We start from the raw sequence: 57,671 nt of genomic DNA, 5'->3' as shown, positions 1-57,671 counted from the left end.
ATGGGACAAAACGAAACGGCTACTGTTGAAGCTCTTGGGGAGTACAGGTGGTTTATTGAAGTATCAATAAATTAAAATATATATTTTAGCATAATCCCCGGTTTGTGGCCGAACCGGTTCATGACGACTGTTCTAGTGAGAAGTAGCATGGCTGAATGCTACTTCCATTGGATTAAATCCAGTGGAAGTAGGGAATGGACAGTCTGGAAGCCAATTCCATTGGAAAATGTCCAATGGAAGTATTCAGTTCATGCTGAATACGATTCGAGCGTTCCATCAGCTCAAAAGAACTTAAGGGCTATCCTCAAGTAGATTTATCTACTTATAGGATAGCCCCGCTTTTGTTTTGAGTTCGTAAAAAGGCAGTCTAGAAAGTACTGGCTTTACTTGTATCCGGACACCAGCGTGAAGTGCGGTAATATCGGATCAAGATATCAACCGCATCGTCCGTTCTTAGATGGGTGAGTGTTTCCGCTGCATAGGCTCTAACGTAACGGTCCTTGCTGTATAGCGCTTGTTCCAAAGAGCGGACAGCATCTTTGACATCGCCAGATTTACCCGTGCGCAGCAGTGAAAGTGCCGCCGTATAGCCGACCTTATTGGTAATGTAGGGCTGATCGCTTTCATATGACTTTTTCGATTCCGGTTGATCCGATTCTGAAGCATCGTCAGGCTCATATCGTAGAGAATCCTTCAATACTTTCGCTAATGCCGAAACAACCTGATCACCGGCTAGTTTGAGCATACCTAATGATTCAACCGCATTCCGGCGAACCCACTCGCTCTGATCCTGCAAGCTGGAGATCAATGAAGGTACCACTTCACCTTCGGAAGATCCTATCATCCCGAGTACGAAAACCGCCAACGCCCTGCGCTTCTCATTTTCATGCTTCATAACACGGAGAAGCTCGGGAATCGCCTCAATGCCTGCTCCTTGCAATCCATATGCGGCCCGTTCCGCTATCAGGTTCGACCCCTCCGTAATTTGCTTGATCAGCATGTCGAGCCCTTGAGTTCCAAGTTGTCCAAGCGCATAGGCTGCATTCAAAGCGGTCGTTTCCACCGGATCGTTTAATAGAAGCCCTAGCGAAGGAGCGCAAGAAGCTGCTTCTGCTCCGATGCGTCCCAATTCATCCGCCGCCCGCCCGCGAACGGCCGCATTCTCTGCCTCAAGCTCTTGCCGTAATGCCAATACGCGCTCCTCGTCCTTTGGAGTGGCAACCTGCTTAGCCGTAGGTTCTCCGCGTAGCCAATCCCATACGTCTTGCCATAGATTCAAATGGATAGCTGGCGTTCCTTCCGGCACAATCATCTCCTTGCTTTGATGATTCCAGCTCGGATACTCAGGTGCGCTTAATCTGAGAAATTGAAACTTGAGCATATACCGATCTAGTTCAGATACATTAAGCGAAGCTTTATGCCACAAGTCGAAATGCACAAGTACCATCGTACCGGCTTTGCCTGTGGGCAGCAGCGTCTCACCTTGGTCGCCGAGGAATTTTTCGTAGTATTGGGTGCCTGGCATGATCGCAGTAGGCCCTAAATCTTCGGTAATATCGTGGGTGTAATAGAAAATCATCGCCCACCACGGTCGATGGCTGCGCATGGAAGACCAATAGCCGTCTTTGTGCCATTTTCCACCGCCTGGCGTCTGATTGCCTGGTTGGTTGTAATGACAGTGACGATGTGGATGCATGTAATAGTCTGGCCCAAGAACACTGCTTAAGGCTCCCTTGACGACAGGTGTATCGAACAGCTGCTGAATGTCCGGGACACGGGGCAGAATGTTGTTCCCAGGGTTGCCTTCATTATGCATAACGTGATGGATCTGGTTCATGATGCTCAAATGAAGCTGATGAGGCATGTCGTTCTGAAGTACCAGATATCCTTTGGTAATAAACTGCATCATTTGCTCATCCGTCAACAAATATTTGCTATCTAACATGTTAAATCCTCCTTAGAAATCTTCGTCCTTACTTAGAAATATTACAGTATTCGGTTTATTTTGTATTTGCAAAATCGTCAATTATTTGTACAATCGTCATATCAATTACAAATTAATTTTTACTAATAAGGTGGTGATCGTGATTGGATTTCGCCGACTTACATCCTTACGTGTACTTTGCAACCCGGTATCCATTCTCCAAAGGACAGACGAGCAACAATCGGATCTGTTATGCCTCCTCCCTATATTTGATCAGCGAGGGAAGAGGTGTCATTCACACGAATGGTCGCACTTATGAAACAGTAGCCGGCTCTCTCGTGTACATACCAGCAGGGCAGCCTCACCATTGGGTTGCGGACAGCCAAGACCCGATGGTCCACGTCTGCTGTTATTTCGATTGGTCATACGTTGATCGTCGGGCTGAGTTCAGCCACCCGAGCACGATCTGTTATGATGCAGCCACTCTGGTTGCTGATCTGATCGGACCTGCATTTCCTTATTCGTTACCTGAGCATGTGAAAGTGGAGAAGCTGCGGCTGTGGATGGATTTATTCGAGAAGTTTTATACCGAAAATTACTATACAAACCAACGGACGTACGTTCGCAGCCTAAAGATCCAGAGCAGCTTTCAGCAGTTTATCGAATTTTTTCTAACCTTTGCCCTGAAAGAGGAGCATATCCCCAATCTCCGCATGTCCAAGCTGCTCGAGCGATTGGATCAGGATCTGGTACAAGGCAAACTGCAGCCTTTGGAAATCTATTACAGGGAGCTGCGCATAAGCCGTGGTTACTTCTTTGATTTGTTCAAAGATGCAACTGGATTGCCTCCAACACAGTATGTCATCCAATTCAGGATCAACCGGGCGAAGGACGACCTCCTCTTTACGAATCTGAATATCACTGAGATCGCAGACAAACACGGATTTTCGTCTTTGCATTATTTTTCGAAGCTATTCCGCAAGCTAAACGGTAAATCACCTCGGGAGTTTCGAGAAGAGAACAGAGACGGTCCATGACGATAGAAGACGAATGAAGCACCAGAAGGGCAGCATTTGAGGCGTAAATGAAGCAAATGATGTGACAAATGCCGGTTAGGAGTCAAGCGACTCTTAATCGGCTTTTGCCTTTTCAAAGACTACGAAAACTATCATTGACATATATGCATAATCATATTTATTATATTATATATATAACTCTTGATGTGCATAGAAAGGGTGTTGTCTCATGACTGAGGGTACGTTTCGACCGTCGGCTGTTCCGCTTGTAACCGTAGATCCCTATTTTAGCGTATGGTCTTCGGCTGATCGACTTACGGATGATTTCACGCGCCATTGGACGGGTCAAAGGCAAGCCATGACGGGATTAATCCGAATCGACGGGACGACTTGGCGTTTTGCTGGGCGAGTAGAATCTAGCGTCGAACGATATTTCACGGAGCCGCCAGCAATGGAACAAACTCGTTTGTCCGTCTCTCCGCTATGCAGCGCGTATTCCTTCGAAGCTGCCGGTGTAGCGCTCGATGTTCGATTTATTACCCCTTTGCTTTTGGAGGATATGGATGTTTTATCTCGGCCTGCTTCCTATGTTTCGTTGGAGGTCCGTTCGACAGATGGGAAATCTCATGACGTGCAGATCTATTTCGACGTAACAGGCGAATGGTGTGTTGACCACCCGCGGCAATCTGTCGTTTGGGAACAAGGGGAGAATGAAGGAATCGTTTGGCAGCGAATGAGTCATGCTGAGATGAACTATTTGAACAAGTCGGGAGACGATTTACGTATCGACTGGGGCGATTTCTATCTATGCACGCAGAGTTCGGACCGTGTTAGGACCTATGTGGATTCGGCCAATATTCGCAAAACATTCGCAAGAAACGGGGAAATCGTTGCCGGGAAAGCACTTGGAATGCCTTTGGAGGTCGCGGACGGCAAGCCGGTGATGGCGGTTGTGTTCGAAGCGGGCGAGTTGGGCGCAGACCTGGTCAAAAACTTGGTCGTGCTCGCCTACGACGACATCTATGCAGTGGAATATTTCGGCGATAAGCTGCAGGCCTATTGGAAAAGAAACGGCAAGAGCACGATGGAGATGATTGCCGAAGCTTTCTCGGATTACGAACAATTAATGGTGCGATGCACGGAGTTTGACCGGCAATTACTTGATGATGCCATTGAGGCGGGTGGCGAGAAATATGCGGATATACTCGCTCTATCTTACCGGCAGGCTATCGCTGCCCATAAACTTGTGACCGATTTGAACGGGGATCCGTTGTTTCTCTCAAAAGAGTGCTATAGCAATGGCTGCATGGCCACTGTGGATGTAAGTTACCCTTCCGTTCCGTTATTCCTTCTGTATAACCCTGAACTCGTTGAAGCGATGATCCGGCCGATCTATCAATATGCCAGAACCGACGCTTGGACTTTTGAGTTCGCTCCCCATGATATAGGACAATATCCGCTAGGCAATGGCCAGGTATATAGCGATAATGCAAGGGAAGGGCAAATGCCCGTTGAGGAATGCGGCAATATGCTGATCATGGCGGCTGCCGTTTGTTTAGCAGGGGGCAAAGTAAATTTCGCGAGAGAGAATTTGGATTTGCTGGAACAATGGACTCATTATTTATTGGAATTCGGTCTAGACCCGGACAACCAACTATGCACGGATGATTTTGCCGGACATTTGGAACGTAACGCAAACCTGTCTGTCAAAGCCATTATGGGCGTAGCGAGTTACTCCATACTTATGGCCTATATGGATAATGACGTGGAGTCGGAGCGTTATTTAAGCTTGGCAAGGGAAATGGCGAGTAAATGGAAAATGCTTGCGGACGACGGGGATCACTCTAAACTTGCGTTCGGTCAAGAAGGTACTTGGAGCTTGAAGTACAACTTAATATGGGATTTAATATTCGGCACGGATTTATTCGGCGAAGAGATCATCCATAGGGAAGTGGAATGGTATTTGAAGCAGCGAAATGAATACGGTACTCCGCTGGATAGCCGGGAAACCTATACGAAAGCGGATTGGCTCATATGGTCAGCTTCGCTCGCGACGGATCGGGACGATTTTATCAAGCTAGTGGAACCGTTGTGGAAAATGATAAACGACACACCCGATCGGGTAGCTTTCTCCGATTGGACGGATACGATTACCGCACGGCAGCTGAATTTCCAGCATCGCAGCGTCGTGGGAGGATTTTACATGAAGCTGCTTAAAGAAAAGGGAATAAGGCGAGAATAATCGCTATATGCCTTGTGGAGTTCGTCCCCTATTAAAAATAACCATTCAGCAGCTGCTGGGTGGTTATTTTTATTGCATAACTGGGTATGCTGTATGAATCATGGCCGCTCCAAAACTTTTCAAATACTTTGTCATCTGCACTTCTTAAAGCAATATTGTGCTAGTAATCCGAATTATTATCTAGAGCACAATCCATATTGAGCGACTATAATTTATTTACATCAGCCATTATCAAAAGAACACCGATAATTTGAAAACGCTTTAAGTCGCTTTGGAACTAATAAAAGGAATCGAGTGTTTCCCTTTTTTAGTCGCATTCAATAACGATCAGATCATTCTGGTTCTAAAATGGAAAGCAAAATCGTGCTAGTGTTTGGCAATAAGTTACTTGACATTATGGAGGGGGGACATTGACTCTTAACCAGATATATTTGCAGGAAAAGATGTACCATTTATTCATGTTAAAATGAGGTTACTTGCCTCCGGAGGACTTAGTCACATATGTTATAAAATCGATTTTCATAAACGGGGGTTACTGCTATGTCCGTACAACTATCCATGAAACCTTATAAGATTGATGACGCTCCACTCAATAAATTTCATCTTAAAATTACAGCGCTTACGTTTGGGTCTAATTTTTCCGATGGTTATGCTCTTGGTATTATAGGAATGGCACTGACTTTGATTGGACCTCAAATGAGCCTTAGCCCGATTTGGAGTGGACTAATCGGAAGTTCAGCGTTGATCGGACTTTTTTTCGGCAGTCTGCTACTCGGAGGATTGTCCGACCGTATAGGTAGACAGAAAATCTTCCTTGGTAACTTCGTAGTCATTGCTTTAGCATCTTTCTTGCAATTCTTTGTGCAAGATCCTACGATTCTGTTCATCCTTCGTATATTGATCGGTTTTGCTCTGGGTGGCGATTACGCGATTGGGTCGACGCTGCTTGCTGAGTTCGCGCCTAGAAAACATCGAGGTTTTCTACTTTCTTTCTTAAATGTCATGTGGACCGTCGGTTATGTAGTCTCCAACGTTGTTGGTTATTATCTGCTAAAGACCGGCCCGGATTCCTGGCGGTGGATGCTTGCAAGTGCAGCCATTCCAGCGGTTATTGTCCTGTTGCTTCGGATTGGAACACCTGAATCACCTAGATGGCTCATTAGCATGGGGCGTGTGGAGGAAGCAAGGGAAATCGTGAAGAAGCATATCGGTCCACTTGCGGAGCTTGATGAAACGCGTTTGGAGCATACCTCTAAAACGTACCGTTTTCAAGATCTTTTCGGAAAACAGCTTTGGAAGCGTACGGCATTTGGTGGTCTCTTCTATGTCTGTCAAGTGCTTCCTTATTTTGCAATTTATACGTTCCTACCGGATATTTTAGCTAAAATGGGATTTGAAGAGACGTTTCTTATGGACACGATTCTAAATTTATTCCTGCTCGTCGGTTCGATTGCCGGTCTGTGGTTTACCGAGAAATATTCGCGCAGAAGCTTTACGATTAACACGTTTATTATCCTTACAATCTCTTTGTTTGCGCTTACTCTTTTACCTGCTGGTTCACACATCGTGGCTATTACGATCTTTTGTTTATTTACCTTTGTCATGTCAGCCGCTTCAAATCTTACCTTAGTTTATCCAGCCGAGCTCTTTCCTACTGAAATCCGGGGATCTGGCGTTGGTGTTGTTACCGCAATAAGCCGAATCGGTTCGGCGGTTGGAACATTTCTGTTGCCTGTAACCGTTAGTTCCATGGGACTAACCCCTTCCATGATTGGCATGACAATAGTTCTGCTAATCGGGACCATTGTCTCCATTGCTTGGGCGCCGGAGACGAAATCGCTTGCTCTTGACGATGCCATCCATTATCATTAAAAAACTTTACAAGAGATGTCTTCCGACATCTCTTGTATGAATATTTATCCGACAACTATTGCATAGTATGTATTGGTTTTAAAAGGAGATGTTCTCATGACAATTGCTTCTACTTCTACTCATCCTAAAGACATAAATCAAGTAATTCTTGGCGATCATCAGGTCTCTATTGCCGAATTTGTCGCCGTAGCCCGTTACGGGGCAAAGGTATCATTTTCGCCGAGTTATTGCGATCGCGTTAATCATTCCAGAAGTCTTATCGAGAAATTTTTAAACGAAAACCGCATCATTTATGGCGTAACGACCGGCTTCGGGAGCAATGTGACCGAGATCATCTCAACCGAAGATGCCGAAGCTTTGCAGCGCAATATTGTTAGATCCCATGCAGTTTCCGTAGGCGATCCACTGGAGAAAGAAGTTGTCAGAGCGATTCAACTGATGATGCTCATTCATTTGGGGCGTGGCTATTCCGGCGTCCGATTGGAACTGCTAGAGCTCATAGCATCGCTCTTAAATCAAGGAATTACGCCGTTTGCTCCCGGTGATGGATCCGTCGGTTATCTTGCCCCGGAAGCACATATGGCGTTAGTGCTAATTGGGGAGGGCAAAGCTTGGCACAAGGAGGAACTCCTTACAGGCAGAGAGGCGCTTGAAAGAGCAGGGCTAACCCCTACGACATTAAGTTGTAAAGAAGGGCTGGCGCTGACCAATGGATCGTCATCTGTCACAGCCATGGCCATATTAACTCTATTTAATGCCATTCAAGCGGTGAAAACAGCTGATATTGCGGGCGCAATGTCATTCGAAGCTTTAAAAGGTACGATTCATGCCTTCGATCCAAGGCTCCATGCTTTAAAACAACATGAGGAGCAGGCTAAGACGGCACAAAATTTATTGCGAATCCTTAAAGACAGTGAAATTGCCGAAACATATAAAAACTATCGAGTGCAGGATGCTTTAAGCTTAAGATGCATCCCTCAGGTTCATGGAACTTCTAAAAGAAATTTGAAGGATGCCGCCTACACCATTAATAATGAGCTTAACTCTGTAAGTGATAATCCTGTTATTATTCCCGAGGAAGACGACGGGATTGCCTTAATGGGGGGCAATTTTGACGGCACTTATGTCGGTATCCAGGCGGATGTTATGTGTATAGCCATGGGCAATTTGGGGAAAATAGCGGAGAGACGAATCGATCGATTAGTGAATTTTCACCTGAGCGAGATGCCTAGTTATCTAGTGAGAAATCCGGGATTAAACAATGGATATATGATCCCTCAATATACAGCTGTTGGGCTGCTGGGAGAAATCAGGATTCTTTCTCATCCAGCCTCCGTAGAAAGTGTTCCCACTAGCGCCAATCAAGAAGATGTTGTCAGTTTCGCGTATGCGGCCTCGAAAAAAGCCTACCAGATTTCGAAAAAGCTGTCGTATATGTTGGCGATTGAATTAATGACTGCCGTACAAGCACTCGATTTTCATCGGCCGATGAAATCTTCTCCAGTTATTGAGGGGGTTTATAACCTGATACGATCGCAAGTGCCAACGGTCGAGGAAGACCGATTTTTCTATCCGGACATCGTGACGATCTATCAGCAAATTCATGAGGGCGACATTGTAAAGGTTGTTGAAGACATGATAGGTGAGATAGAATAAAATAACATGGAAGCAGTTTTCTCTTAAATTTAAGAGCAAAACGGCTTCCTTTTTTAAGATAGGGGGTGATTAGACAATGAAACTGGATACAGCTCAAGCCTCCTTTTCGCAGCTTCTCATTTCCGGGACGTTAATTCATGAAGCGGATTTTGAAGAAATGCGTGAGCGGTTTGGCATCGAACCGCGGCCCCAAGTCGTTATCGTTTTGTCCATAGACCGTTATACCGATTTGGCTTTGGACAAGTCATTGCAATGGAGTATTGAGATCGGGCAGGTGCTGGTGGAAGCCATTTTCGAGAGTATTACCTTGCCTTTCTTGTGGGTATGGGTGGGAGAAGGTGTGTTAGCCGTATTATTGGAACTCCAATCGATTCAGCCCGTAGAACCGACCTACAAGCAAGTTACGTATGGCATGGTCAAGAAAATTCAAAACTTCGTAGATACGAAGGGCTTTTCCGTGTCAGCCGGGATAGGCACTTATTACGAAGATCCGTACAAGCTTCATCTTTCCTACAGCGAAGCCAAAGAATCATTAATCGACCGTTTCTTTCAAGGAAACCGGATGATTTTTCAATATGAGGGACACAGAAGCATTCAGGAAGAACGTGCAAAGCCAGTGACTCATGAAGAGAAAATCGAATTGCTGTCACGTGTCCGGATCGGCGATGAAGAAGGCTCGATTGCTTATTTGGTCGAGTTATTAGAAAATCTTTCCAGATTGTATAAACATAATATTGATCTATTTAAGTCGGAAGCCTATGATCTAGTACTCTCTTTATCAAGAATGGTTGTCGACTTAGGCGGTAATGCTTCTGAAATTTTATCTGAAAATGCAAGAATGCTTCAAGACTTGTACAGTACCATTCGGTACGACAAATTTGTAAAAAAGCTATGCGCATACTGGAGGAAGCTAGCCAAGCAGGTATCGGACGATCATGCCTTAGAGGTGTCCCCCATTGTGCGATCTGCCATTGTCTATATAAGAGAGCATCATCAAGACAAAATGTTATTAAAAGAAATTGCCCAGCATTGTTACTTGAGCACCCATTATTTTGCTCATGTATTCAAAAAAGAAGCGGGTGTAAGCTTTGTCGACTTTCTAAATAAAGTTCGTATTGAGAAGGCGGTTTATTTGTTAGAGAAAACGGAATTGACCATGCAAGAGATTGCCGCGCGAGTCGGTTTTCAGGATGCGAACTATTTTGCAAGGAAATTTAAAATGATTATGGGGTGCAGCCCGACAGACTATCGGTCAACAGCCCAGTGCTAGTATTATAGATATAGTCACATGAAGCCAATCCGCTTAGGGGTTGGCTTTTAAGCGTTTTCAAAAGAAATTTCAATTCCGGATTAAACCGTAAAATTGTGCTACCTTTCCGCAAATTCGACTAGATTCAGATGCCCCATTTTTAAGTATGATGGAAACATAGAAACAAACAAACTTTGTTTCATCAACCAACAGGAGGGAAGCAGCTTTGAGACAAATTGAACTGCTGAATCCGCCAGAATTCGTACGAAAGTCCAATTGGCGGGATCGATTCGAGACCAAGGTATCCCAGTGGTCATCCCTTGGGATGGCGAGGAAGAAGTCCAAGTCGGTTTCATCGGCGTTCCGCTTTCTAAGACGTCAATCAGTATTTCAGGCGCTTCGATGACACCGAATGCTTTGCGGGAATTGTTTGCAAATGTCACGACGTACAGTATCGACCACGGTGTCGATTTGCAGGAATTGCAGGCACGTGATCTTGGTGATATTCAAATGCATGTGACGGATCTGCTGCGCTGTCATGCCAATATCGAACAAGGGCTGAAGAACATTTACGCAGATATGCCTCATTTGTTCCCGATTATTGCTGGCGGCGATCATTCCATTACTTGCCCCTCTGTGAAAGCGTTTAAGCACCATGTCGGTGGAAAGGTGGGCATCGTTCAACTTGACTCCCACATGGATGTCCGGAATCTGGAGGATGGAGGTCCTTCCAATGGAACGCCAATCCGCGGGTTGATCGAATCGGGGACGATTGAAGGCCGCCATATTGCGCAAATCGGACTTCACAGCTTCGCCAATTCGAGAGCGTATCATGAATATGCAATGGAGCAAGGAATTACCCAATATACAGCGCGGCAGGTAGCCAAAGAAGGAATCGAAGCTTTGGTGGAAAAGGCGCTGGGGGTTGCTGGTGACGGGACGGATGCGATTTATGTAACGGTTGACATGGATGTACTGGATCAAGCTTATGCGCCAGGTGTGCCAGCGCTCGTTCCAGCCGGAATGACCTCATGGCAGTTGTTGGAAGCCGTATTCCTATTAGGACAGCATCCTAAGGTACGAGGATTTGATATTGTTTGTGTAGACCCTCTGCAAGATCCTCGCAGAGCGACGGTCAGAACCGCCTTGCATGTCATCTTGACTTTTTTGACGGGATATATGAAAAGAAACTAATTCGAACACAACATAGAGGAGTGACTATTCATGGAACAAACAATCAAACGTACGATTCGAGCAGCACACGGAACGAAGTTAACGGCAAAAGGCTGGGAGCAGGAAGCTGTCCTGCGTATGTTGATGAACAATCTAGACCCAGATGTAGCAGAACGTCCGGAAGATCTCGTCGTCTACGGCGGAATCGGAAAAGCTGCACGGAACTGGGAGTCTTATGACAAGATCGTAGAATGTTTAACGAACCTGGAAGCGGATGAAACGCTGCTTGTACAATCAGGTAAGCCGGTTGGTGTATTCAGAACGCATTCGCAAGCACCGCGGGTTCTTATCTCCAACTCGGTCATTGTTCCGGCCTATGCCAACTGGGAGACGTTCCATGAACTCGATAAACAGGGACTTATGATGTACGGTCAAATGACGGCTGGCAGCTGGATTTATATCGGAACGCAAGGCATTTTGCAAGGAACTTATGAGACCTTCGCTGAGGCAGCTAGGCAGCATTCGGGAGGCACTTTAAGAGGTACCCTGACATTAACGGCCGGACTTGGCGGTATGGGCGGAGCTCAACCTCTCGCTGTAACAATGAACGATGGCGTCGTCATCGGTGTAGACGTAGATCCGACCCGTATTCAACGAAGAATTGACACTCGTTATTGCGACGTCATGGTTTACGATCTGGATGAAGCGTTGAAGCTTGCGAACGAAGCGAAAGCTGAGGGCAGAGCGCTCGCTATTGGGCTAGTAGGAAACGCTGCAGAGGTGTTCGCAGAATTTGTGAAACGTGGAATTGTGCCTGATTACGTAACGGATCAAACTTCTGCTCACGATCCGCTTAACGGCTATGTGCCGGTTGGCTATTCATTGGAAGCTGCGGCTGATTTGCGTAAAAACGATCCAGCGCAGTACGTGAAGTTGTCTAAGAAATCGATGGCTGCGCATGTGCAGGCGATGCTTGATCTTCAAAAGCTTGGATCAATTGTATTTGATTATGGCAACAACATCCGTCAAGTAGCTCTTGATGAAGGGGTTAAGGATGCATTTAATTTCCCTGGATTTGTTCCGGCTTACATTCGTCCGCTCTTCTGCGAAGGGAAAGGACCGTTCCGTTGGGCGGCATTGTCCGGTAATCCAGAGGATATCTATAAAACCGATGAACTTGCTTTGAAACTGTTCCCAGAAAATGCGCATCTGCGTAAATGGATCGAATTAGCCAGAGAAAAAGTCGCATTCCAAGGTTTGCCAGCTCGTATTTGCTGGTTGGGTTATGGAGAACGCGCCAAGATGGGTCTGGCGATTAACGAAATGGTGCGCAATGGAGAACTATCCGCGCCGATCGTTATCGGACGTGATCACCTGGATTGCGGTTCCGTGGCTTCGCCTAACCGTGAAACCGAGTCCATGAAGGACGGCAGCGATGTAGTTGGCGACTGGGCTATCTTGAATGCGCTTGTGAATACAGCATCCGGTGCGAGCTGGGTTTCCGTTCATCATGGCGGCGGTGTAGGCATGGGTTACTCCCTGCACGCAGGTATGGTAGTCGTTGCTGACGGTTCCAAAGAAGCGGACGAGAGATTAGCGCGCGTCTTGAACACGGACCCTGGAATGGGCGTCATCCGTCACGCTGATGCGGGTTATGACATTGCCATTCAAACGGCGAAGGAACGCGGCGTTCGCGTACCGATGATGGGTATCTAATCATTTCTGAATAGACTAAAGAATAAAGATAACTCGCAGCAAGCCCGATCGGGCTTGCTGTATTTCGAGGGGGAGAAACGATGGAGAACAATCGGATTGACCTGCTGATCCATAATATTGGCACACTGATCACCATGCAAGGAACTCAGGAGCCGCGCCGAGGCGATGAAATGTCAGAGGTTGCAGCAGTTCGAAGAGGAGCTGTGGCAATCACAGACGGTATCATTGTTGCAGTAGGAACGGAAGAAGAAGTTTTGGCACAAATCGGTGAACGGCCGATAAGTCATAAGCATGATGCTGAGGGTAAGCTTGTTACTCCTGGACTTATCGACCCTCATACGCATTTGGTTCACGGCGGCTCTCGCGAGAATGAATTAGCCTTAAAGCTGAAAGGCGCTTCTTATTTAGAAATTTTAGCTCAAGGAGGCGGTATTCTCAGTACAGTCCGTTCAACCCGTCAGGCTTCGGAAGATGAGCTGTACGTAAAGGCTAAAAAAAGCTTGGATACGATGCTTTCTTATGGGGTTACCACAGCAGAAGCCAAGAGCGGTTATGGTTTAACGCTGGAAGATGAGCTTAAGCAGCTCCGGGTCACCCGCAAACTCAATCAGGAACATCCGGTAGATCTGGTGTCTACGTTCATGGGTGCTCATATGGTGCCGGAAGAATATAAGGGCCGGTCACAAGAATTCGTTCAGCTGCTCATTGAAGAAATGCTCCCCGAAGTGAAGCGTCAGGGACTTGCTGAATTTTGTGATGTGTTCTGTGAGCACGGCGTATTCTCCGTAGAAGAATCGGAGCAAATCCTGTTGGCCGCAAAAGCGATGGGCTTCGGTCTGAAAATCCATGCGGACGAAATCGAGCCGATGGGCGGCGCGCAGCTAGCCGGTAAACTCGGCTGCATCTCTGCCGAGCATTTGCTTGCCGCTTCAGATGAAGGACTAGAAGCGATGCAACGGGCGGGCGTCATTGCTGTCTGTCTGCCGGCTACTTCCTTTAATTTAAGGCTGAAGCATCACGCCCGTGCGCGTAGGATGATTGAAATAGGACTCCCCGTTGCTTTATCTACGGATTATAATCCGGGAAGCTCGCCAACGGAATCTATACAGCTCGTCATGACGCTGGGCTGTCTGAATTTAGGGATGTCGCCGGAGGAAGTGCTGACTGCCGTGACGATCAATGCGGCTCACGCGATCGGAAAAGCAGATACCATAGGCAGTTTGGAAGCGGGCAAACAGGCAGATTTGGTTATTTTCAATGCGGATAACTTGGCCTATCTGCCATATCACTTCGGGATCAACCATGTTCATTCCGTATTCAAGCAAGGAAAAATGGTCGTCTCGGACGGCAATCGGATTCATTAAAAGGTGTACTAAATCTCAAGGGGGATCATCATGGAAGCTCCGACGGAAGTAAAAGAAAAGCCTATGCAGGCGGAAAGCTTGAATGTATTGAACAGAACGCAGCTTGTTATCCAAGCTGCTCTCGATAAAATGGGATGCGCGGAATCCCTATACGAATTGCTAAAGGAACCGCTTCGATTGCTAACTGTTCGCATTCCTGTGAAAATGGACGACGGTTCGGTAAAGGTGTTCACAGGGTACCGTGCGCAGCATAATGATGCAGTCGGACCGACCAAGGGGGGCATTCGCTTCCATCCCGGGGTCACCGAAGACGAAGTGAAGGCTCTTTCCATGTGGATGACCATCAAATGCGGCATTGCCGATCTGCCTTATGGCGGAGGCAAAGGCGGGATCCAGTGCGATCCGCGTACGCTGTCCTTCGGAGAGCTGGAGCGGTTAAGCCGTGGTTACGTACGGGCAATCAGCCAGCTTGTCGGACCGACCAAGGATATTCCGGCGCCGGACGTATTCACGAATTCACAAATCATGGCGTGGATGATGGATGAATACAGCCGAATTCGGGAATTCGATTCGCCAGGTTTTATTACCGGCAAGCCGCTCGTTTTAGGCGGATCGATTGGAAGAGAATCGTCCACCGCCATGGGCGTAGTGCTGTTGCTTAGAGAAGCGGCTCAAGTCGCTGGGATTCCGATTAAGGGTGCGCGCGTCATTATCCAAGGCTTTGGCAATGCAGGCAGCTTTCTTGCTCAGTTCCTTCACGAGGCTGGAGCCAAAGTAGTAGGCATTTCGGATGCTCAAGGGGCTCTTTATGATCCTGAAGGCTTGGACGTGCAGTATTTATTAGATCGAAGGGATTCTTTCGGAACGGTGACGAATTTGTTCCCGAATACGATTTCGAACCAAGAGCTGTTAATCCAAGACTGTGATATTTTAGTACCGGCTGCGATTGAAAACCAGATCACTGAAGACAATGCGGCTGACATTAAGGCAAAGATTTTGGTCGAAGCGGCCAACGGACCGACGACTTTGAAAGCAACTGAAATTTTGACGGACAAAGGCGTTTTAATCGTTCCAGACGTGCTTGCCAGCTCGGGCGGGGTCATCGTATCTTACTTTGAATGGGTCCAAAACAATCAAGGATATTATTGGAATGAAGAAGAAGTGAATGAAAAGCTGCAACAAATATTGAAAAAATCGTTTAATAACGTCTATCAGTTATCCTTGCAGAAGCAAATAGATATGAGATTAGCGGCCTATATCGTTGGTTTAAAGCGAATGGTCGAAGCGATAAAATGGCGCGGATGGATCTAATGTATGCTCTGATCAAAATGCCTTGGAAGGTGATGAATCATGAACAATTTACGTGAAGATGCTCTTCACATGCATAAAAAGTATACCGGAAAGCTGGAGATTCTTGCCAAGGTTCCGGTAGGCACTGTCCGTGATTTGAGCCTTGCCTACTCACCGGGAGTTGCAGAGCCTTGTAAGGAGATTTTTATTGAAGAAGATAAAGTATACGAGTATACGATGAAAGGAAACCTGGTTGCCGTCGTGACCAATGGAACGGCTGTGCTCGGTTTGGGAAATATCGGTCCGCATGCAGCTATGCCGGTGATGGAAGGAAAGGCTTTACTTTTCAAAGTATTCGCCGGGGTAGATGCGATTCCGATCTGTTTAGATGCGTTGGATAAAGAGAATGTGATTGAGACGGTTAAGCAGCTTTCTCCTTCGTTCGGCGGGATTAATTTAGAAGATATCGCCGCCCCGGATTGTTTTGAAATTGAAGAGAGGTTGAAAAAGGAATGTGATATTCCTGTTTTCCATGATGACCAGCATGGTACGGCTATTGTCATTGCGGCTGGATTAATCAATGCTCTCCAATTAGTCGACAAAACGATGGACCAAATTCGTGTGGTTATTAATGGGGCAGGCGCAGCTGGCATAGCGGCCATGAAGCTTCTAGGCCATATGGGTGCTAAGGATATCATCGTATGCGATACGAAGGGCATTATCCATGAACACAGACAAGAAGGCATGAATCCATTCAAGCTGGAAATAGCACGGATGACGAATAAAGATCATCTAACAGGTAAGCTCGCCGATGCGGTGAGAGGAGCTGATGTTTTCATTGGCGTTTCTGCGGCTGGCGCGCTTTCGAAAGAAATGGTAAGCACCATGAATCGTGATTCCATCATATTTGCATTGGCGAATCCAGTACCGGAGATTATGCCGGAGGAAGCGAAAGCTGCAGGCGCAGCAATCGTTGGCACGGGTCGATCCGATTTTCCAAACCAAATCAACAATGTGTTGGCGTTTCCTGGAATTTTTCGAGGCGTCCTAGATGTACGTGCTAGAGAGATTAATGAGGCAATGAAACTAGCTGCTGTTTACGCGATTGCCGGTTTGGTTCCAGCAGATAAGTTAAATCGAGACTATGTTATTCCTCATCCGTTTGATCCGATGATTGCGCCGAATGTGGCTGCTGCCGTTGCTCAAGCAGCCATGGATACGGGGAGCGCACGTTTAATCATCAATGCGGAAGAGGTTAAGGATCGAACAAAGAAACTGATCCGCAAAAACGATGCGGTTGGTTCGTATTTTTCTTGGTACGCTGACATGACAAAGGAAGATTAGGCATTGTTAAGACGAGTATACGGGACTTGGTATTTCCAGGTCCTTTTTTCCATTCGTTTAGGGAATAAATTCAAGGAGATGCTTACATGTCGTATTCGATCAAAGTCATTAAAAAGCATATGCAAATAACGTCCGCTTGGTCAGGTGGAACGACAACGCAGCTAGCCATATTTCCTGAACACGCGGAGTATAATAAACGAAATTTTTTATGGAGAATCAGCACGGCCCGCATTCAAGATGAGCAGTCATTGTTTACCTGCCTTCCTGACTTTTGGAGAAAGCTTATGGTTATAGAAGGAGAAGTGATTCTAGAATATGAAGGATCACATCAGGTAGGGTTAAAGCCCTACGAGCAGGATAGCTTCAGCGGAGGAACGGTCACCCAAAGTATGGGGAAGGTGACAGACTTCAATCTCATCACAGCGGCGGGATGCCGGGGAGAATTAGAAGCTTTGTTGATCAAAGATGGAACTTCTCATGAGATCGAATGTCACACGGAAAATGTGGGATTTTCATTAGTGACAGAAGCTTTTTATTGTACCGAGGGCCGAGTAAACGTTAGAATTAACGAAGATCAGTCTTTATGGTTAGAGAAAGGCGATTTCTGCGTGTTATCATGGAGAGCTTCATTGGATAAGGTTACTATTAAAATAAGCCATTTTTGCAATGAATCTTCAGCATATGTCATTCGAGCTAGTATTGTAAGTTGAAACTTTTTTCCGGGGAAGTGATGAAATGATGAACTATGACGTAATTATTGTTGGTGCCGGTTCGATGGGAATGGCTGCTGGCTATTATTTGACCCTTGAAGGGAAAAGCGTTTTGCTGTTGGATGCATTCAACCCTCCGCACGATCGGGGGGCACATCATGGCGATACCCGCATCATCCGGCATGCCTATGGCGAAGGGACGAGCTATGTCCCGTTAGCCCTCAGAGCCCAAAAGCTTTGGTTCGATCTGGAACGAGAGTCGGGAAGAAAACTTTTCTACCAAACCGGTGTGCTGAATGTAGGGACTCATGATTCAACCTTTATCCAACAAGTAGTTGCAAGTTCCGAAGCCTATTCACTTCCACTGCAAACCGTGGATTCCAGTAAAATTCATACACGATGGCCTGGGATTTCGCTCCCAGAGGGTTATGTGGGCTGTTTCGAATCGGATTCAGGTGTGCTTAAAAGCGAGGAATGTATTCGTGCTTATCGGGAGCTATTGGAGCGTCATCAAGTTAACATCTTAACGAATACCTCCGTACAGGAGTTGACTATTGATTCAGCCGGGGTGACGGTCCGAACAGTCGATGAAAGATATAAAGGACGCGCCTTAATCATTACAGCGGGGGCATGGTCTTCTAAGCTGCTTCCTCTTATGAATATCCATCCACCGCTTGTTACCAAAAGAAAGACGTTTGCCTGGTTTGAAGCCGATGATTTTTTATTCGGAGAGGAACGGTTTCCGGCGTTTACGTTTGAAACCTCCTTGGGGCATTATTACGGTTTTCCCAGCATGGGGGGAGCTGGTCTTAAGGTAGGACGTCATGATGGGGGACTTCGGATACATCCGGATGAAGCTATTTCCGAGTTTGGGGCACTGCAGGAGGATGAAGAAGACTTAAGAATGTTTTTAAGTCGGTTTATGCCTCTTGCCAATACGAAGCTGCGCAAAGGAAAAACCTGCACGTACACCCTTACTCCCGATGAGAACTTCATTATAGATTCACATCCAGAGTTTCCGCATATCGCCTTTGCAGCTGGATTTTCCGGGCACGGGTTTAAATTCAGCAGTGTAGTCGGCGAAATCTTATGCCAGCTTATTACAACAGGCAGAAGTGAGCATGACATTTCGTTATTTTCAATGAACCGCTTCAATTAAAAGGATGAGTCCTCGCTAGTTTTGTGCTAGCGATGGCTCATTTTTTTTGTGCAATAGCGGGATAACAACCCCTTGGACGGGCTTGTCATTTATTAATTAACCAAATTCTCGCAATCAACATATATATAACAATGTCAAACTCATGATTCCTCTCTCTACCACCTACCCATTTAGGTGGCCTTTTTTTTGTGAAAAAATAAAGTATTCTAATGAAGGCGGGGATTGAATGCCTGGAAAGTTAGGTCTACATTTATTTTTTTCAAAGGATCGTCATATCCGTTCGTATTTGCCCCCGACGTCCGTATTGAATCGGAATTCTTTTGTTCACTTCATGAGGCGATATCACTCGGTGTACATCAAACCGAATATGTCCCACATGGGTAAAGGTATCATCAAAACTTGGTTCACGAATGGGCAATATCGATTAGTCAAAGTGAAAGGGACCGTCAAGACCTTTAGAACGCTCGAAGCCACCTATAATGCTGTTCGCAAACAATCATCAAATGGTCTCTATATCATCCAAAAAACAATTGATTTAGCCAAACTCAAAGATAGACCTTTTGATATCAGGGTCATGATGATGCGCAACCCACAAAATGACTGGCAGTATGCCGGGATGTTAGCCAAAGTAGCGGGACAATCCAGCGTTATTACCAATGTGAATCGAGGAGGAGGATATGCCACTCCCATTGGAAATGCTTTATCCGCAGCACTTCAATTGTCCAAGAATGAGCAGCAAAAAATGATTCAAGAACTAGTTCGTATAAGCTATCGCATTTGTAATCGATTCAACCACTACAAGTATTCTTCTCAGATAGGTATTGATTTTGCAGTCGATCAGCATCGCAAGATATGGATCATTGAAGTTAATTTTGATTATCCATCCCATGGCCTATTTGAGAAACTCAGTGATAAAACCATGTATAGAAAGATTAAGGTTCTAAGAAATTCCTATTTAAAATCTTTGCGTGCAGGGAAAATAATACGAAAGTAAAAAGACTTCAAACTAAACCCACGAGCTTCGTGGGTTATATGTATTTACAAGTTTCTCATCCAATTCCTATCTAATACTCATTGAGATCTAATTAAGCAATGATAAACTGTGTGCTAAGTGGTAAAGGAGGGGGATTCGTATGATTCTTGCTGAAAAATTAACAAAACGGTATGATAACGGATTTATAGCTGTAAGTGAACTTCAACTTCATGTTAAAAAAGGGGATATCTATGGTTTCCTCGGTCCCAACGGAGCTGGGAAAACGACGACAATACGTATGTTAACAGGTCTACTCACTCCAAGTGAAGGGAACATTCGTATTAATGGCATGGATCTTCACGAGCATGTAACTAACATAAAACAATACATTGGTGTTCTTCCTGAGTCTCATGGTTACTACGATTGGATGACAGGTACCGAGTATCTTACCCTATTTGCTGAACTATATGGCATTGCGAAAGAGAAAAGAAAACTGCGTGTGGCTGAGGTCTTGGAATTGGTGGGTTTGTATGATAAATCTCACATAACCGTTGGTCAGTATTCCCGCGGCATGCGGCAGCGACTTGGAATCGCCAAGGCAATTGTGCATGAACCGGCTATTATTTTTTTGGACGAGCCGACGCTCGGTTTGGATCCTCAGGGTCAAAAAGATATTCAATCCATCATTCGTGATTTGAATACGAGACATCAAATTACCATTTTCATCACCTCTCATTTATTGAAAGAAATTTCTGAAATATGCAATCGGGTAGCCATTGTGAACCGAGGAAAGCTGGTAGAAGAAGGAGAGATATCTACTTTACTTCAGGGCTATCGGGAAATCATAGGGGTAGAAAACCCTACATTAGAGGAAGTATTCTTTCATCTAACCAATAAAAAATAAGATGAGGAGGGGGAATAACGAATGATGGCTTTATTTCGCAAAGAACTTCGGGAACATTTGTTTTCCAGGAAGGGATTGCTTATCTTTTTCATCATTTCTGTACTGTATAGTGTCTTGGCGTTTAGCTTTATTTCCGTTAAAGAGCTAAGCTTATTAGCCCAGGTCGAGGTTAATATGACTTTTATGAAGCTGATGTTAGGTGTAAATAGTCTTGTACTTATCATTCTGGGATCGACGATGATTTCCGGAGAAAAAGAAAAGGGGACACTCGAAAGTTTACTTTTGACGCCTTTGTCTAAACTGAAAATTATGATGTCTAAACTTTTGGCTATGACATTGTTTTGGATCGTACTCATTTTGCTGTCTTTACCTTATCTCATCGCTTTAACCTCTGGAACGAATCTGTTCTCCATTGTGTTGTTATTTATTCTTTGCAACGGGTCCGTCCTTGTGCTGAGTTTCTCAGCTCTTTCACTTGCGATTTCGGCATGGCTAACGTCAACGAAGAACGCTTTGATGATTTCAATCATTATGTTTGTCGTAGCCGTCATTCCGATGTTTTTATCCACAACAATGAAGAAAGTAGGATTTGCTCATCTGGTTGATAAAAGCAGTCCTGTATCCTCGAGTATGTTAGCGATGAAAGATAGCTTGGTTAACAAGCTTGGGTTCAATGCTTTTGTCATGGATAGTCTCCCCGTATACATCTTTTTTGTGATCGTGCTGCTGCTATTCATAGGTGCAAGCAAAAAAGTTAATTTCTTGGGGGGCGAGTAAAATGAGAATAAAAGCAGTCTTCTTCCTACTTTGCTTCCTTTGCTTAAGCCTGCCGCTTACCGTTTCTGCTGCCGATAAGCCGGGCGTGGAAGTGGTGATCATTGCTCCCGATAAGGTCAAAGATTTCCCAGGCGTTGAGATGAAAATCACAGCTAGAATAACGAACCATTCAAATCAAAAGATTGATGACATGATGGCCTATATTACTATGGCTGATCTTAACAAGCATTGGACTGTAAATCTTGAAGATTATGGCGCGGATCAACCCATAACCATTGGGACGCTTTCACCCAATGAAACCAAAGAAGTATCATTGCCTATACGGTTCGTGTACACGAGTCGCTATCATTTATACGTTACGGCTACAAGTACCAAAGAACCTTGGATTTATTCCAGTTCGGCGATACCCATCGAGATTATGGGGAACACTCAAATCGATCCGATAGTTGTAAAAGTTGTATCGATCGTAGAGCCGGTATTACTTCTAGGCTTCTTCATTCTTCTCACGATCAGAAGAAGAATGAAAACGATATGACAAGTGTTGGAACCCAGCCTATTTCGCCATTGAAATAGGCTGTTTGTTTCTTATCCTAGAGAGAAGCTATAATGGATCACAACAAAATGAGGGAGAAAGGACGGAAACGAATGAAGGGGAACATCCTTATTATCGAGGACGAAGATAAAATTGCCAGACTATTGGAGATGGAGCTTACCTATGAGGGCTATACCGTAGCTTGTGCATCAACCGGGAGAGAGGGATTGAATAAGGCTCTATCAGGCGGATTTGATGTGATACTTCTAGACATCATGCTGCCCGTATTAAGCGGCTTAGAGGTACTGCGCCGACTGAGAGAGACAGATAAACAAACAAGCGTCATTCTACTAACGGCCCGAGGCGCTACACCAGATAAGGTAAGCGGCTTGGACCTTGGGGCAAATGACTATATGACCAAACCGTTTGAGATTGAAGAAGTATTCGCTAGGATAAGGTCTTGTCTACGAAATCGAATGACAAACGCAGCCCCAATGAAAGAAAATACAGAACTTGTCTTAGAAGACTTAACGATAGATCCAGTGACTAGAGAAGTGGAGCGTGGCGGAATTCAAATTGTTCTCACACAGAAAGAGTTTGAACTCCTTCTTTACTTGGTCCAAAATCGGAACCAAGTCCTTAACCGTGAGCAAATTATTCAAGCTGTGTGGGGTCATGATTTTGTAGGGGAAACGAATGTCGTTGATGTTTACATTCGCTATGTTCGGAAGAAAATGGACTACCCCTTTGATAAACAGCTGATTCATACTTATCGGGGTGTTGGTTATTGCATAAAGGAGAGCGAAAAATGAGTATCAAACATAAGATCGCTGGTCTCGCTACTTTATGGCTTGTAGGAATCTTGATAGCCGTAAACGTTACCATTTACTTCGCCTTTATGCAAATTACAACGGATAACGAACGTGATTCTTTATCCAATCGCGCTAATTCACTAATGAAAAAAGTGCAGTTTACGGAAGCACTGCAAGGAAAGCAAATGGACTTGCTTCAGAGTTTCGTTCTGGAGAATAGCATGATCCGGTTATTGGATCAAAACGGTTCTGTCCAGCAGCAGTTTCAAAGTGACGATGAAGTGACGGCCGTTGAACCGAAACGTGTCCAATCTGATGAAACTCAGCTTTACCAACTTGGTAAAGTGAAGGTACTGGTAGCGAGAACACCAGCCATTGTGGACGGTCAGGTAGTAGGTACCTTGGAAATAGCGGAGAAACTGGATTATCTGAATGAAAATATAGGCATTCTTATTTCCATCCTGATGCTGACATCACTTGGGGCTGTAGGAATGAGTGTTATCGGAGGCTTATGGCTAGCCAAGTGGATTTTGCGACCGATCTCATCGATGGTTAAGACCATGGAAGATATTGAGAAAAATCTTGTTTTTCATAAAATCCCTATCCGTGATGGTGGGAACGATGAGCTCCATGCAATGGCGTCTACGTTTAACCGTATGATGGATCGCATACAAGTCAGCTTCTTTCGGCAGCAGCAATTTGTTTATGATGCATCTCATGAATTGAAAACACCGCTTACGATCATCGAAGGCTATGCCCGAATGCTGCAACGATGGGGGTTGCAAGATGAGGTGAAAGGGCGAGAAGCCGTTGCGAATATTTATTCAGAAGCGGTTAGGATGAAACAATTAACCCAGCAGCTGCTTGACTTGGCAACATTGGAACAAGAACAAAAGTTGGAACGAGAAGAGATGGAGTTTGTTTCCTTTTGTAAAAGCACGGTTGCTTTACTCCGAAATTCTTATCATAGAGAAATCACTGTTCAGACATCAGTGGATAAGATTTCTTGCCGCGCAGATCCTTCGAAAATGAAGCAATTGCTTCTTATTTTGCTTGATAACGCAATTAAATATAGCAAGAAAGAAATAAAAATCATTCTAACGGAAGTAAAGCCTGATGATAGTGAGCCTGTTGGGGTAGAAATTAGAGTTGTAGACTATGGCATTGGCATTCAAATGGAAGAGCCCCCGCGCGTATTTGAGAGATTTTATCGAATCGACTCCTCTAGATTTCGCAAGACTGGAGGTACTGGACTCGGGTTGTCAATCGCCAATGAAATCGTCAAGCTTCATAACGGTACAATAGATATCCAAAGCGAAAAGAACGCGGGGACGGAGGTCATTGTCTTCCTCCCATTTCGATAAGGAGAGTAACGACGAAATTCTGCCCCTGCGTCCAGAATAGTTAAATCAAGTCACGTGGGGCTAGCCTGATCTTGCATGGAACGCTGCCGCTTCCTTACCAACGTTAGAAGGGTTAGAAGGACAGGTATGATGACGGTTGGGAGGAGTGAGGAGAAGGGAAGAATTTTAAAGTCATAGGCAGCCAAATCCATCATCCTTGTATAACTAATCTGGGCAAAAGCATAGAACAATAAGCCCGTAGGTATAATAAAAGGTTTCGTTTCTTTGATCTTGAAAACTTGTTTTATCACGAGTAAAAAAACGTAATGAAGCACAATAAGTTCAAATAAAGTGAAAATAGTCCAGATCGCGATGATAAGAATTTCAATCCTTTCCATATATTCTCCGAATTTAACTAATTGAATGGCTGTGAAAAAGGGAAACGCAGACAATTTGGTTAAATGTATGCCAAGCGCACCAAACGTCAAATAACTTGCCATTAATAAATAAATGCCTGATAAAACTACTGCTGCTGCTAAATTTACGAATGTTTTTTTTATGTTTTTAACCCTTGATAGAAGAAAACCGAATACAACAGCTTTTCCAAATGGAAAACCGAAAGAGAGCATCCCTCCATAAATGATTACGGAAAGTTTGCTTTGTAACATGGGTAGGAAAGGATTAATCTCCACTTCACGCAGAATAAACAAACTAACGATGCAGATACACACAATGAAAAATGGAAGAATAAATTGAACCGTACGGACTAAAGTACCTAAACCTAAATAAATGGAATAGGAACTAACCAACACGATGAGTATAATTAAGACGTTAGGGGCAGTGTTTGGAATGATAGCCGTCGTATAGAACCAAGAAATAGCACGATAGGCCAACACACCAGTTTCAAGGAAATAGATAAGATAGATGACTAGTGCGAGTTTGGAAAACCATTTCCCCAACAATTTTTCGAACGCCTCCACCATACTTAATTGAGGATGCTGCGATTGAACAAAGGTTAAGAGCCATAAGACCCCTATTGAAGTTACAATAGCCAGAAGATTTGACATCCACACATCCTGCTTGACCAGCTTCGCCTCGATTAAAAACAAAGTTGAGAATCCTGACAAAAAACTAAAACAGAGAAATCCTAATTGACCATGATTGATTTTTTCTGGATCGGTCATCATCAATCCTCCATTTGTATTTTTAATTGGTCTATCATGTAATCAGAGATAGGACCATAAATAGACTTGAATAAGGACTCCACGGTAAGCTTGGAAGATCCCATCAAGGGATGTAAATAGATAATTACGATGCCATAAAACAACAAGAGAACGATGGCATCCGTTTTGGCCTGATGTTTCCATACCCGTATAGATCCCTTGAGCCCCAAACAAATAGCTAGTAAGATGAGCACGTTATTAAGAAGCATTTACTGGTCACCTATGATTTGGGTCATGCCCAATTTTTCAATTTTGACATCGACATGAACAGGAATGGACATTGTCGGATATACATGAACCCAATCATTTTTTAAATTTTTCCATTCATTTGGATGATTCCGGACAAAATAGTCAGAGATTCCAATAAGGTCTACTTTCAGATCTTGTTGAAAATGTTTTAAGCTATGACGAATGATTTTCTCCAAATGCTTGGAGGTGATTTCTTCCAATTGAGCCAATATATCCGGATCGCTCAGTGCAAGATGTTGATTCATTTCACCCAAAGTTGCTTTGAAATTCAACTGGACATCTAATTTTGGTTTGCCATTGACGTAAACGCTGTGAATTTCTCTTTTTGAGATTTGAAGAAAATAGGTCACTTTCGTGGATTTGTATTCCAATGTTTCTGTAAATTCATAGTTGTTCCATTTACTTTTCTCTGATAACCAATGGACAACCCTCACATCATCTCCATCCAGCCAGTCAACGAATTTCCCATTGTTAATAACAGCTCCGCCATTTAAAAGCAGCGATGATCGAGAGGTAACAGACTTTGGTGACGAAATTATTCTGCCTAAAACAAAGCCCCTGTATGGATTTGTGTAGTGGTCTGCCACTTTATGTATCATCAGACTGTAGCTCTTGCCCCACTCTTTTTCATTTCGGACGATCCCTAGCAGCACATTCGAAGTTAGTTCGCTAATATTGGACTTTCTTTTCAGTAAATCCTCCGCTTTTCCCTCACTAACAAGGAGCTGGCTTGTTATGCGGATTTGACGGTTCCTTGTTAGGAAATCTACGACATCATAGAGGGAATGACGTGCTGCAGCTTCACCTACAATAAAGAATTTATTATGCTGCCATACCAAGGATTTACCAACTCGGTTACGCAAGTTTCTTGCAGCGTCCAATATCGAATCTCCAACTGCACTATCCACCAACTCCGTGAGTTTACCTGTTTTCTCCGTACTTGTCGATGCGGGTAAAACACAATAGATCGTAAATACATATTTATTACTTTCCTTGTCATAATCAATACCAGTTGCCAGAACTAAATCAATATCGCTGATTTCCTTAATATCAGGTGAACAGCCAACTAATAATGACAAGATTGAACACACAGCCAGGAACCATTTAACGTTCTTCATACCCCTCGCCTTCAATTCCAAAAATAAATTTCCCCTTCACCATTGCCGTCTATCTTATTTCTTCTTATACGATGAGGAACTTCGATATCGGGCAGGAAGGAGGATGAATTTCTTAAATGTATTTTTTAAGCTTTCAGAATCAACCGGTTCGAGGAACGGGACTCCACAGAATCGTAAAGAACACAGATGTAAAAGGATTGCGAACAATCCCAAAGATAGCCCAAAGACACCGGTAGAAGCTGCAAGAAGCATAAGAGGAAAACGTAACATTCGTAATGCAATTGCAGTACTAAAAGACGGAATTGTAAAGGAGGCGATTCCTGTCATTGCAACCACGATCACAACCGGACGGGAAACGATTCCCGATTGTACCGCTGCTTCTCCGATGATGAGGGCACCTACGATACTGACAGATTGGCCGACAGCGCGAGGCAGACGAAGGCTGGCTTCACGCAGCACTTCGAAAGCCACCTCCATGATGAAAGCTTCAATAAAACTCGGAAAGGGGATCCCCGCTTTGGCAGAAAGGAAGGCCATCATTAGCGGCGTAGGGATCATTTCCAGATGGCAGGTCGTCAGTGCGATATATAAAGAAGGCCCAAAAAGGGAAGTGAACAGCGTAATCAACCGTATTAAGCGCAAAAAGTTAGCAAAATAAAACCTTTCGTAAAGATCTTCGCTGGGATGCATCATCTCGAAAAAAGAGCTTGGGGCAATTAAAGCTATCGGAGTCCCGTCCGTTATGATCGCGATTTTCCCTCTGTTCAAGGCCGTAACAATCCGGTCGGGGCGTTCCGTATTTAGAATTTGTGGGAAAGGCGAAAACGTATTGTCTTGAATCCATTCCTCGATTTGGGCGCTATCTCCCAGAACATTCAAGTCTATAGCATCGAGTTTACTCATCAATTTTTCTAGAACGACATGATCAACCTGAGTATCGAGATACAAGATGGACACTTTTGTTTGACTTCGTCGTCCAATAATATAGGATTTCGATTTCAATTCTGACGTCTTCAGTCTTCTATAAACCATACCCAAATTCGTTTGCAAATCTTCGGTGAACCCCTCTCGCGGACCTCGTACGTTGGGTTCGAGCTTTGGTTCTTCTATCGCGCGAGTCTCATATCCGGGCAGCATCATTCCGTATGACTCGGAGCGACCTTCAACAAAAATAACGAAGCCTGCATCCGTAATCGTACTTACGACCGCATCCAAATGCGGCAAAAGTCTAACTGCGCCTAGAGAGTATAAGGAACTTGTAATCGCCTCATCCGCTTGTCCCTTCAAATATAGAAGATCTTCTGACATTTTACGGATGATTTGTTGATTTAAAATCGTTTCATCAACAAGGATATTCATGTAAATAATAGACGCTAACAATTGACCGTCATTTTTGGTGATGTTTCTGACAACTAGATAGTCATTTTGACTAAAATATTGTTGAATTTTCGCAAGATTTTGGGAAACGGAAGTACTGATGGATTCCTGTCTTAGTTCCATTTTCCAATCCCCTCAGTGAATGTTCTTAGGTCAAATCGGAAACATTTCATAATAAAGGAATTATTCGCTTTTCTCACTAGGATTATGCACAAAAAAAGATCAAGCTCCCAATCGGTGAGGACTTGGTCTTTTTTGGATTGAAAATATTTGGATGAATCATGATGTAAACCTAATGCGATTTTGAAATAAAATTTCAGAAATGTATAGACAAAATGAAATAAAAATCTATAATAAGGGTATGCAAGTTCAAAGCTACACATGAAACCATGGAGGGTGGCTCCCATGTTAAAAGGTGGATTAATAAGTATAGAAGCGGCTATTGGGAGCTTAAAGCCGATGGAGCGCAGGGCAGCACAATATATATTGGAGCATCCGGAACAGGTGGTAAGCCTTTCCGTGCAGAAGCTGGCAGAGTTTGCTGACGTAAGTGAAGCAACGATTGTAAGGCTTTCACGCTCCCTTCACTGTAAAGGATTTCAAGAGTTGAAGCTGAGGATCGCGGGTGATTTATCCCAATCGTCGCTGCCTGCAGAATCGTACCAAGAAATCCGCACCGACGGCTCCATCGTAGATCTCATTAAATCGGTTTCCAACAACAATATTGTTTCTATCCAAGATACGTTAACGGTACTTTCTCCGGAAAGTGTGGAAAAGGCCATTCATTCACTGAGCAGCGCAAGAAAAGTTGGCGTTTTCGGGGTAGGCGCATCGGCGGTTATCGCGAAGGATTTCATGCAAAAGCTAACTCGTATTAATCGCTGGTGCGAAATCGGCACCGGGTTTGATGCTCAAGCAACCATCGCTGCCAATTTAATTCCCGGTGACGTTGTTTTCGGTATTTCCTATTCAGGCCAAACCGAAGACATGATTCGTGCACTTGCCGTCGCTAAGAATAACGGTGCTTCTGTCATTACGCTGACCCGGTTCGGAGCTAATCCAGTATCGGAGCTTGCGGATATCCAGTTGTTTATAAGCACCTTAGAGAAGAGTATTCGCAGCGGGGCGATGGCCTCAAGGATTTCTCAACTGAACGTGATCGATATTTTGTACGCCGGCATCGCTGGCCGACATTATGAGGAAAGCATCAAATCTCTGGAAAAGACGCGACAAGCCGTCAGTGTGGGGAAACGCAATGGATAAAGTGGATCGCTTGGTAGAAGGATGGGTGCGCAATGGGCTCTTACCCGGCGCTGTTCTAGACATTACTGTATTGAACCGCTTACGATTTCAAAAATCATATGGATCATTCTCCGACGGCACAAAGGAACATCCGATTCGTTTGAACACCATGTTCGACATCGCATCTCTTACGAAGGTAACCGCTACGCTTCCAGCTATTCTGGTACTCGTAGCCAAAGGGAAGCTTTCGCTGGACAGCTCCGTACAGACTTACTTGCCTGCATTTCGTCATCCGCAAGTCACACTGCGTCATCTCTTGTTGCATGTGTCCGGGCTGCCGCCGGATATGCCTTATCTTCCGCGCAAAGAAGCTCGGCCTAATTTAATCAAGGAAATTCTGGCGCAAGAGCTTTTATTTCAGCCAGGTAAGGAAAAGCTGTATAGTGATATCGGCATGATCCTCCTTGGGATCATTGCAGAGCGTGTGTCAGGCGAGCCGCTGGATCGATTCGTTAAGCAGCATATCTTCGATCCGCTTGAGATGCGGCATACGGTTTTTAACCCAGGCGCCGAACTTCAAGAACGTATTGCCGCAACCGAACTTGTAAATGGAGCTTACATCATCGGCGAAGTTCACGATGAGAAGAGCTTTCACCTCGGCGGTGTTACCGGCAGCGCAGGATTATTCGCAACAGCGGACGACCTAGCACGCTATGCGGCATGGTGGTTGCAGCCGGAACAATGGGCTATTGTTCCGCCATCGCTGATGCGAGAAGCCATTGCGGCTCCAGTACGCGGCCGCGGATTTGGCTGGGAAGTCAAGCATGAATCAGCTGACGTTCCTAGCTGCGGAGAAAGCTGGCCTACCGGTAGTTTCGGTCATACAGGATTTACCGGAACGAGCTTATGGGTTGCGCCCGAACAGGGCATCAGTGTCGTTTTTCTTACCAATGTTGTTCATTTGGGTCGAAACAACAAGATCCGGGAGCTGCGTCCAATTTTACATGAAGCGGTTTTGTCCTCATATCAATCATGAGGTTAAAATAGATAAGTAAACATTAAAGGGAGGCTTTCAAAATGAAACGTTTATTCAGTGGGGCATTATTAACTATGGTCGCTGCTTCTTCCATGCTTGTCGCTTGCAGCAGCAACAATACCGCAACTCCTAGCACAACCCCGGGTGGAGCTAGTACAGCGCCATCGGCAGCACCTCAGGAAAAAGTAAAGTTGACAATGGGCAGCTGGCGTACCGAAGATGCGGATGCTTACGCTAAAATCATTGCTGAATTTAAGAAAACCAACCCGAACATTGATATTGATTTCAAGCCGATTAAAAATACGGAATATAACACAGCCCTAAACACAGGTCTGCAAAGTGGAAATGGCCCTGATATTATTCATCTTCGCCCTTATGCTGCAGGTGCTGCGTTGGCAGATGCCGGTTACTTAGAGCCGCTGACAAGCCTCAAAGGAATGGACGTTTTCTCGAAAGATACGTTGCTGGCCGCTACAGGATCAGATGGTAAAGTATACGGTGTACCGACTGTATTCAGTTCGACACAAGTATTTTACAACAAGAAAATCTTCCAAAAATATAATCTTACAGAGCCTAAAACGTGGGATGAGCTGTTGAAAACGGCGGAAACTTTGAAGAAAAATAAAGTGACTCCGTTTGCTTTCGGCTCTAAGGAAGGTTGGATTCTTTCCCTGACTCAAGGTACACTTGCACCTTCCGTTTACGGGACAGATTTCATTAAGAAGATACTTTCTGGCGAAGCGAATTTCAAAAGCCCTGAATATGTAAGTTCGATTAAAATGCTCAAAGATTTGACACCGTACTTCCCAGATAACTATGTAGGGATCGGTATGGACGACATGAGAAACATGTTTGTTTCCGAGCAAGCAGCCATGATGGTCATGGGCGATTGGGAATATGCCGTAATGAAGAAAACGAATCCAGATCTGCAAATGGATGTGTTCCCAGTTCCGTCGATGAAAGCCGATGGCAAAGCAACGGTTACAACTTGGGTAGACGGATCTTTCTCCGTAAATGCGAAATCTGCTCATAAGGCGGAAGCTCTGAAATTTATGGAGTTTTTGACAACGAAAGAGTTCGGTGCATTAGCTGTAAATGAACTGCAAAAACCAAGCACAATCCCAGGTGTGGCTGCGAAAGATCCGCTTGTAGCCAAAATTGCTAAGAATGCAGATACGATTTCTACACCTTACGCATCCGTTGTCTATTTCAATGCAGGCAACCCTACAACTAAATCTACGTTAGAAAACTCCATTCAAGGGATGTATTTAAACAAATTGACTCCTGAGCAAGTGGCGGAAGAAGTTCAGAAGAGCGCAGATACATGGTTCAAGCCTAAGAAATAAATGAGTTTATACAGAGGGGTGGGGGCACATGAATAACTTTGCAAAATCGCCTTGGTGGAAAAAGGGAGCAGTTCATCTGTTCCCGGTTCCTGCCCTCGCAGTTTACATTCTCTTCGTGATCTATCCGATCCTTTCGGCTTTCGGTTACAGTTTTTATGACTGGAAAGGTCACACCCGCGGGGAGTTTGTTGGGCTGGGCAACTTTGTAAGCCTGTTTACGAAAGAACCGTTTAACCACTTGTTTTGGAATGCATTTGGTCATAATCTTTATTATTTTGCTGTTGAAATGGCTGTTCAGAACGTGATTGCGTTCATTCTTGCCTATCTGGTTTACAGCAAACTTAAGGGTTCGAACTTTCTGAAAATGGCTTACTTTTTACCGAGGCTGCTTTCTGTCATCGTCGTAGGCTTTTTGTGGAAACTCATGTTGAATCCGAACAACGGTATTGTCAACGTGCTGCTCAAAAAGATCGGTCTTATTTCGTGGGCTAAGCCTTGGCTCGGGGACCCGGCTTATGCGTTAACATCCATAACAATCGTCAACAGCTGGTTTGGCGTCGGTTTCTCTATGTTGATATTTCTCGCAGGTTTGCACGCTATTTCGGCAGAAGTCATTGAAGCGGCGAGACTGGACGGAGTAAAAGGTTTCCGCTTGATCCGTTCCATCATCCTGCCGATGATGAGTCAGTCATTGATCATCATTACTGTGTTTACCTTTATTCATGCTTTCGAAGCGTTCGAACTCATCTACGCCATGGAAGGTTCGCAAGGAGAACCGTACAACTCCACCGACACGCTTGCTGTATTCTTTTATCGGATTGCGTTTGGCGGCTCGTCTGGCGGCGATTCAGTCGCATTAGGTCTGGGTTCGGCATTGGCAGTAGTCCTATTTTTCATTATCGCGACCATATCCGCATTGTTCCTGTACTTCACTAGGAACCAATCGGCTCAGCATTAAGGAGGCAGCCATGAAAACAAACAAATCCGTTCGGGGGCTCCAATACGCTGCGGCGTACGTGGGTGCACTGGTCAGTTTGTATCCGATCTTTCTGATGCTGACCTCCTCTTTCAAAACAAATATCCAGATCTTGAAAAACCCGATGTCGCTCCCGACTTCTATATCGTTTACGGCATATAGCAAGCTAATCCATCAAATTCCGTTCGGAACTTATTTTTGGAACAGTGTCGTGGTCAGTGTCGTTTCCGTCGTCTTGATTTTGCTGTTTGGCGTATTGGCATCATTTTATATCGCCAGATATCCATTCCGATGGAATGGTGCGCTGTTCTTCTTTTTTCTCTTAGGCATGATGATTCCTATTAAGCTTGGGATCGTTCCGCTGTTCCTATTGATGAAGAAGCTAGCCCTGCTGAATAGCATTTGGTCGCTTGTCAGTGTGTATACGGCGATCGGAATGCCGCTCGCTGTCTTGATCTTAACTGGCTTTTTTAGAACGCTGCCGAAAGAGCTTGAAGAAGCAGCGCGCATTGATGGTTCTTCGGATTTCGGTGTTATGTGGCACGTTTTGCTGCCGCTTATTCGCCCAGCGCTGGGGACGGTCATGATTATGAACTTTATTATGGCGTGGAACGATTTCTTCTTCCCGCTGATTTTTATCCAAGACGATATGAAAAAGACAATACCGGTTGGCATGCTCTCACTATTCGGACAATACTCTACGGATTTAAGTATGCTATTTGCCGGGCTCACGTTGGCATCCGTGCCAATGATTGTGATGTTTTTCCTAGCATCGAAACAGTTTATGGAAGGCATGACGGCAGGAGCGGTGAAATAATATGGCTGAAACTAGATATATTGGCATTGACGGCGGAGGGACCAAAACGGTATGCATTCTCGGCAATGCGGAAGGCAACATTTTGGCTGAAAGCCGCGGTGAATCCAGCAGCGTAAAGTCCCGTCCTTGGGAGGAGGTTCAGCGAGTTCTGCTCACACTCATCCGGGAGGTATTAGACCAATCAGGTACGGACATGTCCCAGTTAGGTGGGATCTTCCTTGGGCTTGCAGGGAGTGATCGTCCCGAAGATAGGAAACGGATCAGTGACTGGCTGCAAACCGAATTGCCGGAAGGTGTTCCGATCACGGTGCACAATGATGCAGTGACCGCTTTGGCCGCCGGTACTTGGGGACAGAAGGGGATAGCACTCATTTCAGGCACTGGCTCGATCGCCTATGGATTCGATCCGGCGACGGGCGGATTTGTAAGAGTCGGAGGCTGGGGTTATTTACTCGGTGATGAAGGAAGCGGGTTTGATCTTGGGAGGAAAGCCTTAGTAGCAGTTATGCGAGCGCATGACGGCCGAGGAGAGCCTACTGCTTTAACGGGGTTAGTTCTCGAACGTTGGTCTTTGCAGCACCCAGGGCAATTGATCAACACCATTTATGGTCAGGATAATGTACGGACCGCGATTGCGGATGGCTCCAAGCTCGTCATGCAGGCTGCGGCCGATGGGGATCCGATTGCTGTTAAGCTCGTGGAAGAAGCGATTCAGGAGCTGGAAGAACTCGTCAAGACCGTCATAACCTCCATGGATAAACAACAGCCAATTGAGGTAAGCGACAGCCAACATTTAACTGAGAATAAAACCCCTCTTGTGATAACGGGCGGCTTATTTTCAGATCGCATGTTCGAAAATCGCTTTATGCAGACACCGTTAATACAGTCCGGCATGTTCGATGTCCGACTGCTTGAACGGCCGCCTGTCATTGGAGCCTATCTTCTTGCTTTGCAGGAACAGGGAATCGAATTAACGGAAGTCATGAAACAACGGATAGCAGGATTTGTCTTCCTTAAATAGACGCAAAGCAACGTATCGATAAAAAGGAGGCAAGGTAACGTGGTACAACAAGTGAATCAAACGGTTACCGAGCAGAGAAATGCAAAGTCAAGTCACCTTGACCGACTTACTGCTCGGGAGATCGTGACGCTGATGAATGAAGAAGACCAAACGGTAGCAGTCTCCGTTAACGGAGCTTTACCGCAAATCTCTGATGCAGCTGAAGCGGTGGTCGAAGCCATGACCCGCGGCGGCCGTCTTTTCTATATTGGAGCTGGAACCAGCGGCCGTCTCGGTGTTCTAGATGCATCCGAATGCCCGCCTACGTTCGGTGTAGAACCAGAACTAGTGAACGGCATTATTGCTGGAGGAGAAATAGCCATTCGTGCAGCTGTAGAAAACGCTGAAGATGATGAAGAAGCTGGTGTACGTGCGATAGCAGAGGTTGCACGAGCAGGCGATGTTGTCGTCGGCATTACAGCAAGCGGAACCGCACCCTATGTAATTGGCGCTATACGAGAGGCTAATAGGCTGGGGTTATTGACGATCGGCATAAGCTGTAATCGGGATACACAGCTCAGCGCAGTTGTGAAATATCCGATCGAGGTGCCTGTCGGGCCTGAGATTATTACGGGGTCCACAAGGTTAAAAGCAGGAACGGCGCAAAAAATGGTTCTCAACATGATCTCCACGACCGTGATGATTCAGATGGGCAAGGTTTATGGTAATCTGATGGTAAACGTCCAGGCGACGAATAAGAAGCTCAGGGATCGTACTGTGCGGATTATTCAAGAGGCGACTGGCACAGATGAAGAAACGGCCCGCCGTGTCGGAATGGAAGCAAAGGGCGATGCCAGAGTCGCCATACTGATGCTGATGTTCAACGTAAGCCGTGAGAAGGCTTTGGATGCGCTTGTTCAAGTAAATGACCACTTCGGTAACGCTGTAAAGCAGCTTGAACAAGCTCAATAATTTTAAGTAATGCCTGGACTGATCGTAATCAGTTTAGGCATTTTTATTTTGTGTAAGTAATTAAGGAAATTATGAAAGACGCTGATCTGTGGATATTTGCGGGTATTGCGTCCTGAGAAGGCAGAAAAGGCCGTCTCCGAGGCTCGAAAGCAGCGAAGGAGGTGCGAGACGTTAGAAAAAGACCTCTCAGCTGCTGAGAGCAGGCGAGTTAGCGGGTTTTGCATCCTGAGAAGGCAGAAAAGGCTGTCTCGGAGGCTCGAAAGCAGCGAAGGAGGTGCGAGACGTCAGAAATGGACTTCTCAGCTGCTGAGAGCAGGCGAGTTAGCGGGTTTTGCATCCTGAGAAGGCAGAAAAGGCCGTCTCCGAGGTTCGAATGCAGCGAAAGTGGCGCGAGCCGTCAAAAAAGGACTTCTCAGCTACTGAGAGCAGGCAAGTTAGCGGATGTTTCCTCATACTTGAGGAGGCTATCGTTGTTTGGGATGTTAACGCATAAATGATGCGAATTCATGTGCGATCTCTGATATGCTATAATGTACCCGATTAACAGCAGGAGTTGATGGCAGGATGGGGTTCCGCAAGATGTACCGAAATTACTTGAAAAATAATTTGTTTATGAAACTGCTGCTCTTGTTCTCATTGATAACCGTCATTACGATTATTTCGTTTTCTTATTTCATGTATCATTCGATGTCTCAAGCGGCGATCAATCGACAGCTCGATATACAGAAGAAGGCTATGACGAATGTGAACAATTATTTGGGAGGGAAATATGATTCAGCACAGTCTATCGTGTTCGGCTTATATCGGGATAGCTCGCTTGCCGCGGGCATCTCTTTCATGCTGACGCACCCCTTCCAAGAGTATGTGCAGCATGGTCTGGAGCAATACAATTTAGGCGGCAACAGCACGTGGAATGCCGGCCTGCAATATTTTAAAAATCGGGTGGAAGACGACGAAGATATTCGCAGTCTGATGCTGTACAGCGTGGATCAGATGACCTTATATGTGCTGGATCGTAACCGGCAATTGAAGATCGTTCCCACGAATGCAGCCCATTCCTACATACCTGAAGTCATGGCGCTTGATAGCAAAAGCGTTACCTTACCGAATATTTGGGTCCGTGAAGCCGCAGGTCAATGGGATAACCATCTATACTCGATTAGAACGCCGATTAACGACAAGCAATCCTTGAAAAATATAGGGCAACAGATCGTATACTTCAGCTCGGATGGCATTTGGAAGGTTTTGCTCAATGATAAGGAAGAGTTAAAGGGGACGATTCTTGTTCTATCACCGGATGGAGGCGTCCTGTTTGATTCTTCGGATCAGTATTACGGCAAGCCCTATCCTTTCATGGATCAGGTTAGTTCGTTGTACGAGAATAGCGGCTCGAATCAAAACGGATATGTGACGAAGCTGACGCAGAGTAAAGGAGACTTTATTGTCGTCGGGATCATTCCGAAGAATGAACTTGATGCAACCTCAAGGCGGATCGGGAGCACGATCTTTATGATTAGTGCGATATGTATCTTTTTCGCCATTCTGATTCCTTCTTTGGTCGTGATGAATGTCTCTAAACGTACCAACCAGATCATTCGTTTTACACGGAAAGTCAAACAAGGCGATCTGAATGCACGGATTCCGGATGTGCGAGAGGACGAGCTGGGACAAATTTCGCGTAGCTTCAATGAGATGATCGAAGAGTTGAATCAATATATCGATAGGGTGTATAAGGCGGATATTAAGCAAAAGCATACCGAGTTAACGGCACTGCAAGCTCGCGTCAATCCTCATTTTTTATACAATACACTCGAAGTCATTCGGATGCGGGCAATCTCTCATGGGGCTCATGACGTTGGCGAAATGATTTACAGCTTGTCGGCGTTATTCCGGAGCCTAGTACAACAGAAAAAGATTTACACGCTAAAGGATGAGCTTGAAGCTTGCCGCTTATATCTCGAGCTGTTCCAAATTCGCTATAAGGATAAGTTCACCTATTCGATCGAATGGGATCGGAAGCTGGCATCTACACGCATTATGAAAATGTCGCTGCAGCCCGTGATTGAGAATTACATCGTTCATGGCTTGCGAAGTGAAAGCACCGATAATGAGCTTCATATCCGTGTGAAACAAGTGGAAGAGTTCCTTCATGTGCAAGTGGAGGATAACGGAAACGGCATAACACCTGAGCGTTTGAGCGAGCTGGAATCCTTTTTACAAGCGGAGGAAACCGAAGGGGAATCCTTCGGCCTGCGGAGCATCAATCAACGCCTCAAGCTGCTCTACGGCAGCAAGTATGGATTGAAATTAGGTAGTGAACCAGGCAAAGGAACGGTAGTTGATATATGGCTGCCTATGGACGACGGAAGAGAGGGCTATGATGTTTAGGGTTTTTCTTGTGGACGACGAGCCTTTCATTATTGAAGGGTTGTATGACATTATCGATTGGGCCGAAGCGGGGTTGGAAATTGTCGGACATGCCAGCAATGGGCAGAAGGCTTTGGATGCCATGCAGGAAACATCGGTGGATATTTTGTTGACGGATATTTCCATGCCGGTGATGACAGGTTTGGAGCTGATTCGGCATGCCCGAACCGTTCATCCAGATTTGAAAGTCATCGTGCTTAGCGGTTTCGATGAGTTTAGCTATTTAAAAGAAGGCATGATGCTCGGCATCGAAAATTACCTGCTTAAGCCAATCAATATCCAAGAGCTCAAGGCAACGCTTCACAATACGGTCGAGAAGCTGAATACGTTGGAAGAGAATCAGCAGGTTCAGGCCTACAGCAAACAAATATTGAAAGATAACACGCTGCATCGTTGGTTAACTAATCAGATTGCGCCTTTGGAATTTGACGAACGCGCGGACCTTCTTGGTATGAACCTCGATCGTGCTTATATGTTAGCCTCTGTAATCCGAGCAGCATCCGATGCAGCTGCGGTTTTCGAATTTATCTCTGAGCAGGTGCAAGCCTACGATTGGATCACCTCATTCTTCGATATGGATGGCGATATCGTCCTGCTTGCAGCTATGGATGATGCCGACCGCGGCAGAGCGGATTTGACCGCATTGCTTCAGCAGTTTCAGACTGATCTTCAGGATCGTCCTCTCCGCATATCAATCGGCAGTGTAGAGCTTTTGCCAGAGCAGCCAGGACAAAGCTATGCGGCCGCGAAGAAAGCGCAGGAGTATTTCTGGGTATACCCGGAACTGAACATGATTGATTATACGGAGCTTGCGATGAATCAAGACAATCGAAAGATCGATTTCTCCATTATTGACTGGCCAGTCTACGCGAAACTAATTATTGCCAAAGATCAAGATAAATTGCGGGAGCAAATTCAAAATGATTTCAAACGAATTCAAGCCCTTCCGGGAATAACACCGCACGATTTTCAGAATATTGCATTTGAGATGATCATTCATTTTAAGCTGGAGATTAAAGCGATTCGCCACACCGAGGAACTGGATGCCTATAATCATGCTTTTCACCAAATCAGGAGCGCGGTAACGCTGGAGGAGCTGGAAGTAGCCATCCTTGAGATTGCCGATACGACAATTGGTTTCTTAATTTCAGACGTCCGAAGTCCCATTGTGCAGCAGGTATTAAAATATATCCATCAGTCTTATGCGGAAGAGCTATCGCTCAAAATGCTGGGGGCGCACTATCATATTCACCCCGTTTACTTGGGACAATTGTTTCATAAGGAAATCAACGAGACTTTTACGGAGTATATTAATCGGTACCGAATCGAAAAAGCGAAAGAATTGCTCAAGACCACGCATTCAAAAGTTCATGTTATTGCCAATGAGGTGGGCTACTCAGAATTGGGTTACTTTTATAAACAATTTAAAAAGTATGTGGGAATCTCCCCAACGGATTACAGAGGATTGCTCTAGGGAAAACTGAGGAGCAGTCCTTTTTTTTGCCGGAAAGGATAAATTGCTGCTTTTTTCTTAACTTTAGACAGGGTTCATTTAGTTTATCGTCTATTTGTAACTGCTTTCATGCGGTACTGTAAAGGTAGCCCAACGGGGCGTATACAATAGAGCACTTAACAGGGAGGATACAAAATGAAAAAACGTTTGGTCACCACACTAGGATTGACGCTAGCCGTTTCCATGGCTCTTAGTGCGTGCGGCAGCAAAGATGCCGGCGGTGCGAAAGGGAATGAAACGACAAATAAACCGGTAGAGTTAATCTGGTACACAATCGGAACACCGCAAAAAGACGTTGACCGCGTCATGGCTGAAGTGAGCAAATACACCGCGGAAAAAATCGGCGTTACCGTGAAAATGAACATGGCGGACTGGGGCGACTACGCACAGAAAATGCAAGTCATGACAGCATCCGGCACACCGATGGACATTATGTTTACGTCTTCATGGGCTTTTGATTACGTGCAAAACGTGCGTAAAGGCGCATTTAAGCCGATTGACGAGCTTCTTCAAAAAAATGGACAAGGTATCGTGAAAGAATTGGATCCTGCCTTTCTTAACGGCTCCAAAGTGGACGGGCATAATTACGGCGTACCTGCCAATAAAGAACTGCCAGCTCAAGACGTATGGCGTTTCAACAAAAACCTGGCCGACAAATACAACCTTAGCCTGGATAATGTGAGCTCGCTTGAAAGTTTGGAGCCATTGCTCAAAACAATCAAAGAAAAAGAACCTAACATTTATGGATTAGCCGTTGATAAAAATTACATGCCATATGTGCCTTATGATTACATTATCGAGAAAATGCCGATGGCCGTGAGTGTAAACAATCCGGATTTCAAAGTGGTCAACATTTTTGATACGCCAGAAATGAAGCAAGCACTTAAAACCATGAACAAATACTACAAAGCGGGATATGTTCCTACAGAAGCATCGACGCTTTCCTCGCTTAACGATGTACAAGTAACTGGCAAATGGTTCGCGGATAAAGCGACGAATCAACCTTTTGCGGACAACCTTTGGTCAGCTAGTTATGGCTATCCGGTTGTCTCCAAGCCGGCAAGTCCTGCTTTGATCTACAACTGGTCCGTTATGGGCTCCATGCAAGCAATCTCAGCTAATTCCAAATATCCGGAAAAAGCCATGGAATTCTTGAACTTGCTGAATACCGATCCTGTGCTTCGTAATATGGTCGATTCCGGTATTGAAGGCGTTCATTACAAAAAAGTTGATAACGACAAAATGGAAAACTTGCCAGAATCCAAAAACTATGATATGCCGACTTTCTCACTCGGAAACGTTCTGCTGACGTATAAAGATGTTAAAGATCCTGCGAACAAATGGGAAGAGTTCAAGAAGTTTAACGATACCGGCAAACCTGCACCATTGCTTGGCTTCAACTTCGATCCTTCCAAAGTGATCAACGAAATCGCCGCGGTTCAAAACGTAAAAGAAGAATTCTGGGCAACATTGATGACGGGTACGGTAGATCCGGATAAATACATTCCGCTAGCCAACGAAAAGTTCAAAAAGGCTGGTTTGGATAAAATCATGGCTGAAGCGCAAAGTCAGATTGATGCTTGGAAAGCAGCGAACAAAAAATAATTCAGATTAGTTGATTAGGCGAATGTTCAACATTCGCCTGATCTTTTTCACTACAATGATCTTGAGGGGTGATTTTATGAAAGGAATAGGAGCATTTTTTAAAGATGTTAAACAAAGTAGAGTTCTGCTGCTGATGGCATTGCCGGCGACGCTTTGGTTCCTGTTCTTCTCTTATTTGCCGATGGCTGGTATGGTGATTGCTTTTAAGCAGTATCGCTATAGCCGCGACGGTTTTTGGGCAAGTATTATGGAAAGCAAATGGGTAGGATTGCAAAATTTCAAATTTTTATTCAGCACCAATGACGCTTATATCATTACGAGGAACACGCTGCTCTACAATATTGTCTTTATTATTGCAGGGCTTGTGCTATCCGTGGGGCTAGCCATTGTGTTATCGGAAATCGTCAATAAAAAACTTGCGAAGCTGTATCAAACAGGGATGTTCCTGCCGTACTTCCTATCGTGGGTAATCGTCGGTTACTTCGTGTTCAGCTTTCTAAGTGTAGATAAAGGTATGTTGAATCACATTCTTTCCGGGTTTGGAATCGATCCGATCCGTTGGTATAACGACAAGACGTATTGGCCTCTTATTATCATTTTTGTTTATCTGTGGAAATCGGTCGGTTACAGCAGTGTAGTGTATTTGGCCGCGATCATGGGGATCGACAAATCGCTGTATGAAGCTGCGATGATTGACGGAGCGAGCAAATGGCAGCAAATCAAGCACATTACCTTCCCCATGCTGAAGCCGCTCATGACGATTCTGACATTGCTGGCAATCGGACGCATTTTCTATGCAGACTTCGGATTGTTCCTGCAGGTGCCAAGAGATTCAGGAACGCTGTATTCCGTAACGAATGTTATTGATACGTATGTTTACCGTGGCCTCAAATCTACGGGAGAAATCGGTATGAGTACCGCAGCCGGTCTTTACCAGTCGGTTATTGGCTTCATTCTAGTTATGACTTCGAACTATATCGTTCGAAAATTCGATAAAGACAATGCATTGTTCTAAGCTATTTTCATGGAAAGGAGGACATTCAAATGATTGCTAAACCAATTAAAAGCCGTGACTTTCATAAATTGCCGCCTGCTTTGAATATACTCTTTAATCTTATCGCGGGCCTCTTTGCGCTCGCTTGTATCTTTCCGTTTTTGTTTGTAACGATCATTTCATTTACGGATGAGAAGTCATTAAGTTCGAATGGATACCGCATTATCCCAGAAAAATGGAGCCTCGAGGCTTATCGCTATCTCTTCAAAGCAGGTGATCAGCTGCTGCTTTCCTATGGCGTTACCATTCTTGTAACTGTGGTAGGGACGATTGTAAGCTTGCTTATCACAGCTACGTTTGCTTATGCGATTTCACGTAAAAGCTTTAAATTCCGCAATGCCTTCGGTTTTTTTGCTTTCTTCACGATGCTGTTTAACGGTGGACTTGTACCGACATATATCGTTGTTACTCAATTGATGGGACTTAAAGATTCGATCTGGGCTTTGATTTTGCCTTTGGCCGGAAATGCATTTTATATTATGATTATGCGTACTTTCTTCGTCACATCTGTTCCTGACGCCATTATTGAATCTGGGAAAATCGACGGGGCCGGCGAATTTGGGATTTTCGTCAGACTGGTGCTGCCGCTCTCGCTTCCGGGACTAGCCACTATAGGTTTGTTCAGTACTTTGGGATACTGGAACGATTGGTTTAATGCACTGCTCTATATCGATACACCGAAACTAGTGCCTTTACAATCGATGTTGATGCGGATTGAGAACAGCATGCAATTCCTGCTCCAGAATACAAGCAACCCTTCTGTTGGTGTAGGCTTACTGCAATCGCTGCCGCAAGATACGTCCCGTATGGCGATGGTTGTTCTTGCAACCGGGCCGATTATTTTTGCTTATCCGTTCTTCCAACGGTACTTTATTCAAGGCTTGACGATTGGCGCCGTGAAAGAGTAACGTAAAATTGTATTCTTCGAAACTAGAAAAATTTGGAGGACTTACCGTGGAACAATTCAGACTGCCGAAAATTCCGATGCCGAAACTGGAGCTGCCAAAGGCCATTCAAGAGGTATTGCTGGAGGCCGAGGAGAAGCTGGCGCATCGTCCGAAACTGCTGCAGCTATTTAAAAATTGTTTTCCTAATACATTAGAGACGACGACCAAATTGATGGAGGATGGCACGACCTTCGTCATCACCGAAGATATCCCGGCTTCGTGGCTGCGCGATTCTGTGGAACAAGTCATGCACTATGTGCCATTTGCCAAACAGGATTCTGATCTGCAGCGCATCATTAGCGGCTTAATCAAGCGTCATATCCAATATATTCATATCGATTCGTATGCCAATGCATTCAACGAATCAGCGAACGATTGGCACTGGAACAAGGCGGATCAAACGGAAATGTCGCCATGGGTATGGGAACGTAAATTTGAACTGGATTCGTTATGTTTCTCGATGCGGCTAGCTTATGCGTATTGGAAGGAAACGGAGTTAACGGATATTTTCGATGCGGGATTTAAAGCTGCGATGTTTAAAATCTACGAATTGTTTAAGACGGAACAATATCACTTTGAAAAGTCCCCTTATCGTTTCACGCGCAATAACGGAATTCCAACGGATTCGCTGCGCAATAACGGGATGGGGATGTCTGTGAATTACACGGGCATGGTATGGTCAGGCTTTCGTTCAAGTGACGATGCTTGCGACTTTCATTACAATATTCCAGCGAATATGTTCGCGGTTGTTGCCCTTCGCCATATGCAGGAGTTTGCGGAATGGGTGTTCAGAGATATGGACTTCCTCAATGACCTGAAAGCTCTTGAAGCGGATATCGACCATGGAATCCAGCTGTATGGCATCTATCGTCATCCAACGTTTGGACCGATCTATGCCTATGAGACAGACGGCTTCGGCAACTACTGCTTAATGGATGATGCGGGCACGCCAGGGCTGATGTCGATTCCATATCTGGGTTATGTATCGGCGGATGATCCGATCTATCAGAACACAAGACGATTTGCGCTAAGCAAAGAGAATCCGTTTTACTTCGAAGGCAAAGTTGCCAGAGGCATCGGCAGTCCGCATACGCCAGACGATTACATTTGGCATATGGCCTTGTCCATGCAAGGCTTGACGGCTTCCACAGATGAAGAGAAGTTGGCTATGATCGCAATGCTTGAGGCGACGGATGCAGATACAGGGTTTATGCACGAGGGCTTTCATGTCGATGATCCAACGATTTTTACGCGGAAATGGTTCGCCTGGTCGAACAGTTTATTCTCCCAGTTGGTGTATAAAGCGATGAAGGATGGTTTACTATGAGTCGACCGGTCATTATTTTCTACGATGCAGCATTCCCGATCAGCAATTCTTATGAAGTACATGCTAATCTGCTTGCGGGGCAAGGTGCTATTGTAGTAGGCGCCGATGCATTGGGAGAAGCTTTACAGGCAGGGGTAGGCGGATGCTTTGTTAATCTGCATGCCCCGTATTTCCCTAAGTCCGCATGGCCGGAGATCCTTGCATTCTTGAAACGCGGCGGCGGGCTGCTCAGTATTGGCGGCGCCCCCTTCAAACGGCCAGTGCGCCGGGAAGCCGACGGCTGGCATTTAGAGTCGGAGCAGACCGCTTATCATCAGCAGTTATACATTCATGAAATACTTCGTGTTGAAGCCGTTCCCATGCGCTCTTATATCGCGTTAGAAACCTTGCCGCTGCTTCAGGGACAGGAATCGATGTTCGCGCTTGCAGATACGTGGAATCTGGTGCCGCACACGACTCGCAACAGTGATCTTCCCGATCAAATGGGCGCTGCGGGTACCATGAGCACTCAGATTTATCCGCTTTTGAAAAGCATCAGTAAGGACGGCCGCGAAGTGGCTGCGCCTGTCGTACTTTGGGAAAACTCGCGCGGCGCGTTTATCGGTTCGCGCTGGATGTTTGTCAATGTACCGCTTAGTCCTTCGTTTTGGAATGAAGGCGGTGCTCAAGCATTGATGGGGTGGGCGGCATTTTGCGCAAATGGCGTTACGGAACTGTGGATTAAGCCGAATTATGCCAGCTTCGAGCCGGGAGAGCATGCCATGCTGACGCTTCAGACTCAGCTTATCGGAGGGCTGCAAGCTGGAACTGCCTCGAAGCAATGGACATTTGATCTTCGTGTAGCGTATGAGGGTACCGCACAGATTGTGTGGTCCCATCGATTGACTGCCCAAGTGAATAAAGAATTCAACGTGGTGCGAATTCCGGTGCCGATTGACATACAACCTGGCTTATATCATGTGATTTGCCAGGCAACGTCTGAGGATGGAGAGCTTCGCGCGCTTCGTCAAGGCTTCTGGGGGCATGATCCCTTGCTGCTTGCGGAGGGACAACCGATTACCTGCGATCGCGATTATTTCATTAAGGACGGACGTCCGCTGCCGATCGTCGGCATGACGTATATGACTTCAGATGTCGCTCGCAAATTTTTGTTCCTGCCCAATTGCGATGTCTGGGATCGAGATATGGCTCAAATGGCCAAAGCGGGCATCAATTGGATCCGAACAGGGATTTGGACGGCTTACCGCAATATCATGCAGGTGGACGGACATGCTTCCGAAGAGGTTCTGAGAGCTATCGATGCTTTCTTCTTAACAGCTAAGAAGCACAATCTCCAGGTTACGTTCACCTTCTTCTCCTTTACGCCAGAAACTTGGGAAGGGGTTAACCCTTATCTCGATCCGCAAAGCGTAGAGGCACAGAAGCGGTTTATCCGCTCCATTGTTTCGCGTCACCGTGCGACGACGCATGTGGACTGGGATTTGATTAACGAGCCTTCAATGTTTGATCCTGCGCTTATTTTTTCCGAGGGACCTCGTTCCACCCGGGATATCTACGAACGGCAGGCTTTTGTTGAATGGCTTAAGCAGCGTCATGGCAGCATCGAGCTTCTTCAGGAGCGATGGAATATGTCGCCTGAACAGCTTCCGGCTTTTGAAGCGGCGGCTATACCAGAGGCTGGCGAAATCAATTTTGACGTGCAGGATATGCATAAGGGCAAAAAAGGAACTCGCTGGCTGGATTACTGTCTGTTCTCGATGGAGATGCATAACCGTTGGGCCAAAGAGCTCTACAATACGATAAAAGAGATCAGTCCGGATCATCTTGTGGTGGTTGGACAGGATGAAGCGCTTGGTGCGCAACGGCCTTCGCCTTTGTTTTATGAGGAGGCGGTTGACTATACAACCGTGCACTCGTGGTGGCTCAACGATAACCTCGTTTGGGACGGCATTTTTGCCAAAACTGCTAATAAGCCGAACGTCATTCAAGAAACAGGCATTATGTACGTAGAAACTCCGGATGGGCGTGCTAAACGTTCGGAGAACGAGCTGCGCAGTCTGTTGGAGCGCAAATATGCCTATGCTTTCGCAACCGGAGGCGCCGGTGCTATTCATTGGATTTGGAATACCAATTTCTATATGGATAATGCCAATGAATCGCATATTGGTGCGCTTCGTGCTGACGGCACGGAGAAGCCGGAAGCTGATGTTTCTTACGATTTCGGGCGGTTTATGGCTGAAATTAGAGATTTGTTCCAGGATCGGACGTTGGAGGATATCGTCGCGATTTTCCCTTATTCGAACGATTTTTCCAATCGGAAATTGGCGTTTGATGCGACGACTAGAATGACGCGTGTGCTGTCGTATCAAATGAATATGCCGTTCCGTGCGGCATCGGAGTATCATTTGGATGCGCTGGAGGAGCAACCGGCGAAGCTGATCCTGCTGCCGAGCGCGCATAATTTGGATGAACAAGCTTGGTTGAAGCTTGTAGATATCGTACAGCGTACGGGTGCGACGCTGCTGGCGACAGGCCCGCTCAGCCTTGATGCGTATTGGAAGCAAACGCCGCGTCTAATCGATGAGCTAGGTGCAGCTGAGCTTCAAAATGTACGGCGGGAAGAAATGCTTGGGCTGCAAGGCGCAGCACTCCCGGTATCCTTTGACAAGCGCCGAATAGCAGAAGTCGTGAAAGAAGTGCGGACTGTAAGTTCGAAGTCGGGTACTGAGACTGGCAGTGTAAGTGATGCGGTTGTCGATATTCCGCTGGGCAAAGGCAGACTCATTTGGAGTCCGCTGCCAATTGAATTGAACGAACGACTGGACACGGTCGCCAGCCTGTATCGTTATGCCATCGATGCCGCGGGCTGTGAAAGCGGACTGGAATGGGTGCAAGGCGGCGACATTGCAGGTGTATACGGAAGGAAGCTACGCTTTAAGAATGGATTCCTGTATGTATTCGTATCTGAATTTGCATGGAATGTGAATATCGAAGTGAAGGATACAGATAGTGAAGCAACCTATGCATTTACACTTGAGAAAGAGCGTTCCGTTCTCTTTGCTGCAGATGCGCAAGGCAATCTCATCTCTGTATACCGTCCTGACGAAGTCCATATTGAAAGGAGTTAAACGATGAGCACCAAGAGAACCGCTCATATCATTTCCCATACGCATTGGGATCGGGAATGGTATTTACCCTATGAGAAGCATCATGTTCGTCTCGTTAAGCTAGTAGATACGCTGCTGGATAAAATGGATCAGGATCCGAATTATCGCAGCTTCTTTTTGGACGGTCAAACGATCATTCTGGAGGACTACCTCCAGGTCCGCCCTGATCAGAAGGATCGATTGACCAAATTTATTCAGGACGGCCGTATTTTAATAGGTCCGTGGTACATTTTGCAGGATGCATTTCTGACCAGCGGCGAAGCCAATGTACGAAATATGCAGATTGGGCATCAAGATGCGAAGAAATATGGCGATGTATCGAAGATCGGATATTTTCCAGATACGTTTGGGCTTGTAGGCCAGACTCCGCAATTGATGCAGCAGTCCGGGATCACGAATGCTTTGTTTGGCCGCGGCGTGAAGCCCACTGGCTTTAACAATACCGTTTCAGACGGTGATTACGAATCGTCATTCTCAGAGCTGCTCTGGGAAGGACCAGATGGCTCCAAGGTGCTTGGCATCCTTTTCGCCAACTGGTATTCAAACGGCAATGAAATTCCTGTAGATCGGGAAGAAGCGAAAGCGTACTGGGAGCGGAAGCTAGCGGACGCTGAGAAATACGCATCGACTAGCGAGCTGCTCTTTATGAATGGGTGCGACCATCAGCCGGTTCAGTTGGACTTGCCTGAAGCGATTCAAGCTGCGCGCGAGCTGTATCCGGATACGAACTTTGTTCATTCGAATTTTATCGATTACTTGCAGGCTGTTCAGCGTTCCTTGAAGCATGAGCTTTCTACGGTAAAAGGTGAGCTTCGCAGTCAACGGACAGACGGTTGGTCTACGCTCGTGAACACCGCTTCGGCTCGTGTTTACTTGAAGCAGATGAATCAGCTGGGGCAAGCGATGCTGGAAAAAGTGGCTGAACCTCTGGCCGCTTTCGCACACGTCCTTGAAGTTGGGGAGAAATACCCGCATCATCTGTTCACCTATGCTTGGAAAACATTAATGCAGAATCATCCGCACGATAGCATTTGCGGCTGTTCTGTAGACGAAGTTCACCGGGAAATGGTGACGCGCTTCGAGAAAAGCCGTCATGTGGCCGAAGCGATCGTCGATGACAGCAAGCGAGCGATTGCTGAAGCGATCGATACGTCGAGCTTTGCGCAAGCGGGCGAAAACGCCTTGCCGGTCGTTGTTTTTAATACAACCGGATGGGAGCGTACTGGTGTTGTGAGTATCGAGCTTGATGCCTTGCGTTTGTACTTCCGTGATGGATACACACTTGAAGAAGCAAGCAGTTTTGCGAAGGCGGCGGATCTTTCGGGCCGTACGCTCGTGGACGAGCTGGGGAACGTCGCAGCATGTACGTTTGAAGATCTCGGACTGCAGTTCGGCTATGATTTGCCAGACGATAAATTCCGTCAGCCGTATATGTGCCGTAGGGTGAAGCTGATTTTTGAAGCAGAGAAGGTTCCTGCTTTGGGACTGAAGACGTACGCTTGGGTCAAGAGGGAAGAGGAAATTGTTGATTCCTCGCTGTTAGTTGGAGACCGAGTGCTGGAGAATGAATCGCTTAAGGTCGTAATCGCGGATAATGGTTCATACACGTTGACAGATAAGAAGAATGGCCGAACTTACAGGGATTTAGGCGTATATGAGAATACCGGGGATATCGGCAATGAATATATGTACAAACAACCGGATGGCGAGACGCCGCTTACAACGCAAGGCTTGGCTGCAAATATCCGTGTGTTAAAGGATACGCCATATGAGGCATCTATTGAAATTGTACACGATTGGGAAATTCCTGCGTCAGCAGACGAATTACTGGAAGAAGAGCAGCGCGATTTGATTTACTATCCGCACAGAAAAGCGCAGCGATCAGCTCGCATGGTATCTATGCAGATCCGTACCATTGTCAGTCTGAGCCGCGGCGGCAAAGGGGTAGAGATCGAGGCCTCCTTCAACAATCAGGCCAAAGATCATCGTCTGCGGATGTTGTTCCCATCTGATCTGAATACACAAGTTCACCGAGTGGACTCCATGTTTGAAATCCCGCAGCGCGACAACACGCCGAGTGCAGAGTGGGAAAATCCAAGCAATACGCAGCATCAACAGGCATTTATTGATGTAAGCGAAGCGGAGGCTGGTCTAGTAGTTGCTAACCTCGGATTGAACGAATACGAGGTTTTGCAGGGCGGTCGCAACACGATTGCCGTGACGCTGCTTCGCGCGGTTGGCGAGCTTGGCGACTGGGGCTTGTTCCCGACGCCGGAAGCGCAGTGCCTGGGCGAGCACACCGTCCGTTTGACCGTCATTCCGTATAACGGCGAAGGCGAACAATACGGCGCTTACCAGCAAGCCTACCAGTTCCAAATCCCGTGGACGTTGTGTCAAACGGGCATTCACACTGGACGAGTCGCACCGACGTATGCACTATTCCGTTGGGAAGGCGATAAGATAGCCTTTTCCTCCATGAAAATGAATGAAGGAACCGGCGATCTGATGCTCCGTTGGTACAACATGAGCTCCCAAAACACGGAACTCAAGCTCAATTCCAATATTCCTCTATACTCCTTCTATAAGAGTACGATTATGGAAGTACATGGCCCGAGCATTGAAGCTGACGCCGAAGGCCAAATGTCATTGCCGACAGGTCCATGCGAAATTGTTACCGTCGGGATTCAACGATAAGCTTAGTTGGAACATTTGAAGAGGTATCTGGCATGAAATCAATGATAACATTGGAATTTTTCCAATGTAATCGACTCTCCTGCTTCGAAAATCGCAATTCCATTGGAGTAATTCCAATGGAATTGGCTTCCAGACTGTCAAATCCCAAGTTCCACTGGAGTTAATCCAATGGAAGCGGTATTCAGGCTATGAATTCACTAAGCGTGAGCTGAATTTTCTGAATTGGTAATCTGGTGAGGTTGGTGAATTGAGCAGTTTTGGATTGAGCAACGAGTAGTGAGGCATAACGCAAATAGACGCAAATAGACGCAAATAGACCAATCTAAGTCTACAGACTTTAGTTTGGTCTATTTTTAGATTTAACGCCCTCTCGTTCCGCTAATTCAACTTTCAGCGCATTTCATCCACTTTAGCGGCTTGTCGTTCCGTTAAGCTCAACTCTGCCCCAAAAAGAACCCCAGCTATTGCAGAAGTTTTTGGGACAGCCCCATATTAATACGTTTGGGAAGAGAAGATTACCCTTAATTTTAGCATGGTGAGCTAGTGATTTTGCTGAGCTTAGTGTGTTTGTGGATACGTGCCAAACATTCGGAAAGTCCAACGCGCGCGATCCTAGTTGTGTATTGTGAAGCTGCACACGGCTGTCTTACCCCGCGTACTATGTGTAATTTGTTTAGTGTTTTTGGTTTGTAGGGGAATGGGGGTTAGTAGGCATGACTCCAAAAGATGACTTTAGAGTCGCTGAGCTGTGTTGTGAAGGGTTATGGTATTGTGGCTTACAATGTTGTAATTTCTGCAACAACGAGTGGAGAGAGGCGGGATCCAGGCAGCAATTGTTGCACTTTTTACAACAACATTCAACACAATCCTCCAAGGACTGCAAGTAGCATGTGGGCCGATTGATTCTGATTTAAGACACTCTCATGTAGAACTTGATTGGATGAATGAATCGAATCAAGATTGAACGTCAATCAGAGGCATTTTTCTGTGCTTCGCCTTGAAAGCTAGATATATACTAGTCGCTACGGCACCTATGGTTCCGCAAATGATATCCGTCATCGTGTCGACCAAGCTTCCGTTTTGTGAATGGAGTCCGAATAGTCCGTCCGTCGTAAACTCGTAAATTTCCCAAACACCAGCCATGGCGGTGGAAAAGAAAAGGCAAAACCATATGGCAACTTGCGCACTCGGCGCGGCCGTTTTCTCGCCTCTGCTTGCTCTCATATAAATCAACAAACCGACGAAGCAAAGAATCAAGCCCGAAAAGAGATGTTCGATTTTATCCAGGTATGGAATTACTTTGTAAAATCCAAACTCATTTGCCAAAAACATAGAGACAAAAATGAACAATAGGACGGAAAACCGCAAAGCTGCAAACAGCGTGGTCTTTGTAATTTTGACCACGATTCGGATGATCAGCAGCACTGCAACAATCAATCCGGCCTCAAACATTTTTGCTGGGACGCCTTTCACCCAAAAATAAACAAAGCAGACTGCGGCAGTCACATACATAGCCAGTTCGAAGAGATCGTTCCATTTGTCTTTGCGTTTTTTTATTTGCATCTCCATCACTCGCCTCGAATTCCGAAATTAGTCTTTTCGTAAACATTAAACAATATATTTTACGCTTAAACAAGGCAGTACAATCATTATGAGTTAAAAATGTTGTGGCCTCATTCAATAATTGCCCGGGAAATACCCAAACCAGTTCATTATTTCCATTTTTATCCACAATTCGTACTACCTATTCCGGATGATTCCGTTTGATTTGATGGAGGATTTCCTCGAATGACCGTTTGTTGTTTCGATGCTAGGGATGACACCTAAAAATATTATCTGTTTTTCAATCATTGCTAGCTGTTAAAGAAGATGGAATGTACTATATTTGCTCTATGAAAGGTGTTAAAATACGATGCAAAGGAGTAGTCATCCATGGTTTTCACAAGCTCGCTGAAATCAAGCAATTTTATCACAAGACATGCTATGAACCCGATTCTAGCTCCGGGCGATGTCCCCTATAATCCTGCACTTGTTTTTAATGCAGGTGTTGCCAAATATGAAGGACAGTATGTCATGATGTTTCGTAATGATTATGGCGATGCTGCAAATGAAACGTTACTTCCGATCAGCACCACCAATTTGGGGCTTGCTTTTAGTAAAGATGGCATTCATTGGGACGTGCAGAAGCAGCCATGCTTTGGCATTGAAAGCGATGAGATTATTCGAACGTACGATCCGCGGTTAACGGTAATTGATGGGCGCTGCTATGTTTGTTTTGCAGTAGATACCAAGCACGGTGTGCGCGGGGGAATAGCGGTTACGGATGATTTCGTGGACTTCGAAATTCTTAGTCTCTCTGCCCCAGACAATCGAAATATGGTGTTGTTTCCTGAAAAATTCGATGGCAAATATATCCGTTTGGAACGCCCGTTCCCGGTCTATGGTAAAGGCGGAAAAGATAGCTTTGATATATGGATTTCCGATTCGCCTGATTTAAAATATTGGGGAAATACCGAGCTGCTTCTCGGCTTGGAGCAGGTGCCGTTCGCCAACGATAAGATTGGTCCGGCCGCACCTCCGATACGAACCTCCAAGGGCTGGCTCACCACGTTCCATGCGGTAGATATTGATCATGCCCTGGGCAAAAACGGCTGGGAACCGCATTGGAAGAAGCGATACACAGCTGGCATCATGCTGCTGGACTTGGACAATCCCTATCGAATCATCGGAATGTGCCAGGAGCCTTTACTAGCACCGGAAGTGAGCTATGAAATAGAAGGCGGATTTCGCAACGATGTCATTTTTCCAGGGGGAATGATTTTGGAGGACAGTGGTGAGGTCAAAATCTACTATGGAGCGGCAGATACGGTAGAATGTCTGGCAACAGCCCATGTTTACGATCTAATTCGGTTGTGCTTGCCGGATACAAAATAATAGTTATTACCTAGGGAAGTTGCGTTCAGTGAGCAACTTCTCTTGTTGGTTTTCAAAGCGCTGTTCACCAGGAGGAATTCATTGCCCTATGAAACATAACCACCTCATTCAATATATCAATCAACATTTTAAGGTGAAATTAATTCTAACACTGTCAGTTATTATCATTGTCTGTTCATTGATAACGGGATATGTTTCATACCGGATGAATGTAAACCTGTTTGAGAGCGAGATCAGCAAGCAGTATCTCAAAACAAGCGAACAAACGATTCAACAGCTTGGTTTTAAAATTCAGGATATGTACCGCATCACCGACTTTGTTTTTTTTCATCCGTACGTGGAGCAGATCGTTCAAGAGATGTCTGCCGAGCCGGCAGAAGGTGAAAGCGGTGCTTACCGAAATTTTTTGCTGGAGAGGGATCTGGCCAATATTTTACTCCCCCTAAAAAATGAAACACCGCATATCCGAGCCGTATACCTTGTCGATTTGCAAGGTTACAACATGTATTATAGCCAATCGAACCCTTCGATACAGGTCACCTTTCCTGATTTTTATGAAAAGGTCAAGAACGGCCGGAAAGATACGTCTGCGGAAATGGTGTGGCAGCGGATGAAAATTCCCGATTCCTCCGAACCGTCAGGTGAAAAAAGCAGCCTTGTTGCTGCCCGTTGGCTTAAATCTACAAAGACGCAAACCGTATACGGCATGATGATTTTGATCATCGACGAGGCATTTTTGGGCAATTCGTTGGACCCGCTTTTAGCTGGCCGGACATCAGGAGCTTATATCTACGATCAATACAATCGATTGCTTTATAGCCGTGAGCCAGAAGGCAGACCTGGGATTGAGCCCAAGATGGAAACTAAGGAAGCAACGGTGATTCAACATCACAACGGGGATGATTACTTATTTGTCAAAAGTGTATTCGAGCCGCGGTCATTCACTCTGGTGAGCGGGATATCACTGGCAGAGATCAAAGCTAAGGGATTGAGTGTCTATCATTTGGCCATTTTCTCTGGATTTGTCAGTATTATTTTAATGGCGGTGAGCGTTTCCTTATTTAGCGGCAGGATGCTGAAGCCCTTACACGTTCTTGTAAAGGCTATGCAGCGGGTGCGGGAAGGGAATTTACGAGTCGTTATTCCCAAAACGTCGAATGATGAATTCGCTTTTTTGGCAGATAGCTTTAATAAGATGGTTACGGATATTCAATCGTTAATACAGGAGGTGTACGTTAGCAAGCTTAGCGAAAAGGAGGCTGAACTTAAGGCGCTGCAAGCTCAACTGAATCCTCACTTTTTGCATAATGCCTTGAATTCAATTTATTGGAAGATCATGCTTCTTTACGATGATGATGAAACAGCCGCGCTCGTTACCAGCTTGTCGGAGCTGCTGAGATATTCTTTGGCTACGGTTACAACACCCAGTACCCTGCGGGACGAGTTGGCTCAAATACGCAACTATATAACCATTCAGGAAGCGCGTCACGGCGAAGAGCTTTACGTTCATATTGAAGCGGATGAGACACTAGCGGAATGCCAAATGCAAAGGCTGCTGATTCAGCCATTGGTCGAGAATGTGTTCGTTCATGCTTTTCAGAATCAGACTGTGAACAAGCGATTAACGATTCGCGCTCTCCGTAAAGATGCTAATATGCTTATTGAAGTTGAAGATAACGGATGCGGCATGCATCCGGATACCGTGATGAAACTTTTGGCTGATCAGAACATGTACGATGGGAGCAGGGAACGCGAAAGCATCGGCGTTCGCAATGTTATCAGACGTATAGACTTAGTTCACGGTGAGCCTTATGGGTTGGATATTGTTCGTTTACCTACGGGTACTTTGATGCAGCTAATGTTGCCTTACAACATTGATCATACCAGAGAGGGGGCGATGGCAGATGACACGAATACTGCTAGTTGAAGATGAGCCCTTATTTCGCAAGGGGCTTGCGAAAATGATCGCAGAATCCGGAACCAGCTGGAACGTCTGCGGGGAAGCCGAGAACGGACAAGAAGCAGAGCGATGGATTGCCGAATTGCAGCCTGACCTTGTCATAACAGATATCCGTATGCCATTAATGGACGGTTTGGAGCTGTTGAAGCGTGTAAAGACTCATTTCCCCGAGATTGAAGTCATTGTTATTACAGGGTATCAGGATTTCCAATATGCACAAGCGGCGCTGCGTTACGGAGCACTCGATTTGCTTGTCAAACCCTGCAGTAAACAGGATATGTACGGAGCCTTGGAGAAAGTGAGCGTCCTCATGTCCGACAAGCAGGCCAGACTGAGAAAAGAAGCAAGCGAGAACCAACTGCTACTGGAAAATACGATTCGCGCAATGATGCTAAGATTTCCTTACCCCATGGAATCGGTATTACATTTAAGGGGGAAGTTGCAGAATTGTAAGTTCGTTTTGTTTCAAATTACCGACTATTTTCCCATTCAAAAGCAATATCTTAAGCGTGATGTGCCGCTGTTGCAATTCGCTGTCCTGAATATTATTAGCGAAATACTGGATGCATATGAGATCCCTGGAACATTGCTGCTTATCGAATCCGGGCGATTTGCACTTTTCGTCAAGCAAGACGTGGAAGCACAAACCTTGTGTAAGGAGGCATGCGAAACAATTCAACAGCTGCTTGGTTTAAACGTCCGAGCGTTTGAGGCAGGCATCATTCATAATCCAATAGAACTGCCGGATCTCTATGAGTCCATGCTGACAAATGCCGGGATTGACCAGCCTGCAAGTCCCGGTAAGGGACATGACGTCGAGCCTGCTTTACAGATCAATCGGGCCAAGGTGCAGCTAGTCAGCGCACAGATGGGGGCATTTCTGTTAGCCGGACAATCTGATTCTTTAAAACAGTATTTGGAGCAGCTAATGAAGGACATCTGCCGCATGCACGCCGATATATGCAAGATTGAAGCATTATCTCTGAGTTTCGCTATGCAGGAGACGGCCCGTAAACAGCTTGAACAAGATCACAATCCCCAAGCATTGAGCGATAGGATTAGTAAGCTGCACGATTGCTCCAGCACGGAGGAAGTTTATGATTGGATGAGGGATGAGACGGATCTTTTCATGAACACGTTTTTCGAATGGCAGTATAAATACAGCGCCAAAACGGTATCGAGGGCGATTCACTTTATGAAAGAGCATTTTTCCGAACAGCTTTCTTTGCAGCATGTAGCCTCGCAGATTCATTTGAATCCGGCCTATTTCAGTCATTTATTTAAAAAAGAGACGGGGCGCAGCTTCGTTACCTATTTGATCGAATTGCGGATGGAGAAAGCCAAACAACTGCTTTCGAATACAGATATGAGCGTTACCGAAATATCAGGCCATGTCGGCTATGATCTGCCTAATTATTTTGCCAAGCTGTTCAAGCAGTTTACCGGTTGCTCGCCCAAGGAATACCGCAAGCTGAGTGAAGTCAACTAGGAGAGAAAGGAAGAGATGATTGACTTGATGAAACGGGTTCTCCTTCCAACACTGATGTTGTCTGCACTTCTAAGTACGGCGGTTAGCTGCAGTACCAAAGAGAAGGATGCGGAAGCGCCAATAAGCGCAAAAAGAGGTAAAATTACAGTCACTGTCTATGATCGTGGAAACATTCCTTCCCAAGAAGGGAAGGTCGATAACAATAAGATTACGCAATGGATTAATGAAGCTGGACCTGTCGATGTCAAGTTTGTTCCTATCCCTCGGACGCAGTCGGAACAAAAGCTGAATGCGTTATTCGCCGCCGGGGAAGCGCCGGATTTGATTCTGGAATATGCCCCGCAAATTAAAAATACGCTAATCGATCAAAAATTGCTGCGTCCAGTCGACGATATGATTGATACGTACAGCACGAATTATAAAGAGCTGCTGAAGAAATATCCGGCACTACGAATTGCTGGAACCGGATCCGATGGCAAGTTATATCACTTTGGGCGGATTAATGAAACCATACCCCAAAGAGGCTTGTTTATACGTACTGATTGGTTAAAAAAGCTGAAGCTGGATATTCCCAAGACGACGGAGGAGCTTTATCAGGTAGCTAAAGCTTTTACCAACCTCGATCCTGACGGCAACGGTAGAAACGATACTTACGGCATGGCCATGTCCTATAATTCCGGAGCAGTTCTGAACGAAATGTTTGGCGTTACCTACCCGGACTTCGTAGTTCAAAACGGCGAACTTGTCCATGGATGGGACCATATCCAAGCGGTCGTTGCGTTCAAAAGAAAGCTGTACAGCGAAGGTTTAGTCGATCAACAATATTTGAACGATAAGAACGGCTCGAAGGCGAAGCAGGATTTCCTTACAGGCAAAATCGGCATTTACATGGATCAATTTAATGTTCCGATTACCTTTTATAACGACTATTATATGCCTTTGAAGCGATCTAATCCGAATGCCGAGATTACGGTCATTCCTTATCCGAAGACGCCGGTGGGGCAATTTAATCCTATTTTTGTGAATCCTATTCAAATGACGGGTGTTGTCAATGCGGGGACGAAGGACCCGGAGGCCATTATGAAATTTGTCGATTTCGCCTCTTCTGAAGCCTTTATGAAAACGATGTATTACGGATTTGA

44 protein-coding genes (2 of these 44 only partly in view) are annotated in these 57,671 nt (G+C 45.6%); 38 read left to right on the top strand and 6 right to left on the bottom strand.

Annotated elements, in window-relative coordinates; all coding sequences use genetic code 11:
- On the top strand, positions 1-75 hold the 3' portion of the coding sequence (locus ACBP55_RS25855; RefSeq protein WP_464645747.1) for an aldose epimerase family protein. It extends 864 nt beyond the left edge of the window; the window shows 75 of its 939 coding nt (coding positions 865-939); its start codon lies beyond the left edge, outside the window; the stop codon is at positions 73-75.
- A gap of 292 nt (positions 76-367) precedes the next feature.
- Here ACBP55_RS25855 and ACBP55_RS25850 read toward each other — a convergent pair whose 3' ends face one another.
- The gene (locus ACBP55_RS25850) at positions 368-1,945 is read right to left on the bottom strand and encodes a HEAT repeat domain-containing protein (RefSeq protein ID WP_464645746.1); all 1,578 of its coding nucleotides are present in this window, start codon (positions 1,943-1,945) and stop codon (positions 368-370) included.
- A 143-nt stretch (positions 1,946-2,088) separates the two neighbouring features.
- On the opposite strand from ACBP55_RS25850, the gene ACBP55_RS25845 reads away from it, so the two are divergent.
- The 18 genes from ACBP55_RS25845 (at position 2,089) to ACBP55_RS25760 (ending at position 24,077) form a co-directional block, all read left to right on the top strand.
- Positions 2,089-2,961 carry a helix-turn-helix domain-containing protein gene (locus tag ACBP55_RS25845; protein ID WP_464645745.1) on the top strand — a complete coding sequence of 291 codons (873 nt, stop codon included), beginning with the start codon at positions 2,089-2,091 and terminating at the stop codon, positions 2,959-2,961.
- A gap of 208 nt (positions 2,962-3,169) precedes the next feature.
- Complete coding sequence (locus ACBP55_RS25840) at positions 3,170-5,182, top strand: glutaminase family protein (RefSeq protein ID WP_464645744.1); 2,013 nt, start codon at positions 3,170-3,172, stop codon at positions 5,180-5,182.
- A 540-nt stretch (positions 5,183-5,722) separates the two neighbouring features.
- Positions 5,723-7,054: an MFS transporter gene (locus ACBP55_RS25835; protein ID WP_464645743.1), complete on the top strand. Its 1,332-nt coding sequence runs from the start codon at positions 5,723-5,725 to the stop codon at positions 7,052-7,054.
- 96 nt (positions 7,055-7,150) lie between these two features.
- Positions 7,151-8,710 (top strand): histidine ammonia-lyase, encoded by a 1,560-nt coding sequence (gene hutH, locus ACBP55_RS25830; RefSeq protein WP_464645742.1) that lies wholly within the window; start codon positions 7,151-7,153, stop codon positions 8,708-8,710.
- A 76-nt stretch (positions 8,711-8,786) separates the two neighbouring features.
- Positions 8,787-9,980 (top strand): helix-turn-helix domain-containing protein, encoded by a 1,194-nt coding sequence (locus ACBP55_RS25825; protein ID WP_464645741.1) that lies wholly within the window; start codon positions 8,787-8,789, stop codon positions 9,978-9,980.
- 255 nt (positions 9,981-10,235) lie between these two features.
- Entirely contained in the window at positions 10,236-11,153 is a 918-nt protein-coding gene (locus tag ACBP55_RS25820; protein ID WP_464645740.1) for an agmatinase family protein, read from the top strand.
- Between the two features lie 30 nt (positions 11,154-11,183).
- Positions 11,184-12,848: a urocanate hydratase gene (gene hutU / locus ACBP55_RS25815; RefSeq protein WP_464645739.1), complete on the top strand. Its 1,665-nt coding sequence runs from the start codon at positions 11,184-11,186 to the stop codon at positions 12,846-12,848.
- Positions 12,849-12,928: 80 nt separating this feature from the next.
- Positions 12,929-14,212 (top strand): imidazolonepropionase, encoded by a 1,284-nt coding sequence (gene hutI, locus ACBP55_RS25810; protein WP_464645738.1) that lies wholly within the window; start codon positions 12,929-12,931, stop codon positions 14,210-14,212.
- 30 nt (positions 14,213-14,242) lie between these two features.
- The gene (locus tag ACBP55_RS25805; RefSeq protein WP_464645737.1) at positions 14,243-15,523 is read left to right on the top strand and encodes a Glu/Leu/Phe/Val family dehydrogenase; all 1,281 of its coding nucleotides are present in this window, start codon (positions 14,243-14,245) and stop codon (positions 15,521-15,523) included.
- Positions 15,524-15,562: 39 nt separating this feature from the next.
- On the top strand, positions 15,563-16,846 hold the full coding sequence (locus ACBP55_RS25800) for an NAD(P)-dependent malic enzyme (RefSeq protein WP_464645736.1): 1,284 nt from the start codon (positions 15,563-15,565) through the stop codon (positions 16,844-16,846).
- Positions 16,847-16,932: 86 nt separating this feature from the next.
- Positions 16,933-17,556, top strand: a complete 624-nt coding sequence (locus tag ACBP55_RS25795; protein ID WP_464645735.1) for a HutD/Ves family protein — start codon at positions 16,933-16,935, stop codon at positions 17,554-17,556.
- A 25-nt stretch (positions 17,557-17,581) separates the two neighbouring features.
- Positions 17,582-18,715, top strand: a complete 1,134-nt coding sequence (gene solA, locus ACBP55_RS25790) for an N-methyl-L-tryptophan oxidase (RefSeq protein WP_464645734.1) — start codon at positions 17,582-17,584, stop codon at positions 18,713-18,715.
- Positions 18,716-18,941: 226 nt separating this feature from the next.
- Complete coding sequence (locus tag ACBP55_RS25785) at positions 18,942-19,709, top strand: YheC/YheD family protein (RefSeq protein WP_464645733.1); 768 nt, start codon at positions 18,942-18,944, stop codon at positions 19,707-19,709.
- Between the two features lie 139 nt (positions 19,710-19,848).
- Positions 19,849-20,592, top strand: a complete 744-nt coding sequence (locus ACBP55_RS25780) for an ABC transporter ATP-binding protein (RefSeq protein WP_464645732.1) — start codon at positions 19,849-19,851, stop codon at positions 20,590-20,592.
- A 21-nt stretch (positions 20,593-20,613) separates the two neighbouring features.
- On the top strand, positions 20,614-21,369 hold the full coding sequence (locus ACBP55_RS25775; protein ID WP_464645731.1) for an ABC transporter permease: 756 nt from the start codon (positions 20,614-20,616) through the stop codon (positions 21,367-21,369).
- A 1-nt stretch (position 21,370) separates the two neighbouring features.
- On the top strand, positions 21,371-21,904 hold the full coding sequence (locus tag ACBP55_RS25770) for a hypothetical protein (protein ID WP_464645730.1): 534 nt from the start codon (positions 21,371-21,373) through the stop codon (positions 21,902-21,904).
- A 110-nt stretch (positions 21,905-22,014) separates the two neighbouring features.
- Entirely contained in the window at positions 22,015-22,713 is a 699-nt protein-coding gene (locus tag ACBP55_RS25765) for a response regulator transcription factor (protein ID WP_464645729.1), read from the top strand.
- Entirely contained in the window at positions 22,710-24,077 is a 1,368-nt protein-coding gene (locus ACBP55_RS25760) for a sensor histidine kinase (protein ID WP_464645728.1), read from the top strand. The genes ACBP55_RS25765 and ACBP55_RS25760 overlap by 4 nt, the downstream gene beginning before the upstream one ends.
- Positions 24,078-24,127: 50 nt before the next feature.
- Here ACBP55_RS25760 and ACBP55_RS25755 read toward each other — a convergent pair whose 3' ends face one another.
- From ACBP55_RS25755 to ACBP55_RS25740, 4 genes are read right to left on the bottom strand one after another with little or no spacing between them, the layout of a single operon-like run.
- Positions 24,128-25,243, bottom strand: a complete 1,116-nt coding sequence (locus ACBP55_RS25755; RefSeq protein ID WP_464645727.1) for a GerAB/ArcD/ProY family transporter — start codon at positions 25,241-25,243, stop codon at positions 24,128-24,130.
- A complete protein-coding gene (locus ACBP55_RS25750; protein ID WP_464645726.1) occupies positions 25,243-25,488 on the bottom strand; it encodes a hypothetical protein in 246 nt (81 codons plus the stop codon). Before ACBP55_RS25750 ends, ACBP55_RS25755 begins: the two co-directional genes overlap by 1 nt.
- On the bottom strand, positions 25,489-26,646 hold the full coding sequence (locus ACBP55_RS25745) for a Ger(x)C family spore germination protein (RefSeq protein WP_464645725.1): 1,158 nt from the start codon (positions 26,644-26,646) through the stop codon (positions 25,489-25,491).
- Between the two features lie 54 nt (positions 26,647-26,700).
- Positions 26,701-28,146, bottom strand: a complete 1,446-nt coding sequence (locus ACBP55_RS25740) for a spore germination protein (RefSeq protein ID WP_464645724.1) — start codon at positions 28,144-28,146, stop codon at positions 26,701-26,703.
- Positions 28,147-28,428: 282 nt separating this feature from the next.
- On the opposite strand from ACBP55_RS25740, the gene ACBP55_RS25735 reads away from it, so the two are divergent.
- From ACBP55_RS25735 to ACBP55_RS25665, 15 genes are all read left to right on the top strand, one after another.
- Complete coding sequence (locus ACBP55_RS25735) at positions 28,429-29,286, top strand: MurR/RpiR family transcriptional regulator (RefSeq protein ID WP_464645723.1); 858 nt, start codon at positions 28,429-28,431, stop codon at positions 29,284-29,286.
- Positions 29,279-30,301 carry a serine hydrolase domain-containing protein gene (locus tag ACBP55_RS25730; protein ID WP_464645722.1) on the top strand — a complete coding sequence of 341 codons (1,023 nt, stop codon included), beginning with the start codon at positions 29,279-29,281 and terminating at the stop codon, positions 30,299-30,301. The genes ACBP55_RS25735 and ACBP55_RS25730 overlap by 8 nt, the downstream gene beginning before the upstream one ends.
- A 41-nt stretch (positions 30,302-30,342) precedes the next feature.
- Positions 30,343-31,647, top strand: a complete 1,305-nt coding sequence (locus tag ACBP55_RS25725) for an ABC transporter substrate-binding protein (RefSeq protein ID WP_464645721.1) — start codon at positions 30,343-30,345, stop codon at positions 31,645-31,647.
- Positions 31,648-31,675: 28 nt separating this feature from the next.
- Positions 31,676-32,605 (top strand): carbohydrate ABC transporter permease, encoded by a 930-nt coding sequence (locus ACBP55_RS25720; RefSeq protein WP_464645720.1) that lies wholly within the window; start codon positions 31,676-31,678, stop codon positions 32,603-32,605.
- A gap of 10 nt (positions 32,606-32,615) precedes the next feature.
- Entirely contained in the window at positions 32,616-33,440 is an 825-nt protein-coding gene (locus ACBP55_RS25715; RefSeq protein ID WP_464645719.1) for a carbohydrate ABC transporter permease, read from the top strand.
- Position 33,441: 1 nt separating this feature from the next.
- Positions 33,442-34,461 (top strand): N-acetylglucosamine kinase, encoded by a 1,020-nt coding sequence (locus tag ACBP55_RS25710; RefSeq protein ID WP_464645718.1) that lies wholly within the window; start codon positions 33,442-33,444, stop codon positions 34,459-34,461.
- 39 nt (positions 34,462-34,500) lie between these two features.
- Positions 34,501-35,412, top strand: a complete 912-nt coding sequence (gene murQ / locus ACBP55_RS25705; RefSeq protein WP_464645717.1) for an N-acetylmuramic acid 6-phosphate etherase — start codon at positions 34,501-34,503, stop codon at positions 35,410-35,412.
- A 564-nt stretch (positions 35,413-35,976) separates the two neighbouring features.
- A complete protein-coding gene (locus ACBP55_RS25700) occupies positions 35,977-37,800 on the top strand; it encodes a sensor histidine kinase (protein WP_464645716.1) in 1,824 nt (607 codons plus the stop codon).
- The gene (locus tag ACBP55_RS25695; RefSeq protein ID WP_464645715.1) at positions 37,790-39,313 is read left to right on the top strand and encodes a response regulator; all 1,524 of its coding nucleotides are present in this window, start codon (positions 37,790-37,792) and stop codon (positions 39,311-39,313) included. The genes ACBP55_RS25700 and ACBP55_RS25695 overlap by 11 nt, the downstream gene beginning before the upstream one ends.
- Before the next feature lie 174 nt (positions 39,314-39,487).
- The gene (locus tag ACBP55_RS25690; RefSeq protein WP_464645714.1) at positions 39,488-40,957 is read left to right on the top strand and encodes an ABC transporter substrate-binding protein; all 1,470 of its coding nucleotides are present in this window, start codon (positions 39,488-39,490) and stop codon (positions 40,955-40,957) included.
- Between the two features lie 76 nt (positions 40,958-41,033).
- Positions 41,034-41,972 (top strand): ABC transporter permease, encoded by a 939-nt coding sequence (locus ACBP55_RS25685; RefSeq protein ID WP_029199042.1) that lies wholly within the window; start codon positions 41,034-41,036, stop codon positions 41,970-41,972.
- Positions 41,973-42,001: 29 nt separating this feature from the next.
- Entirely contained in the window at positions 42,002-42,919 is a 918-nt protein-coding gene (locus ACBP55_RS25680; RefSeq protein ID WP_464645713.1) for a carbohydrate ABC transporter permease, read from the top strand.
- A 46-nt stretch (positions 42,920-42,965) separates the two neighbouring features.
- Positions 42,966-44,285 carry a glycoside hydrolase family 125 protein gene (locus tag ACBP55_RS25675; RefSeq protein ID WP_464645712.1) on the top strand — a complete coding sequence of 440 codons (1,320 nt, stop codon included), beginning with the start codon at positions 42,966-42,968 and terminating at the stop codon, positions 44,283-44,285.
- The gene (locus tag ACBP55_RS25670) at positions 44,282-47,413 is read left to right on the top strand and encodes a beta-galactosidase (RefSeq protein ID WP_464645711.1); all 3,132 of its coding nucleotides are present in this window, start codon (positions 44,282-44,284) and stop codon (positions 47,411-47,413) included. The genes ACBP55_RS25675 and ACBP55_RS25670 overlap by 4 nt, the downstream gene beginning before the upstream one ends.
- Positions 47,414-47,416: 3 nt before the next feature.
- Positions 47,417-50,146 (top strand): alpha-mannosidase, encoded by a 2,730-nt coding sequence (locus tag ACBP55_RS25665; protein WP_464645710.1) that lies wholly within the window; start codon positions 47,417-47,419, stop codon positions 50,144-50,146.
- Positions 50,147-51,100: 954 nt separating this feature from the next.
- Here the strand turns inward: ACBP55_RS25665 and ACBP55_RS25660 are convergent.
- Positions 51,101-51,709, bottom strand: coding sequence for a DUF2238 domain-containing protein (locus ACBP55_RS25660; RefSeq protein WP_464645709.1), 609 nt, complete (start codon positions 51,707-51,709; stop codon positions 51,101-51,103).
- Positions 51,710-52,078: 369 nt separating this feature from the next.
- On the opposite strand from ACBP55_RS25660, the gene ACBP55_RS25655 reads away from it, so the two are divergent.
- The 4 genes from ACBP55_RS25655 to ACBP55_RS25640 all read left to right on the top strand — a co-directional run.
- On the top strand, positions 52,079-53,080 hold the full coding sequence (locus tag ACBP55_RS25655; protein WP_464645708.1) for a glycoside hydrolase family 130 protein: 1,002 nt from the start codon (positions 52,079-52,081) through the stop codon (positions 53,078-53,080).
- Positions 53,081-53,168: 88 nt separating this feature from the next.
- Positions 53,169-55,007 carry a cache domain-containing sensor histidine kinase gene (locus tag ACBP55_RS25650; RefSeq protein WP_464645707.1) on the top strand — a complete coding sequence of 613 codons (1,839 nt, stop codon included), beginning with the start codon at positions 53,169-53,171 and terminating at the stop codon, positions 55,005-55,007.
- The gene (locus ACBP55_RS25645) at positions 54,985-56,529 is read left to right on the top strand and encodes a response regulator transcription factor (RefSeq protein WP_464645706.1); all 1,545 of its coding nucleotides are present in this window, start codon (positions 54,985-54,987) and stop codon (positions 56,527-56,529) included. Before ACBP55_RS25650 ends, ACBP55_RS25645 begins: the two co-directional genes overlap by 23 nt.
- A 15-nt stretch (positions 56,530-56,544) precedes the next feature.
- Positions 56,545-57,671: the 5' portion of an extracellular solute-binding protein gene (locus tag ACBP55_RS25640; RefSeq protein ID WP_464645705.1), read on the top strand. Its footprint extends 532 nt past the window's final position; 1,127 of the gene's 1,659 nt are visible here — the first part of the coding sequence; it begins with the start codon at positions 56,545-56,547; the stop codon falls past the right edge of the window.

The organism is Paenibacillus sp. WG02, from assembly GCF_055396115.1.
Note: the sequence above shows the minus strand (reverse complement) of the source record. Positions and strands in the feature narration are given on the sequence as shown.

What these genes read in the sequence shown, in the direction of transcription:
- ACBP55_RS25850 (WP_464645746.1), bottom strand. Translation starts at nt 1,945, where the DNA reads ATGTTAGATAGCAAATATTTGTTGACGGATGAGCAAATGATGCAGTTT.
- ACBP55_RS25840 (WP_464645744.1), top strand. Translation starts at nt 3,170, where the DNA reads ATGACTGAGGGTACGTTTCGACCGTCGGCTGTTCCGCTTGTAACCGTA.
- ACBP55_RS25835 (WP_464645743.1), top strand. Translation starts at nt 5,723, where the DNA reads ATGTCCGTACAACTATCCATGAAACCTTATAAGATTGATGACGCTCCA.
- hutH (WP_464645742.1), top strand. Translation starts at nt 7,151, where the DNA reads ATGACAATTGCTTCTACTTCTACTCATCCTAAAGACATAAATCAAGTA.
- ACBP55_RS25825 (WP_464645741.1), top strand. Translation starts at nt 8,787, where the DNA reads ATGAAACTGGATACAGCTCAAGCCTCCTTTTCGCAGCTTCTCATTTCC.
- hutU (WP_464645739.1), top strand. Translation starts at nt 11,184, where the DNA reads ATGGAACAAACAATCAAACGTACGATTCGAGCAGCACACGGAACGAAG.
- hutI (WP_464645738.1), top strand. Translation starts at nt 12,929, where the DNA reads ATGGAGAACAATCGGATTGACCTGCTGATCCATAATATTGGCACACTG.
- ACBP55_RS25805 (WP_464645737.1), top strand. Translation starts at nt 14,243, where the DNA reads ATGGAAGCTCCGACGGAAGTAAAAGAAAAGCCTATGCAGGCGGAAAGC.
- ACBP55_RS25800 (WP_464645736.1), top strand. Translation starts at nt 15,563, where the DNA reads ATGAACAATTTACGTGAAGATGCTCTTCACATGCATAAAAAGTATACC.
- ACBP55_RS25795 (WP_464645735.1), top strand. Translation starts at nt 16,933, where the DNA reads ATGTCGTATTCGATCAAAGTCATTAAAAAGCATATGCAAATAACGTCC.
- solA (WP_464645734.1), top strand. Translation starts at nt 17,582, where the DNA reads ATGATGAACTATGACGTAATTATTGTTGGTGCCGGTTCGATGGGAATG.
- ACBP55_RS25785 (WP_464645733.1), top strand. Translation starts at nt 18,942, where the DNA reads ATGCCTGGAAAGTTAGGTCTACATTTATTTTTTTCAAAGGATCGTCAT.
- ACBP55_RS25780 (WP_464645732.1), top strand. Translation starts at nt 19,849, where the DNA reads ATGATTCTTGCTGAAAAATTAACAAAACGGTATGATAACGGATTTATA.
- ACBP55_RS25775 (WP_464645731.1), top strand. Translation starts at nt 20,614, where the DNA reads ATGATGGCTTTATTTCGCAAAGAACTTCGGGAACATTTGTTTTCCAGG.
- ACBP55_RS25770 (WP_464645730.1), top strand. Translation starts at nt 21,371, where the DNA reads ATGAGAATAAAAGCAGTCTTCTTCCTACTTTGCTTCCTTTGCTTAAGC.
- ACBP55_RS25765 (WP_464645729.1), top strand. Translation starts at nt 22,015, where the DNA reads ATGAAGGGGAACATCCTTATTATCGAGGACGAAGATAAAATTGCCAGA.
- ACBP55_RS25760 (WP_464645728.1), top strand. Translation starts at nt 22,710, where the DNA reads ATGAGTATCAAACATAAGATCGCTGGTCTCGCTACTTTATGGCTTGTA.
- ACBP55_RS25755 (WP_464645727.1), bottom strand. Translation starts at nt 25,243, where the DNA reads ATGATGACCGATCCAGAAAAAATCAATCATGGTCAATTAGGATTTCTC.
- ACBP55_RS25750 (WP_464645726.1), bottom strand. Translation starts at nt 25,488, where the DNA reads ATGCTTCTTAATAACGTGCTCATCTTACTAGCTATTTGTTTGGGGCTC.
- ACBP55_RS25745 (WP_464645725.1), bottom strand. Translation starts at nt 26,646, where the DNA reads ATGAAGAACGTTAAATGGTTCCTGGCTGTGTGTTCAATCTTGTCATTA.
- ACBP55_RS25740 (WP_464645724.1), bottom strand. Translation starts at nt 28,146, where the DNA reads ATGGAACTAAGACAGGAATCCATCAGTACTTCCGTTTCCCAAAATCTT.
- ACBP55_RS25735 (WP_464645723.1), top strand. Translation starts at nt 28,429, where the DNA reads ATGTTAAAAGGTGGATTAATAAGTATAGAAGCGGCTATTGGGAGCTTA.
- ACBP55_RS25730 (WP_464645722.1), top strand. Translation starts at nt 29,279, where the DNA reads ATGGATAAAGTGGATCGCTTGGTAGAAGGATGGGTGCGCAATGGGCTC.
- ACBP55_RS25725 (WP_464645721.1), top strand. Translation starts at nt 30,343, where the DNA reads ATGAAACGTTTATTCAGTGGGGCATTATTAACTATGGTCGCTGCTTCT.
- ACBP55_RS25720 (WP_464645720.1), top strand. Translation starts at nt 31,676, where the DNA reads ATGAATAACTTTGCAAAATCGCCTTGGTGGAAAAAGGGAGCAGTTCAT.
- ACBP55_RS25715 (WP_464645719.1), top strand. Translation starts at nt 32,616, where the DNA reads ATGAAAACAAACAAATCCGTTCGGGGGCTCCAATACGCTGCGGCGTAC.
- ACBP55_RS25710 (WP_464645718.1), top strand. Translation starts at nt 33,442, where the DNA reads ATGGCTGAAACTAGATATATTGGCATTGACGGCGGAGGGACCAAAACG.
- ACBP55_RS25700 (WP_464645716.1), top strand. Translation starts at nt 35,977, where the DNA reads ATGGGGTTCCGCAAGATGTACCGAAATTACTTGAAAAATAATTTGTTT.
- ACBP55_RS25695 (WP_464645715.1), top strand. Translation starts at nt 37,790, where the DNA reads ATGATGTTTAGGGTTTTTCTTGTGGACGACGAGCCTTTCATTATTGAA.
- ACBP55_RS25690 (WP_464645714.1), top strand. Translation starts at nt 39,488, where the DNA reads ATGAAAAAACGTTTGGTCACCACACTAGGATTGACGCTAGCCGTTTCC.
- ACBP55_RS25685 (WP_029199042.1), top strand. Translation starts at nt 41,034, where the DNA reads ATGAAAGGAATAGGAGCATTTTTTAAAGATGTTAAACAAAGTAGAGTT.
- ACBP55_RS25680 (WP_464645713.1), top strand. Translation starts at nt 42,002, where the DNA reads ATGATTGCTAAACCAATTAAAAGCCGTGACTTTCATAAATTGCCGCCT.
- ACBP55_RS25670 (WP_464645711.1), top strand. Translation starts at nt 44,282, where the DNA reads ATGAGTCGACCGGTCATTATTTTCTACGATGCAGCATTCCCGATCAGC.
- ACBP55_RS25665 (WP_464645710.1), top strand. Translation starts at nt 47,417, where the DNA reads ATGAGCACCAAGAGAACCGCTCATATCATTTCCCATACGCATTGGGAT.
- ACBP55_RS25660 (WP_464645709.1), bottom strand. Translation starts at nt 51,709, where the DNA reads ATGCAAATAAAAAAACGCAAAGACAAATGGAACGATCTCTTCGAACTG.
- ACBP55_RS25655 (WP_464645708.1), top strand. Translation starts at nt 52,079, where the DNA reads ATGGTTTTCACAAGCTCGCTGAAATCAAGCAATTTTATCACAAGACAT.
- ACBP55_RS25650 (WP_464645707.1), top strand. Translation starts at nt 53,169, where the DNA reads ATGAAACATAACCACCTCATTCAATATATCAATCAACATTTTAAGGTG.
- ACBP55_RS25645 (WP_464645706.1), top strand. Translation starts at nt 54,985, where the DNA reads ATGACACGAATACTGCTAGTTGAAGATGAGCCCTTATTTCGCAAGGGG.